Source organism: Halobellus sp. EA9, from assembly GCF_051195055.1.
Lineage (GTDB): Archaea > Halobacteriota > Halobacteria > Halobacteriales > Haloferacaceae > Haloquadratum > Haloquadratum rubicundus.
The window spans coordinates 53,616-108,806 of record NZ_JBNTJW010000006.1; the positions used below are offsets into that span (position 1 = coordinate 53,616).

A 55,191-nucleotide genomic window follows, 5' to 3' on the forward strand; every position below is an offset into this window, starting at 1 on the left:
GCTGTACAATGCGAAAGCGTTCCACGAGGCGCACGACTGCTTCGAGATCGAGTGGTACAACTACGGCTCCGGGACGACAGAGAGCGCGTTCCTCCACGGGATGGTCCAGGTCGCTGCCGGCGCGTACAAGCACTACGACTTCGAGGACGACGACGGGATGCGGTCGCTGTTCCGCACCGCGCTCCAGTACCTCAGCGGCGTGCCCGGGGACTACTACGGCGTCGACGTCGACGACGTCAGGGCGACGCTCGACGCCGCGCTCTCGGACGCGACCGCCCTCGACGGTTGGCGGATCGAACTCGACGGCGAGCGGCCCGAGGCCGACCGGCTGGACCGCGAGTACGCCGAGCAGTTGGAGTGAGGTCGGTCGACGCTACCTCTCGCTCGCCCGCGAGAGCTCTTCGTAGGCCTGCCACGACGGGTCGACCTCGGGGTGGGAGATCTCCTCGCCGTCGACGACGACGCCCGGACCTGGTTCGCCCTTCTCGCCGGCCGCCTCGACGGTTCCGGCCACGCCGACGGGCGTGCCCTCGGCTTCGAGCGCGTCGACGACGGCCGAGGTCCGGTCGGGATCGACCGCCAGCACGAGCGTCCCGCCGGTCGTCGCCCGCCAGGGATCGATCCCTATCGCGTCGCAGGTCTCGCGGACGCCCGGCCGGAACGGGATCCGGTCTGTCGCGACGTCCAGCCGGACGCCCGCGCCGGTCGCCATCTCCACGAACGCGCCGAAGAGGCCGCACTCGGTCGCGTCGTGCATCGCGTGGACGCCGCCGGCCGCGGCCGCGGTCATCGCGTCCCGGACGCAGGCGGCCTCGTCGAGGCGGGCCTGCGCGGCCGCGAGCGTCTCCGGATCGAGGTCGATCTGGTCGGGAAAGAGGGTCGTGAGCAGTCCGGTCGTCTCGACGGCCGGCCCCTTCGTCACGAGGACGTCGTCGCCGGCGCGGGCGCCGTCCGGACGGATCACCTCCGCGGGGTCGCCGACGGCGAGCGCGGTCGCGCCGCCGACCCAGGGGAGCGAACAGCCCGCGTAGCGGGCGGTGTGGCCGGTGACGATCGAGACGCCGAGATCCTCGGCTTCGGCGTGCATCGCGTCCCACATCGCCGCGAACGACTCGTCTTCGAACTCCGGCGGGAGCGTGAACGAGACCGCGAGGTGAGACGGGGCGAGCCCCGAGACGGCGACGTCCGCGAGGACGAAGTCGAGGGCGAAGCGCCCGGCGCGCTCGAAGCCGAGGTCCGGGAGGATCGAAACGGGATCGGTCGCGATCGCGACCGCGGTGCCGTTGACGTCCAGCAGCCCGAAGTCGACGCCGTGTGTCGGGCCGAGCGCGACGTCCGCGCGGTCGGCACCGAGCCGCGGAAAGACGTACTCGTCGAAGAACGTGCGGTCGACCTTGCCGAGATCCGCCATAGCGGACCGTCGCCGCCGCGGGCTTTGAACGTGGCGCTGTCGTCGCTGGCGGGCACCGCCGCGAGGAAAAGAACGGTCGGTCCGGGACGGGGGGACCCGGACTGACCGGCTCACGAAGCGACGCGAGCGCGTATGGCGCGGAGCTCATCCCGCCGGTGACGACCCGGCTCGCGTCACCCCTTGCTTTCGGGGAGCGACATAAGAAGCTCGCTAAGACCTCTCCTGACGGCTATATAGTACGCGTCACCGCACGAAAAGCAGTGGTCTCGGGGTGCTAGCCCGGTACTATGCCGATCACTCCGCTGTGAGATCGGCGATGTCCCTTACAGGACGCTCGGGGAGTCTCGTAGAATAAATATATGCTTTGTTTTTCCGACTATCGGTACGCATTCGACGAGCGAATACTCAGATATATTATGTGATTTTAGCACGCTACGAGTGCAGTGTTCTATAGTGGATAGCTCGAAGAGCCAAGTAACGCTCCCACTCTCATCCGTCGAGGACGAAAACCGAAGCGGAACCGAAAACACCAGACTACCGTTTGGGCAATTTTGCCAGTAACAGGCGTATCTGGCCTTCAGAAGTGCGAGGGGAGGGATTTGAACCCACGGACTCCTACGAGAGCGGATCTTGAGTCCGCCGCCTTTTCCAGACTCGGCCACCCTCGCGCCGCACTCGGGCGAACGCCCCCAGAGCCGTTTAAGCCTCCGGTTTCTGCTCGGGATTCGAGACGGCTCGGCGCTCGCCGAAGATTCGCACGGTCGATATCTCGTGAGATTGGTATCGGTATATTGAATTGAGAGAGTAATTTGGTATGTGGTAGTAAGCGCGAAAGACCGTCATCGGTGCGAGGACCGAGCGCCACTACGAGGCCCTCGAAAGCGGGGAGCCGACGGGTGCGGTCGATCAGCGCGAGGATCGAGCTGATGTCCTGGGGACCGACGACACTGTACTGGATCAGTATCGCGCTCGCTTTCGTGTGGCTGTGGCTCGGAGACACGCGGGATCCCGACTCCGTGGTCTTCGTGGTGCTGTTCCTGAAGCTCGGTGGCGGGCTCGCGACGCTCTTGTTCCTGGCCCAACTCGACTCGGCGAGCGGCGCCCAGATCGCGGCCAACGGGCTGTCGCTGCTGGCGTTCCTGTTCGTGCTCGTGGTCTTCGGAGGCAATATCGGATTCAAAAATCTGTTCAGAGGGCTCTTCGCGTGGCTGAGGTAGCCTTCGCGTCGACATCGCGTTCGACCGACGCGGACTACTATTCGAGCGCTTCGCGCAGCCGGTCGGGGAGTTCGAGCGCGATCGCGGCCGCGACGGCCGGAGCGACGACCGCGAGGGCGACGAGCGCGACTCCGCCGCCGACGATCGCCAGCGGGACGGCCGCGAGCAGGAGCGCGACCGCGGCCGCGACGACGATCCCGCGGGCGAACACGTCGGCGACGCCCGCGGCGTAGTCACCGACGGCGCCCGGAATCTCTCCGAGCCCCGGCTCTTCGGACATATCTGCTCCGACGAATCCGGGAGTCATAAGCGCTGTGTCGTCGCGTCACCACTCGATCGCGTCCTTGTCGCGCCAGAACCGCCCCGCGGGCGACCCCGGCCGGAAGCGACAGAGCCACGTCGGGGTCTCCGCGCCTTTCGCGACCGATCGGTCGGCCTCTTCGCCGCCCATCTCGGTCCGGACCCAGCCGGGGCACACGGAGTTCGCGAGCAGGCCCTCGTCGCCGTACTCGCCGTGGAGGTACGCGGTGAGGCCGTTCAGTCCGGTCTTCGAGACGCGGTAGGCCGGGGAGCCGCCCGACTGCGATTCCGAGATCGCGCCCATCCCGGAGGAGACGTTGACGACGCGACCGCCCTCGTTCTGGAGCAGGAGGGGCACGGTGTGCTTGCAGACGAGCATCGGCCCCCGGAGGTTGGTCGCGAGCGTCCGGTCGATCGTCTCCACCGACTCGGAGACGATGTCGGAGTCGAACTCCCCGACGCCGGCGTTGTTGACGACGACGTCCAGCCGCCCGGCGGCCTGGAAGATCTCGTCGGCCATATCGGAGATCTCGCCCTCTTGGGTGACGTCGACGAGGAGGTGCTCCCACCCCTCGGGGACGTCGTGGCGCATCGAGCGGGTCGCGGCGAAGACCGTCGCGCCCAGGTCGTCGAGGTTCTTCGCGATCCGTCGGCCGATACCGCGGTTGGCTCCCGTGACGAGCGCGACCTGTCCGTCCAGCGAGTCGTACAGCTCGGGCTCGGGCGTCGCCGCGGCGTCTGGTCGGTCCTCGGTCATCGACCGGGAGGAGGGGACGGGCGTAAAAGGGGGTTCCGTCTCGGTCCGATCGCGTTCGGGTCAGTCCTCGAAGTCCCGGCGCATCGCGATCTCGAACCACGGACACAGCCGGAGCTGACGGTACCACTCGGGGTGTTCGTGGAGGTGTTCGTAGTCGGCCCACAGGAGGCCCGCGATCTCGTCTTCGTCGGGATCGAGGGTCGTGTCGTCGAGTGTCACCTTCAGGACGGCACAGACCTCCCACTCCAGGCCGGCGTTCTCGTAGTAGCGCTTGTACTCGAATTTGTCCGTCACGCGGAGGTCGGAGTACTGGTCCGGCGTGACGCCCAGTTCCTCTTCGAGGCGCTGTTTCGTCGCGTCGATCTGGGACTGTCCCTCGACCGGGTGGGAGGCGACGGTGCCGTCCCAGTGGGTGTCCCACAGGCGCTTGCCGGGCGCGCGCTGGCCGAGCAGGATCCGCCCCTCGCCGTCGAAGACGAGGCAGGTGAACGCCCGGTGGCGGATGCCGTCGCCCGTGTGGGCGTCGAGTCGGTTGACGAGTCCCCTTCGGTTGTCGTCCTCGTCGACGGCGATGACATCCTGGAGGGCGTTTTCGTGTTGTTCGCCCGCGGCCGCGTCCCCGCCGGCGTCGGCGTCGGCCTCGCCCGGCGCGGCGTCGTCGCGCTCGTCTACACTCATACTCGCCCACTCGGAGAGGGAGACCAAGGAGTCTTCGATGCGTGTCGGTCACGGCCGCGTTCGGCACGCCCGTCCGCTCTCATAGTGATTACTCTCGTCTCTTACCGCCGAACGCCACCCCCGGTAACGGCGTTCGGCGGTAAACAGTGAGAGCAATCACTATCAGGCGTCGAACCGCGGCGCGTCGACCTCGTCGGGCAGGCGCTCGCGCCACTCTGTCGCGTCGTCGAGGATCGCGAACGCCTCGCGCTCGGGAGCGCCCCCGCAACGGTCGACCGTCTCGGCGAAGTAGCGGAGCCGCGAGAGGAGTTCGTCGGCGTCGTACGCGGGCACGTCGAGCCGGGACGCGGCGACCGTCGCCTCGATCACGGCCGCCGCGCCGCGGTTCAGTCGCGGAACGACCCGCTCTCGGACCGCGGACTCGACGGGGTACAGCGCCCACCGCTCCCGACGCGTGCCGTTGGATTCGCCGGAATCGATCCGCTCGACTTCGACCTCGGCCCAGGCGTGGGCGGACGGGAGCACGGGATCGGCTTCCTCCCGGATCGTCACCGCGGCCTCGACGAACGTCCGCGGGTCCGAGACGAACTGGATCACGCCGCGCCCGCGGCGGTCGAAGTTCTTTCGCGTCCGCGTGTCGCCCCACGTCGTCGCGGTCGCGACGCCACCGTTGGGGTCGTCGCCTCCACCGCCGTCTCCGTCGTCGCGACCGTCGCCATCGTCGCCGTCTCGACCCGCCTCGTCCGGCGCGTGGACGCCGAGCGCGGCGACGTTCCAGCGGTCGTTCGGCCCGCGGGTCGTCACGACCGTCTCCGTGACGCCCCGGAGGGAGAGCGGCCACTCCGCCGCCGCGGTGGGGTCCGACTCCGAGTCGGTCACACCTCGACCCCCCGTTCGAGCGCCACGAACGTCGCCGCAGTCACCAGATCGGCGGTCGTCCCGGGGTTGATCCCAGCGTCGACGAGGTCGGCGTCGAGTTCGGCGACTGCGTCGGGATCGCCGCGCGCCTCCGCCGCGCGCTCCCGGACCGCGGCCGCGACGTCGGGGCCGTGGACCGTCCGCACCAGCGTGTCCTCGGTGCGCGCCAGGCGGTCGACGAACGCCCGCGCGATCCGATCCGGGAGCGGTCCGTCGCCGTCCGCGATCGTTCGCGCGGTCTCGAACGTCCGCTCGAAGCCGGTCGCCCACTCGCGGGCGTTGCCGTCGCCCTCGCTCCGGGCCAGGATCTCCGCGAGCGTCAGTTCGCGCTCTCGGACGGCCGGGATCGCGTCCGCGCCGCGGCGGGCGTCGAGGGCGTCCATCCCCGGCGGCGGGTCGTCGACCGCGACGTCGACGTGCTCGAACGCGCGGTAGAAGTCCGCCGCGTCGGCGACGGTCGTGGCGGCGACGACGTCCGCGGCGTCGCCGGGGGAGAGCGAGCGGCCGTCTCCATCGCTCTCGCCCTCGCAGTCGGCCGCCGCGCGGACGAGCGGCACGAGCAGGAGCAGCGATCCGAACTGCGTGTTGGTGCCGGCCCGGCGGGCCATTCCGGCGACCGCGCGCTCGAACGCCATCCCGACGGGCGCCCCCGCGGCGGCCCGCCGGAGACCGGGAGCGGCGCCGACCGCGCCCGCCAGGAAGTGCTCGATCCGGAGGTCGGCGTGGTCGTGGTCGCGGTCGACGTTGCCCGGCTTGGGGGCCGCCGCGACGTCCAGCAGCAGCGCGAGCCGGGCGTTTGCGGCCGGGGAGCGCTCTCCGGCGCCGGATTTCGGCGGATTCATCCGCCGACCGCCTCCGCGAACCACTCGTCGACGGCGCGACGGACGCGTCGACGGACCCGCGCGTCGGTGCTCGGGCGGCCGACGCTCACCGCGTCGGCGCCGTAATCGAGGTACTCTCGGACGGTCCGCCGATCTCTGACCTCGTTGTTGGCGATCAGGAACAGCCCTGGCGCGGCCGCCGCGACGTCGGCGACGGCGGCCTCGCTGTCCATCGCGTCGACGTGGATCGCGTCCGCGCCGGCGTCCGCCACCGCCCGAGCGATCGCCGAGAGGTCCACGCCGTCGACTTCCGCGCGGACCTTCACGCTCACGGGCGCGTCCGCGTCGGCCGCGGCGGCGACCTGCTCGCAGAGACGGTCGGCGTCGCGGAGGAGCGACTCGCCGCAGCCGGCTTCGCACATCTCGGTCTGGCGGCAGTGGGCGTTGATCTCGACGATCGCGCCGCGGTCGGTACAGGCCCGAGCGACGTCCCGGATCGCCCCGAGCGTCGCGCTCCGGACGTTCACGCCCGGCCTGATCGGAGCGTCCGCGAGCGCGTCGAGTTGGGTTTCGACGAACGCGATCGGATCCGCGGGCAGGAACTCCTCGCGGTCCCTGTCGACCATCTCCCGGGCGGCCGACCGCGTGGCCTCGTCGAGGGCGACGCCGCCGAGGAAGGCCGCGCCGGCGTGGTCGCTGCCCGCGCGGGCCCACTCGGCGTCGGCCTCGCCGCTGAGGCTCGCGAGCGCGACGCGGGGCTCGAAGAGCGGCGTCATCGGACCTCCGCGCCGATCCTGCGGAACGCCGACTCGACCGCTCCCGCGACGCGCGCCGCGTCGTCGGGCCCGTCGATCCGCGTGTCGGTCCGAACGGTCGGACGATCCAGGTCCGTCCCGTCGGCGTCGTCGAGGACAAACGCGTCGGCGAAGGGGTACGCGGCGGCGACGCCCGCGGTCGAGGGGTCGCGGCCGACGCCGGCCATCAGCTCCGCCGCGGGTCCCGAGAACACCTCGCGGCCGACGAACGGCGAGACGGCGACCACGGGCGTCGATTCGAGCGCCGCCGCGACGCCGTCCATCGCGAGCATCGGCCCGATGCTCGTCACGGGGTTCGAGGGGCCGATCACGACCGGATTCGACAGCGCCTCGCGGACCGCGGGCGTCGGCGTCGCCGCTGCGGCCCCGCGGAACTCGACGTCCCGGACCTCGGGGTCGGCCCGGCGGTGGACCCAGTACTCCTGGAAGTGCATCTCGCCCTCCGGCGTGTGGACGACCGTCGCGACCGGGTCGTCGCTCATCGGGAGCAGATCGACCGTCAGGTCGAAGGCGTCCGCGAGGGTGCGGGTGACCTCGGTCAGCGAGCGGCCCTCGTCGAGCAGCGAGGTCCGCGTGACGTGGACCGCGCGGTCGCGGTCGCCGATCTCCATAAACTCCGCGACGCCGGAGAAGCGCCGCCAGCGGGCGATGTCCCGCCCCGCGGTCTGGGCGTCGTCCGGGAGGTACCGCGGGCCGCCGTCGAGGCCCGCGGCGTCCGCGAGCCGGTGGAGTTCGTCGTGGGTCGCGGTGGTGTCGCCTGCGATCCCCCACCACGTCTCGGTGTCGAGGACGCCGCCGCCATAAAAGAGGACGGTGTCGACGTCCGGGCAGACGAGGAGGCCACCGAGTTCGACGTCGTCGCCGGTGTTCGCGATCACGGTCGCCTCGGTGAGGTCGAACGCCGCGTCCGCGCCGTCGAGGAGCTTCGGTGTGCCGGTCCCGCCGGCGAGGAACGTGACCATACCCGCGATTGCGCCGGTGACGGTTTGAACGTTCTCACACCGGAAGAGACCGCCGAGCGGAGACCGGGCGCCTCGAACCGGGGCTATTTGCGGCCGGCTCTCCCAGTTGGGGTATGCACGCGATCAAGGACAGCGTCCACGACTACATCTCTCTCGGCCCCGTCGCGCGGGACCTCCTCGACACGTCGCTCCTCCAGCGCCTCCGCCACATCAAGCAGCTCTCGACCGTCCGGCTGGTCTACCCCTCGGCGAACCACACGCGCTTCGAGCACTCGCTGGGCGTCTACCACCTGGCCTCGCGCGCGCTCGACCACCTCGGCATCGGCGGCGACCGCGCCCGCCACGTCCGGGCCGCCGCGCTCTGCCACGACGTCGGCCACGGTCCCTACGGCCACCAGACCGAAGAGGTCATCCGCCGCCGGACGGGCGCCCACCACGACGAGATCGGGCCCATCCTTCGGGGCACCGAGGCGGCCGCCGTCCTCCGCGGCCACGACCTCGACCCCGAGCGCGTGGCGTCGCTCGTCCGCGGCGAGGGCGAACTCGGCCAGCTCGTCTCGGGCGAACTGGACGTCGACCGGATGGACTACCTCGTCCGCGACGCCCACCACACGGGCGTCCCCTACGGCACGATCGACGTCGGCCGACTCGTGCGCGAACTCCGCTACCGCGATGGTCGGCTCGTCCTCGCGGAGGGCAACGTCCAGACCGCCGAGTCGCTCCTGCTGGCGCGCGCGCTGATGAACGGGACGGTCTACCGCCACCACGTCTCCCGCATCGCCGGCGCGATGCTCGAACGCGCCTCCGAGCGGCTGCTCGACGCCGAGGGGTCGGGGCCGCCCGAGGAGGGCGGGCCGGGCGTCGACGTCGCGACGTTCCGCCGGATGGCCGACCACGACCTCCTCGTCGCGCTCCGCGAGACGACCCCGGACCTCGCCCGCCGGATCGAGCACCGCGACCTCTACAAGCGCGCCCGGTGGGACTCGCTCGGGAGCGTCCCCGCCGACGTCGTCGAGCTGGACCGCGCCGAGATCCGCGCGGCCGCGGCCGAGATCGCCGAGCGCGCCGGCGTCGACCGCGACGAGGTGCTGCTCGACGTCCCCGCGCGACCGCGGTTCAAGGAGTCGCGCACCCGCGTCGTCGTCGACGGCGTGGTCCAGCAGCTCACCGACGCGTCCGAGCTCGTGGGCGCGCTCCGGGCGGCCGAGCGCGCGCAGTGGCGCCTCGGCGTCTACGCGCCCGCGGAGTCGGTCGACGCGGTCGGCGCCGCGGCCGCGTCGGTGCTCGGGCTCGCCGAGTGACGGTCGTGGCAGGACTCGCCCGGGGTTTCTCGGCGGTACTATGCGGGCGAAAACGGACGCCGACCGATCAGTCGGCGTCGACCCGGCCGTCGACGAGCTCGTCGGCGACGACGTCGGGGGTCAAGAGCGCGGGGTCGATCGCCAGGTCCGTCTGACCGCGGGCGAACTCCGGCAGGGAGTCGCGGGCGTAGGTGACGACGCGGATCCCGGCGTTCGCCTCCTTCGCGACGGGGATCGCGGAGGCGTCGTCCATCTCGGTCAGGACGAGCGTGTGGGCCTCCGCGAGGCCGGCGTCCGAGAGCGACTCGCGGGTCGCCATCCCCTCGATGCGGACGACGTCGGCGCCGAGCGCCTCCAGTTCCGAACCTAGGCCGTCGACGTCGGCGCCGGCGAGCAGGACTTTCATCGCCATCGTCACTCGTACTCGATGGTCGCCGGCGGCTTGTGCGTCACGTCGTAGACGACGCGGGCGACGTTCTCGTTCTCGCCGGTGATGCGCGACTGGATGCGCTGGAGCGTCTCCCACGGCAGCTCCTGGGCCCGGGCGGTCATCCCGTCGCGGGACTCCACCGAGCGGACCGAGACGATCCAGCCGTGGACGCGGTTGTCGCCCTTCACGCCCGTGCCCTTGCCGACGACCGCGGCGAACGCCTGCCAGGGGTCGTGGTCTTCGACCTCCTCTTCGACGATGTGACACGCCTCGCGGGCGATCTCGACCTTCTCTCTCGTGACCTCGCCGACGACGCGGATCGCCAGCCCCGGGCCGGGGAACGGCATCCGCTCGGAGATGATCTCTTCGAGGTCGAGCTCGCGGGCGACCCCCCGCACCTCGTCTTTGTACAGTTCGCGGACCGGCTCGACGATCCCCTCGAAGTCAACGACTTCGGGGAGTCCCCCGACGTTGTGGTGTGACTTGATGTTGCCTTCGGACTCGATCCGGTCGGGGTAGATCGTCCCCTGGACGAGGTAGTCGGCCTCCGCCGACGTCGCTTCGCGCTCGAACTCCCGGATGAACTGCTCGCCGATCGCGTGGCGCTTCTCCTCGGGGTCTGTGATCCCCGACAGCGCCTCCAGGAAGCGGTCCTGGGCCTCGACGATCCGGAGCGACTCCATGTAGGAGAACGTCTCTCTGATCTGGTCGGTCTCGCCCTTCCGCATCAGGCCGGTGTCGACGTAGACCGGGGTGAGCCGGTCGCCGATCGCGCGGTAGGCGAGCGCCGCCGCGACCGAGGAGTCGACCCCGCCCGACAGCGCGATCACCGCGTTGGCGTCGCCGATCTGTTCTTGGATCTCTTCGACCGCGTCTTCGATGAACTCCGTCGTGTTGACCATCAGGCTTGCACCTCCGTATCGGACAGTTCGCGCGCGTCCAGTTCGCCGGCGACCGCATCGAGCAACCCCACGAACGGGGGGCTCGCGCGGTCGGGACGGGACCGGAACTCGGGGTGGAACTGCGTGCCGAAGAAGAACGGGTGGTCCGTCCTTTCGAGGATCTCCATCCGGTTTCCGGCCCGCCCGGAGAAATCGAGCGCGCCCTTTTCGAGCTCGTCGATGTACTCGGGGTTGACCTCGTAGCGGTGGCGGTGCCGCTCGGTACAGACCGTGTCGCCGTAGATCCGCTCGGCGAGCGAGCCGCGCTCGATCCGGGTGTCGTGGGCGCCGAGCCGCATCGTCCCGCCCATGTCCTCGACCTCGTACTGCTCGGGCAGGATGTCGATGACGGGGTGGTCGGTGTCGGCGTCGAGTTCGGCGGAGTGGGCGTCTTCGAGCCCGAGGACGTTCCGCGCGTGCTCGACGACCGCCATCTGGAAGCCCAGACACAGGCCCAGGAAGGGCACGTCGTTCTCGCGACAGTACTCGACGGCCTTCAGTTTGCCCTCGATGCCGCGGGAGCCGAAGCCGCCGGGGACGACGACGCCGTCGGCCTTTTTCAGTCTGTTCTCGTGGCGGTCGAGCATCTCGTCGGAGTCGACCCAGCGGACGTTCACCTCGGTCCGCCGCTCGATGCCCGCGTGCTTCAGCGCCTCGTGGACGGACATATATGCGTCTTCGAGGTCGTACTTCCCCACGAGGGCGATGTCGACCTCGCTCGTCCGGTCGCGGGTGACGAGCTCCCGCCAGCGGTTCTCCCGCTCGCCAGGCGCGAGCGCCTCGCCGTCGAGGTTCAGCCGCTCCATCACGTACCGGTCGAGGCCCTCCTCTTCGACCATTAGCGGGACGTGGTAGACGTCCTCGACGTCGGGATTCGAGAAGACGGCCTCCGTCGGGACGTCGCAGAACAGCGCGATCTTCTCCTTCGTCTCGGGGTCGAGCTTGTCCTCACAGCGCCCGACGAGGATGTCCGGCTGGAGCCCGATCGACCGCAGTTCCTTCACGGAGTGCTGGGTCGGCTTCGTCTTCTGCTCGCCGTTCTTCGAGTACGGGACGAGCGTGACGTGCGTGAAGAGGATGTCGCCGTCGTCCTCCTCGTGGGCGAACTGGCGGAGCGCCTCCAGGTACGGCATCCCCTCGATGTCGCCGACGGTGCCGCCGACCTCGACGATGCAGACGTCGGTCCCCTCGGCGGCCTCCCGGATGCGGCGCTTGATGTCGTCCGTGATGTGGGGAATGATCTGGACCGTCTTGCCCAGGTAGTCGCCCGCGCGCTCCTTCTCGATAACGTGCTGGTAGGTCTTGCCCGTCGTGACGTTGTGGTCGGAGGTCATATCGACCCCGAGGAAGCGCTCGTAGTTCCCGAGGTCCAAGTCGACCTCGCCGCCGTCCTTCAGGACGTAGACCTCCCCGTGCTGGTAGGGGTTCATCGTCCCCGCGTCGACGTTGAGGTACGGGTCGATCTTCACCGCCGTCACGTCGAAGCCCGCGTTCGACAGGAGCCGGCCGGTGCTGGCGGCCGTGATCCCCTTGCCCAGCCCGGACATCACCCCGCCGGTCACGAAAATGAACTTCCGACCCAGCGTGGGGTCGTACCCGGTGTCGGGTTCCTTCGGCATACCGAGTGTGCGCGAGACGGCGTCAAAACCGTTTCGGAGCGACCGACGCTCTGTGAGGCTCCCGCACGGTTCTCACCTCATCGATCGGGGCGTACGCCAAACGTATATCAAGAATAAATCCGTATTTCAAATCACGCGTCCACTTTTTCGCCGTCCCGACCTCGACCCGCAGGCTAGTCCGGGGTCGCGGTCGCGGACGCGTCCGAGACGCGCTCGACGACGGTCCCGTCCTCGACGTCGATCCGCTCGACGCCCGGGAGTTCGAGCACGAAGTCCGGCCCGAACGCCGACGCCGGAGTCTGATAGCCTGGGGACGCGTCGCCGTCGAGGACCCGCTCCAGCGCCAGGAGCGCCGACGCCGCCGTGAAGCGGTAGGTCTCGGGCGTCCGGAGCCGGGAGACGACGCGGTCGTCGTCGGTCCGGGCCTCGCCCCAGACGCGCGCCTCGCCGCCCGCCCGCGTCTCGGCGTCGGGCCCGTCGACGTAGCGGTCGATCAGCCACGAGAGGCCGCGCTGGACCGGCGCCGCATCGAGCGCGTCGTCCAGATACGGCGAGAGCTTCATCGCCGCCCGCGCGCCCGACGGGAGCGAGAGGTACACGTCGACGTTCGGGATCCCCGTGGTGTGATAGGCCGTCGAGACGTCGCCCCACGGGATCGAGACCGCCCGCCGGAGCCCGTCTCCGAAGTCGACCACGCGCGTCCGTGACGCGACCGGCTCGTGTCTGAGGTCGCCGTCGCGCCGCACGGCGCCGCCGTCGCCGACGTCGGCGAGGACGGTCTTCAGCGTCCCCGGCGAGACGCCGCCGTCGGCCTCCAGCGCCAGCGAGAGGTGGGTCGCCTCGGGGAGCCGTCGGTGGAGGTGCGCCGCCAGGCAGTCCGTGGGGACGACGTCGAAGCCGACGCCCGGGAGGAGCGTCACGCCCGCGTCCGCCGCGTCGGGACCGCGGCGGCGGAGCCGCTCGAAGACGGCGAGTTCGCCCGTGATGTCGAGGTAGTCGGTCCCGGTCTCGATGCAAGCGCTGACCATCGCGTCGGCCGTCGCCTCGAACGGTCCGGCGCAGTTGAGGACGGCGTCGACGCCGCCGAGGTGGGAGGCCGCCTCCTCGACCGCGAAGGACCGCGCGGGGAGGTCGTGAGCGGTCGCGAGCCCCCGCGTCTTCGAGGGGTCGCGCCCGGCGACGACCGGATCGAGCCCGCGCTCGATCGCGGCCTCGACGATCAGGCGGCCCGTGTAGCCGTACGCGCCGTAGACGAGCGCGCGGGGAGAGTCAGAACCGGATCCGGAGTCGGTGTCGGTCATACCGCGACCTTGGGACGGCGGCGACAAAGGGACACCGACGTTCGGTCGGCCGCGACCGCGCCGCTTGGGGTTCTCAAGACCGGCGGGCGCGACCGCAGGGACCGCGGCGGCGACGGTTTCAGCCGGTGTTCTTCATCCCGGCGGCGATCCCCTTCACCGTCAGGCGGAGGGTCTGCTCCTCGTCGTCGGTGCGGTGGGTCTTCCGCAGCAGCCGCGTCTGCAGGACGTTGAGCGGGTCGACGTAGGGGTTCCGGCGGCGCAGGCTCTCGTCGAGCCACTCGCGCTTGAGCAGGGAGTCGTGGTCCGTCACCTCCAGGACGACGTCGCGGGCGCGCTCGTACTCCTCGCGGAGGTGCGGGAAGAACGCTTCGCGGAGGTCCTCGTCGGCGAGGTCGGCGTAGTACTCCGCGATCTCGAAGTCGGTCCGCGCCAGCGCGAGCGAGGCGTTGTCGAGGGTCGTCCGGAAGAACGGCCACTCCTCGTACATCTCCTGGAGGGTCTCGACGTCGCCGCCCGAATCCAGGTACGCCTGGATGCCGCTGCCGAGCGCGTACCAGCCCGTGATGATGCACCGCGACTGCGTCCAGGAGAACACCCACGGGATCGCACGGAGGTCCTCGACGGTCCGCTCGCCCGACCGGGAGGCCGGGCGGGAGCCGAGGTTGAGGTCCTCGATCACGCCGATCGGCGTCGCCTGGCCGAAGTAGGTGACGAAGCCGTCGGACTCCAGGAGATCGCGGTACTGCTCGCGCGCGGCGGGCGCCATCTCGTCCATCGCCTCGACCCACTCCTCTCTGACGTCCTCTTGGGGCTCGCGGATGGCCTGGTGTCGCGCGCGGACCTGCGCGTTCAGCATCTGTTCGAGGTTGCGCTCGGCGATCTGGGGGTTGGCGTACTTCTCGGCGATGGCCTCGCCCTGCTCTGTGAACTTGATCTGGCCGGTGACGGTCTCGTTCGGCAGCGCCAGCATCGCCTCGTTCATCGGCCCGCCGCCGCGGGAGATCGACCCGCCGCGGCCGTGGAACAACCGCATCCGCACGTCGAAGTCGTCACAGATCTGCGCGAGGCGGCGCTGATTCTTGTAGAGGTCCCAGTTCGCGGCCAGGAAGCCGTTCTCCTTGTTCGAGTCGGAGTACCCCAGCATGATCTCCTGGGTGTCGTTGCGGGCTTCGAGCGCCTGCGCGTACGCCTCGTTCTCGAAGAGCGTGCCCATGATCCGGCGCGCGCCGTTGAGGGCCGACTCGGTCTCCAAGAGCGGGACCACGTCGAGGCCGCAGTGGTCCGGGAGCGCGACGACGCCCGCCTGGTCCGCGAGGAAGAGGACCTCGAGGACGTGGCTCGGCTCTTCGGTCATCGAGATGCAGTAGGTGTCGATGGCGCTCACCCCGAATTCCTGCTGCCACTCGCCGAGCATCGAGAACCGCTGGAGGACGCGCTCGGCCGTCTCGGAGACCTCGCCGGGGTCGTCGAGGTCCAGCACCGGCTCGGACTGGAGGATCGCCTCGGTGAGGACCTCGATCCGCTCTTCCTCGTCGCGGTCGCGGTAGTCGAAGCCCTCGTTCGCGAGCGCCTCGTGAACCGCCTCGGTGTGGTTCTCCTGGTGGTCGCGGAGGTCGAGGCTCGCCAGCGTGAAGCCGAAGGTGTCGACCTGGCGCATCAGCGGCTCGACGTACTCGTCGGCGACGACGTCGGCGCCGGTGGCCCGGAGGCTCCGGTCGATCGCTTCGAGGTCTTCGAGGAACTCGCTCTTCTCGGCGTAGCCGTCCGGGCGGACGTCCTCGATCCGGCGGAGCCGCTCGCGCATCAGCTTCAGCTTCTGGCGGTAGGGCTCGCCGGGGTAGCGCTCTTCGGCCTCCCTGGCGACGCCGGGGAGCCGCTCGCGGTCGGCCTTCAGCGACCGTTCGAGCTCCGCGCCGACGTCGATGCGCCGACCGTCCTGGCTCAGGACGCCCGAGAGCCGCTTGAGCGCCTGGCTGTACTTCTCCAGGACGACGCCGCGCTGGCGCTCTAAGGTGTCGGTCGTGACCTCGGGCGTGACGAAGGGGTTGCCGTCGCGGTCCGAGCCGGCCCACGACCGGAACTCGAACAGCTTCGGGACGTCGACCTCGGGGTACTCTTCGGCCAGCAGGTCTTCGAGCTCGGCGTAGACCTCGCCGACGACGTCGAAGAGGATGTTCTCGATGTACCACTGGACGTTCCGGGCCTCGTCCTGCGGCTCGGGCCGGCGCTCGCGGACCTGCGACGTCTGCCAGAGGCTCGTGACCTCGGCGTCGACCTTCCGCCAGAGCTGCTCGTGCTCGCGGTCGGTGACCCGCCGCTCGTCGAGTTCCTCCAGGCGGTGCGCGATGGAGCGGAGCTTCGCCTTCACCGTCTTCCGCCGCGCCTCCGTCGGGTGGGCGGTGAACGTCGGCTCGATGAGGACGTCGTCGAGCACCTGCTGGACCGTCTCTGCGTCCGCCTCGGATTCGACGAGGGACTCGACTGTCGCGACCAGGCCGTCTTCGAGATCGCCCGACTGGGAGCCCTGGCGGACGACGCGGACACGCTCGCGCTCCTCGGCGAGGTTGATCAGCTCGAAGTAGGTGGTGAACGCCCGCGCGACGATGCTCTCTCCCTGCGGCGAAAGCGCCTCCAGGATCCGATCGAGCTCCTCGCGGGAGTCCAGTTCGCCCTCGCGGTAGGAGATCGCCGAATTTCGGATGTCTTCGACCGTCTCGAACGCGCCCTCGGAGGTCTGCTCGGCGAGTACGTCGCCGAGGAGGGCGCCGAGCTCCCGGACGTCCTGTTTGACGTCCCTGCTGTGTAAATCCATATCGCACGATATACTGTCACCCGAGTAAAAACCTCCGAGTCGTAGAGAATATTGCAGCCACCGAATCCGAATATCTCGTTCGGCTTACACGGTGAGTACTATCCGTCCGAGATATGGGAACAAGATGTACGAGGAGCGACTCGAGGCACATCGGCGCGATCCGGGCCGGACCGGACTGACCCGCTCCCCCCTCCACCGGGGGTTTCGTCATCCTTTTTACCGGCGGGACGAACTCTCGCGTATGAGCGAGCGCGACAAGTACCCGGCAGATTCCGGCCGCCGTCGGTTCGTCAAGGGTGTCGTGGGCGGCGCGGCACTCGCAGGCGTCGGCGCGACCGGTGCGGCCGCGATCAACTCCGCGACGCAGGCGTCCGGCGCGGGCGGCGGGGCCACGCAGGCCTACGCCATCGAGAACATCGACGGTCCGGCGCCGCGGGGGATGCCCCAGATCCCCGTCGAGATCGACGACGAGGGGTACCTCAAGGGCGTCTGGCCCAAGGTCAAGACCGTAGAACAGGGCGGCGTCTCGGTCAAGATCGCCGAGACGGAGGACTTCAAGGGCTCCGGCGTGACGTACTCCTCCGCGTGGTTCCAGTACTGCGGCGTCGAGTCCTACGCGGGGATCGAACCGTCTTACGACTCTGACAACTACTTCCGCTCGGGGTCGAACCCCGGCTACGAGTGGCAGAGCGAGGCGTACTCCGAGGGCGACAGGCTCCACGTCGACGACTTCTCGAACTACAAGACGTGGGGCAACGGCGTCGGCAAGGCCGGCCTCGGCAAGCCCGCGACCGGGCGCTGGCGCTCGGAAGACGCCGAGGACGTCATCCCGATCCAGGTCATCAAGTCCGAGCAGGTGATGGAGATGGCCAAAGACGATCCGTGGCTCAAGGCCTCCACCGAGGAGGGCTTTATCGCCTGGCTCAACAAGTGTACGCACTTCTGTTGTGTTCCACAGTACAAGATGGAGGGCTCGGCGAAGTTCAACGCCCAAAACGACGTCTACTGCCAGTGCCACCAGTCGGTGTACGACCCCTACAGCGTCGTCCAGACGCTGTTCGTCGCCCGCCCGCGGCCGACCGACTCGTAGGCGTCTGGCGTCTCCCGTTCGCCGACGGTCGCGTTCCCGTCCCTGATCGGACACATTCATGTAGGTCCCCACCCGATAGTACAGTACGATGAGTGCCGGGGAGGCCAAGGCCGGAGCAACGAGCGATGGGCTAGCGGCCTCCGAAATCCACGACGTCCTCCGCAACGACCGCCGCCGACTCGTCCTCGAACGGCTCCGAGCGGGCGAGGGCGAAGAGACGGTCTCGGACCTCTCGGAGCACATCGGCGAGATCGAGTCCGGCGAGTCGCCGCCGCCGCGCAACGTCAGACAGAGCGTCTACGTGTCGCTGCACCAGACGCATCTCCCGAAGCTCGACGACCTCGGGATCGTCGACTACGACCCCGACGCCAAGACGGTCGCGCTCGCGGACAACGCCGCCGACGTCGGGGTCTATATGGAGGTCGTCCCGCAGTACGGCATCTCCTGGGCGGAGTACTACCTCGGCCTCGGGCTCCTCGGTCTCCTGGCGCTCGCCGCGACGGCGGTCGGCGCCCCGCTGTTCCGCCAGTTGCCGCCGAGCGTGATCGCGCTGCTGCTCTCGGGGAGCCTGGTCGTCTCCGCGGTCTATCAGCTCCTCGAACAGGAGAGCTCGCTGCTGCACCGCCTCCGGGGCGAGTGAGCGTCGTCGCCGTGACGTGAGCGGACAGCCGGCGCGACCGCACCGCGTCCCCGAGCCGTCGCCCCGGAACACCCGCTTTCCGCCCCGGGGCGAGCGTCAGATCACGGCGTGGGTGGTCCCGACCCGTACACGAACGCTCGTGTGATCCCGACGGCCGACAGTATCAGGTGTCTCGCCGACGCGTTTCCGTCGATGACCGAGTCCGAGACGACGACGGCGATCGTCTGGTTCCGCCGCGACCTCCGGCTTCACGACAACCGGGCGCTCGCCGCCGCAGCGGAGGCGGACCGCCTCGTCCCGATGTACTGCGTCGATCCCCGGCGGTGCGGCAGCCGCTCCTACGGCGGTCCCGAGCCGTTCGCGTTCCAGCGACTCGGCGCCCGCCGGGCGCGGTTCCGCCGGGAGTCGCTCGCCGCGCTCCGCGAGCGGATGCGCGAGGCCGGCACGGACCTGCTGATCCGCCGCGGCCGTCCCGAGCGCGTCCTCCCGGCGCTCGCCGCGGACGTCGGCGCCGGAACCGTGACGTTCCACGACCTGCCCGCGCCGGAGGAGCGGTCGGTGCGGGCGGCGACGGTGGCGTCGCTCCGCGACCGCGGCGTGACGCCACGGCGGTTCTGGGGGCGGACGCTCCACCACCCCGCCGACCTGCCGACGCCGTACACGGCGATCAGCGACACCTTCACCGACTTTCGGAAGGCCGTCGAAGCGGAGTCGCGGGTCCGCGCGCCGCGACCGAGCCCGTCGCTGCCGCCGCTGCCGACCGACGACGACCCGACCGTCTCGGATCCGCTTCCGCCGGGAGAGCTGCCGTCGGTCGCGGAGCTCGTCGAGGGCGAAATCGAGGCCTCCGAGCGGGACGACCGCGCCGCGCTCGATTTCCGCGGCGGTGAGGACGCCGCGCTCGATCGGCTGTCGGCGTACCTCTGGGACGGCGACCACCTCCGAGAGTATCGGGAGACGCGGAACGGTCTGGTGGGCGCGGACTACTCCTCGAAGCTCTCGCCGTGGCTCAACGAGGGCTGTCTCTCGCCGCGGCGCGTCCACGCCGCGGTGGAGGCATACGAGCGCGAGCGCGTCGCGAACGACTCGACGTACTGGCTGCTGTTCGAGCTCCGCTGGCGGGACTTCTTCCAGTTTCAGGTCCTGAAACACGGCGGGCAGTTCTTCGCGCCCGGCGGGCTCAGGCGCCGGGACGTCGAGTGGCGGTGGGACGAGGACGACTTCGGGCGCTGGGCCGCCGGCGAGACCGGGATCCCGTTCGTCGACGCGAGTATGCGGGAGCTGAACGCGACGGGCTACCTCTCCAATCGGGGGCGACAGAACGCCGCGTCGTTCCTCGCGAACGACCTGCGGCTCGACTGGCGGCGTGGCGCCGCGTACTTCGAGACCCGCCTCGTCGACTACGACCCCGCGTCGAACTACGGCAACTGGGCGTACGTCGCGGGCGTCGGCAACGACTCCCGAGAGCGCGCGTTCGACGTCGTCTCGCAGGCCAAGCGGTACGATCCCGACGCCGAGTTCGTCACCCGGTGGCTGCCGGAACTGGCGTCGCTGCCGCCGGAGCGCGCCCGCGAGCCGTGGACGCTCTCTCCGGCCGAGCAGGCCGACTTCGGCGTGGAGCTCGGCGTCGACTACCCGCGGCCGATGATCGATCCCGCATCGTCCGGCGACGACCCGGTGTGAGGCCGCCGAGCAGGCGATGACCGCGAGGTCGGTGACCTACCACCCGTCGGCGGGCTCTCGGGCCAGCCACGCGAGCGCCGCGAGCGCCGTCACGAGAACGAACGCGACGAGCGAGAGCCGGGGGATCGTCAGCAGGCCGTCGAGCATCGGGTAGAGGATCGACGAGCAGCCGCCGTCGACCGAACAGGTCCCGCCGACGCTCGGCCGGACCTGGAGGACGACGTGATACGCCGCGATCGCGGTCCCCAGGAGCGACAGCGGGAGCACCGTGCGCGCGACCGCGGCGCGGTCTTCGATCGCAGCGACGCCGAGTACGACGACAAGCGGGTACATCAGGATCCGCTGGTACCAGCAGAGTTCGCAGGGGACCAGCCCGAGGCCGAGGCTGAAGTAGAGGCTCCCGGCGGTCGCGACGCTCGCGACGAGGGTCGCGAGGCCGAGGCCGAGCCGGGGTCTCGATGGCACGTCCGCGTGCAGACGGCGGGGGCGCTTGAACGGATCGGTCTGGGATCGGGACCGGCATCGTCGCGGCGACCGCGACCCCCGCAGACGGCCCGAAACTGTCAGGATCGACGGCGATGATATCGATGGGAAGAAAGACTTATCATCGCTTCCGAACGCGAAATATCGTGAGGATAGTTATCAATGGGGATCGCCGAGACATACACACGCGGACGGCAGTTCGCGGTCGCGCGGCCCGGGTCAGTCCTCCTGGCGCTCGTCGGGACGGTACTGCTGTTCGACCTGCTCTACGGCCTCACGACCGGGAGCTACTCGTTCAGCAGCGTCGGCTCGCTGGTCTGGGACGGACTGATGCGCGGGCTGGTGATCGGTCTCGCGGGCATCGGGCTCTCTATGACGTACAGCATTCTGAACTTCGCGAACTTCGCGCACGGTGATTACATCACCGCGGGCGCGTTCTCCGGCTGGGCGACGACGTACCTCGTCGCCGGCCTCGGTCGGGCCGACGTGGGGGCGCTGCTGCTGGTGGGTGCCGGCGGCTCGGTCTTCGGCGGGACGCTCGGGATCAACGTCACCGGAACGCCGCTGGCGATCGTCGCCGGCATCGTCGTCGCCGGCGCGTCGACCGTCCTCCTGGCGCTCTTCGTCGATCGGACCGTGTTCAGTCCGCTCCGGGACGCCGACGGCATCACCCTGCTCATCACCAGCGTTGGCGTGGCGTTCGCGCTCCGGTACCTGATCCTCTTCGTCTTCGGATCGAACGTCCGCGGGACGACGGCACAGCCGCCGTCGGTCTCGCTGTACTTCGTCGACGGGGTCGTGCGCGTGAGCGCCCACGACGTCGCGCTCGCAGTGGTCGCTGGCGGTATGATGCTCGGCGTCCACTTCCTCTTGCAGCTGACGAAGCTCGGCAAGGCGATGCGCGCGATGGCCGACAACGAGGACCTCGCGCAGATCACGGGGATTCCCACAGAGCGGGTGGTCCGCGCGGTATGGGTCATCGGCGGCGGCCTGACCGGCGTCGCGGGCTATATGTTCATCCTCTGGAAGGGGACGATCAGCTTCAACGACGGGTGGCTCCTCCTGCTGTTGATCTTCGCGGCCGTCATCCTCGGCGGCATCGGTTCGATCTACGGCGCCATCGTCGGCGGGCTCGCCATCGGGCTGACGTACTCGCTGTCGGTCGTCTGGATCCCGTCGACGTTCTCCCGAGCGGCGGCCTTCCTGGTGATGATCATCCTGCTCTTGGTGAAGCCCGAGGGGCTCTTCTCCGGGAGGTCGACGGCATGAGCGTACGCGACGACGTCGCCGAACGGATCCCCGGCGGCGACGCCGGCCTCATCGTGGCCGTCCTCGTCGCCACCTACGCCGCGTACGTCCTGATCGGCGTCGGCCTCGGCTACTCGCTGCGGGGACAGTTCAACACCATCGCGACGCTGACGTTCTACATCGCGGTCTTCGCGATGCTGGCGCTCGCGCTCAACCTCCACTGGGGCTACACCGGGCTCTTCAACATCGGGATCGTGGGTTTCATGGCGGTCGGAATCTACGTGATGGCGCTGTTCGCCAAGCCGGTGTTCCAGCCCGGCGGCGCGGCGCAGGTCGGCGGGCTCGGTCTCCCGATCGCCGTCGGGATCGTCGCCGGGGTCGTCGCGGCGGCGCTGCTGGGTCTGGTGATCGCCCTCCCGGCGCTGCGGTTGCGGGCGGACTACCTCGCCATCGTCACGATCGCGATGTCCGAGATCGTCCGCTTTTCGTTCCTCTCGGGCGAGCTCTCGCAGTTCCGGCTGTTCGGCGCGCGCGTCGGCTTCGGCGGCGGGTCGGGGATCATCCTCAACTACACGGACCCGCTGACCGCCTTCTTCGACTTCGTCGGTCTGGGCGGCGCGTACGCCGGCTTCGTCGACGCCTTCAAGGTGCTCGTCCCGAACACTCCGAAGCCCATCGTCGACGGGCTCGTCTACGGCGTCGTTCTCCTGTCCTTCGTCGCCCTCTATTACTGGCTCCTGAAGCGCACCGGCGAGTCGCCGTTCGGCCGGGTGCTCAAGGCCATCCGCGAGGACGAAGACGTCGCGAACTCGCTGGGCAAGAACACGAACCGCTTCAAGATCAAGGCGTTTATGCTCGGCTGCGCGCTGATGGGCCTGGCGGGCATCCTCTGGTTTATGCGCAGCGGCGCCGTCACGCCGAACACCTTCCGGCCGCGGATCACGTTCTTCGTGTGGATCGCGCTCATCATCGGCGGCGCGGGCTCGAACACCGGCAGCGTCCTCGGCGGCGCGGTCTTCGCCGCGCTGCTGTATCAGGGGCCGCGGTACCTGAAGAACCTCGTCGACACTGTGCTGCCGAACGCCAGCGCGCCGCCGGGCTTCGGCCCCGCGATCGCGCCGCTGATCTCGAATCTCAATCCGGCGCCGCTGTTCTTCTACACGATCGACAGCATCCGGCAGCTCCAGCTCGTGTTTATGGGCCTGGTGCTGATCTGGCTGATGCACAACCGCCCGGAGGGGATGCTCGGCCACCGCAAGGAGACCGCCGCGGGCATCCCGCTGACGTCGTCGAACGCCGGCGACACCGCCGCCAGCGCCAGCACCGACGGCGGCGCCGCGTCGTCGCCGGGAGGTGACGGCGATGAGTGACGCCGCCTCCGACGAGCAGGACGCGGGGTCCGCCGCGGCTGGCGCCCCCGACGACGTCGACGCCGAGCCGGGCGGGCTGAACCTCGGCACCGGCGGCCCGTCCGTCTCCGAGGAGTTCCCCCTCGTCGTCGAGGATCTCCGGAAGTCCTTCGGGGGGATCACCGCCGTCGACGACGCGTCCTTCCGAGTCGAGCGCGGGAGTCTCACCGGGCTGATCGGCCCGAACGGCGCCGGCAAGTCGACGACGTTCAACCTCATCACCGGGATGTTGGAACCCGACGCGGGGAGCGTGACCTTCGACGGCGAGGACATCACCGGCCAAAAGCCACACACCATCGCGAACGAGGGCCTCGTCCGGACGTTCCAGATCGCCCGCGAGCTCCAGGAGATGACGGTGCTTGAGAACATGATGCTCGCGCCGAAGCACCAGCGCGGCGAGGCGCTGTGGCGCTCCGTGACGCCGGGCTTCCGCGGCGACGTGATCGAACAGGAGTCGGCGCTGCTCGAACGGGTCTGGGAGGTGCTGGAGTTCTTCGAGATCGACCACATCGCCGAGGAGTACGCGGGCAACCTCTCGGGCGGCCAGCGGAAGCTGCTGGAGCTGGCGCGGGCGCTCCTGACAGACCCGGACATCCTGCTCTTGGACGAGCCGTTCGCCGGCGTGAATCCGTCGCTGGAGCGTCGCCTGCTCGACCACATCCACGAACTGCGCGAGCAGGGCTACACGTTCCTGCTCGTCGAACACGATATGGACCTGATAATGGAAAACTGCGAGCGAGTGATCGTCCTCCACCAGGGCAGAGTCCTCACCGAGGGCACGCCCGCGGAGATTCAGGCGAACGAGGAAGTCATCGAGGCCTACCTCGGAGGGAACGTATGAGCGCCGACGCGCAGGGCGACGACGCCGGCGCCGATCCCGACGTCGCGGCCGACAGCGCGGACATCGCGGACGACCCGGACGCGGCCGACGTCTCGCGGGACGCGATCCCGGAGTGGGAGGCGGAGTCGCTGCTGGAAGTCCGCGGCCTCGACGCTGGCTACGGCGACCTCCAGATCCTCACCGACGTCGACCTGGACGTCGCCGACGGGGAGTACGTCACCATCGTCGGTCCCAACGGCGCCGGCAAGTCGACGGTGATGAAGTCCGTCTTCGGGCTGACGAACCTGATGGGCGGCACCGTCACCTTCGAGGGCGCGGACATCACCGGGCTGCGGCCAGAGGAGATCATCCACGAGGGGATCGGCTACGTCCCGCAGAACGACAATATCTTCTCGACCCTGACCGTCCGGGAGAACCTCGAAATGGGGGCGTACATCCTCGACGAGATCCCGCAGGACGCCCTGGACGCCGTCTTCGATCGCTTCCCGATCCTCGAAGAGCGGCAGGCCCAGAAGGCGGGGACGATGTCCGGCGGCCAGCAGCAGATGCTCGCGATGGGCCGGGCGCTGATGCTCGAACCCTCGCTGCTCCTCCTGGACGAACCCTCGGCGGGGCTCGCGCCCGACCTCGTCGACGACATGTTCGACCGGATCGACGCGATCAACGACGACGGGACCGCGGTCCTGATGGTCGAACAGAACGCCAAGGAGGCCCTCCGGCGCTGCGACCGCGGCTACGTCCTCGCGAACGGGCAGAACCGCTACATGGACGACGGCGACGCGCTCCTGAACGACGAGCAGGTCCGCCGGGACTTCCTCGGCGGATAGCGGAGGTCTGAGCCCGCCGCGGGCGTCTCAGTTGCTCGGCGGCGACAGGGCCGTCTCCAGGGCAGAGGTGTAGGAGGACGCGCCCTTGTTGAAGCCGACCTTGTGGTACACTTCACCGCCGAACTCCTCGGCGAAGACGTTACTGAACCGGTTCGAGAGCTGCTGGCCGTAGTCGTTGTTGACATACAGCGTCGAGACGCTGCTGACGCCGAGCCGCTCGGACATCACCTGCGCCATCACGCGGCCCTGCAGGAAGTCCGAGGGCGCCGTCCGGAAGATGTAGTCGTTGTCCTCGAGGTTCGACACCGACAGCGCGGTCGACGACGGCGAGCAGCCGACGATCTGGTTCGGGATGAACACCTGCTGGGAGACCGGGACGTTCACGCCCGAGGAGGCCGACCCGCAGACGCTCGGCACGCCCGCGCTGACGAGCGACTCGGCGGCGGCGACGCCCGCGCTCGGCGAGGTCTGGGTGTCCTCGACCTGCGCGCTGACCGAGAGGCCCGCCGGGTTCGCCTCGTTGACCTGCATCGCGGGGAGCTGGGCCGCCTGGATCATCGGCTGCCCGACGGAGGCGAGCCCGCCGGTCTCCGGCAGGAGGATCCCGACGCTCATCTCGCGGTCGGTGCCGCCGGGGCCGCTGTCGGCGGCGGGGCCGGCGCCCTTCGGGTTGGCGCCCTCGAAGTTCTGGACCTCGATCTGTGAGGTGCTGCCGTCCGCGAACTCCCAGATGGAGTACGCCGCCGTCGCCGGGTCCCCGTTCTGATCGAAGTTCGTCGCGGAGGAGGCGCCCTGGTAGTTCACGTCGTCGCCGTTGGCGGCGGCCTCGACGCCCTCGACGATGTTTTTCGGCGTGACCGTCATTCCGGACGGGTTCGCGATCCGGCGCATCTGATCGCGGATCGCGGTGCCGTCGTTCGCGCCGGCTGCGGCGTTCGCCAGCAGCTGGATGGCGACCGAGTCGTATGACTGGGAAGTGAAGACGCCGGGCGAGGAGCCGTACTCCTCCTGGAACAGCGTGTTGAACGCCTCCTGGTTCGGACCGCCGGCCGCGGGCGCCGTCCCGGTCACGTTCGACATGTCGTTGCCGACCTGGCCCGGGAGCGCCCCGTCGCGGAGGCCGTCCGGCACGAGGATCTCGTGGTCCCCGTCGGACATACTGTAGTAGTCGCGGAACAGCTGAATCCCGCTCTCGGGGTAGCCGATGACGACCAGTCCGTCGGGGCCTCCACCGCCGCCGGTGGTCGTAGCACCGCCGGTGTCTGTTCCGTCCCCGCCGCCACCGCTGTTGGGGCTCCCGATACAGCCGGCAATTCCCGTCGCTCCGATCGCACCCGCTGCGCCGACGCGCTTGATAAAGTCACGCCGTACGATATCACGTGCCATATTCCTCGGAATGTGTCTCCTCCGTATAAATGTGTCCGTTATGGTACTGTACGTTCGTGTATGTACGTTCGCGTATATGTCAGAGACGATCACGATGGATACGCAGGACGAACCGACCGGTCGGTGCTGTCACGCCAGCGGTTCGTCCGCTCGCAGTTCCGAACCCGAAGGTCGGCTTTATCCCGTATGTATCGAAATTCGTACTTTTTGCGGCCGCGGGAATCCGCTCGGAGACCGCCGTCGCTCGGTCGCTGGTCGCGTGGGGCCGCAGGAGCGGGCACCGCGCATCCGACACGCTCAAGCGCCCGGGCGCTCGCCACCCAAGGGATGACTATCCCGTCGTTCGTGGTCGGGATCGCCGGCGGCACCGGCGCCGGAAAGACGACGGTGGCCCGCCTGATCGCCGAGGGCGTCGGCGACTCCGTCACCCGGATCCCGCTCGACAACTACTACGAGGACCTGAGCCACCTCGAGTTCGAAGAGCGCGAGCAGGTCAACTACGACCACCCCTCGGCGTTCGAGTGGGAGTTCCTGCGCGAGCAGGTCTCGACGCTGCTCGAAGGCCAGCCGATCGAGATGCCCGTCTACGACTTCGAGCGGCACAACCGGACCGACGAGCCCGAGCGCGTCGAGCCCACGGACGTCATCGTCCTGGAGGGCATCTTCGCGCTCTACGACGAGGACCTCAACGATATGTTCGACCTCCGCCTGTACGTCGAAACCGACGCCGACGTCCGGATCCTCCGGCGGATCAAGCGCGACGTCATCGAGCGGGGCCGCGACCTCGAAGGCGTCATCGAGCAGTACCTCGCGACGGTCAAACCGATGCACGAGCAGTTCGTCGAGCCGACGAAGAAACACGCCGACCTCATCATCCCCGAGGGCGCAAACAGCGTCGCGGTGAGCCTCCTCGAAGAGAAGATCAGGGCCGAGATCGACGGCGACGCCCGCCGCGACTGGGAGCGGGAGCCGCTCGAAAGCCCGCTCATCGAGGAGTTCGCGGCCGACCCCGACGAGTGAACGGAGGCGAGAGTAATCACGATCAGCCGCGCCGGTCCGTTCGGTCGTCGCGGTCGCCGTCCGCGGCGGCCCGCTCGTCGATCATCCGCGCGGCCAGGTCCGTCCAGTCGCGGCCGCCCATCCGCGCGCCGACGATGGCGGCGCGGGCGACGTACGAGAGGACGATCCCGACGTATACGCCGACGATTCCGTAGCCGAGCGTGACCGCGAGCAGGTAGGACGTCCCCAACAGGAAGACGTACGAGCCGACGACGCCCGCCCAGAACGGCGTCCGGGTGTCGCCGGCGCCCTTCAGCGAGCCCGAAAGCGGGAAGTAGACGCCGATGAAGACCATCGCGACGGCGAACGCGCGGTTGAAGTCCGCGGCGTAGCCGATCGTCGCTAGGTCGTCGGTGAAGAGCGTCGCGAGCGGCCCGGCGAACGCGAAGAGCAGTCCGCCGGCGACGCCGAGAATCGCGAGGCTGAGCCCGCAGATCGCGTAAGCGGCGTAGCGGGCGTCGTCGGGACGCCCCGCGCCCAGTTCCTGGCCGACGAGGATGCTCGACACCGTTCGGAACGCGCGGAACAGCGGTGCGGTGAACTGCTGATACACACGGTTGGCGATGTGGTAGGCCGCGTTGGCCTCCGTCCCGAACAGGAGCACGAGCGAATTGAACGGAAACCGCGCGAGTTCGGTGCTCATCCCCCCGGCGATGTCGGGGACGCTGACCGCCAGCAGTTGCCGCGTCAGGAGGAACCCCCGCGGTCGGGCGAGCGACAGCGACACCCGCGGGCTCAGGATCACGCCGATCAGCGCGACCGCTTCGACCGTCCGTCCGACGGCGGTGGCGATCCCGACGCCGACGATCCCGAGCCGCGGCGCGCCGGCGACGCCGAGGCCGAGCGCGACCGACAACACGATGTTGAGGAGCGTCGCGGTCCCGTTGACGGCCATCGGCGTGCGCGTGTCGCCCGTGCCCTGGAGCGCGCGGGCGCCGACGAAGCCGACGATCCGCAGCGGCGCGACCGCGAGGACGATCGCCAGGTACGTCCCGCCGGTACGGGCGACGGTCGCTGTCGCGCCGAGGACCGAGATGAGCGGCTCGCTGAACAGGAGGCCGACGGCGGCGAGCGGGAGCCCCGCCAGAAGTCCCAGTAGGAGCGCCTGCGTGACGGCGCGGTCCCGGGTGACGCCGGCGCCGCGGCCCGTCTCCTGGCTCGACAGCGCGATCGCACCGCTGCCCAGTCCCATCCCGATGCGGAGCGGCAGCCGCGAGTAGAGGTCCGCGAGCCCGATCGCGGCCACGGCGGCCGGCGAAAAGAGGCCGGTCACGAGGATGTCGACCGTCCGCATCAGCGTGTTGAGCGTCTGCTGGACGGCGACCGGCCACCCCAGGGAGACGGCCTGCGTCCAGATCGAACGGAGCCGGTCGCTGGGAGAGAACACGCGTATCGGTACTCGGTCGACCGCCGAGAAATAGGTTGGTGCCGTGCAGGGTCGTCGGGGGGAGTCTACCCGCCGTCCGGCGCGTCGGCCGGGGCGAGCCGGAGGACGAAGACCGTCCCCTCGGGGTCGTTGTCCTCGATGCGTATCTCCCCGCCGTAGCGCGTGACGAGCCTGTCGACGAGGTATAGCCCCATTCCCATCCCCGAGCTGTCGAGCGTCGGCCGCCTCCGCGCCGAGCAGCTCGTGGATCGTCTTACCGACCATCTCTTCGGCCTTTCGCCCGGAGAACGGCAACGCGTCCGGCCCGACGAGCCGGTAGGTGAGCGTCTCGTCGAAGACGACGAGCACCCCGTTCGGGAAGTGCCGAACCGCCGGCTCGGAAAGTGCTCCGGGAGAGTCCATACGCTCCCTCCGACGGGTGGGAATATAGCGCTTTGCCGTCCGAAAGCGGGCGATAGATCGCCGACGGCGCGCCTACTCCAGGAGCGATTCGCCGGTCATCGCCGCGGGCTTCGGGACTCCCATCAGGTCGAGCATCGTCGGCGCGACGTCGCACAGCGACCCCCCCGAGCGAACGCGACGGCCGCCGTCGTCGCCGTCGGGCGTGAGGTAGACGAAGGGAACGGGGTTCGTCGTGTGCGCGGTGTGGGGTTCCTCGGGCGTTCCCATATCGTCGGCGTTGCCGTGATCGGCCGTGATCAGGACGTGCGCGCCCGCGGCTTCGAGCGCGTCTACGAGTCGACCCAACTGCACGTCGACCGCCTCGACGGCGGCGACGGCGGCGTCGAAGTCGCCGGTGTGGCCGACCATATCGGGGTTGGCGTAGTTGAGGACCATCGCGTCGGGGTCCGCGGACTCGATCAGGTCGATCGCGGTGTCGGTCACCGCCTCGGCGCTCATCTCGGGCTGCTCGTCGTAGGTGGGGACGTCGGGGCTCTCGATGATCCGCCGGATCTCGCCCTCGAACTCCACCTCGCGGCCGCCGTTGAGGAAGTAGGTGACGTGGGCGTACTTTTCGGACTCGGCGAGTCGGAGCTGCGTCTTCCCGGCCTCGGCGAGGGCCGCGCCGAGCGTCGTCTCGGGCTCCTCGGGCGGGAACGCGACCGGGAGGTCGAACGTCTCGTCGTACTCGGTCATCGTGACCAGCCGGATTTCGGGCGGTTCGATCTCGAAGGGCCACGCCGGCTCGATGTCGGCGAGCATCCGGACGAGCTGGCGCGCCCGGTCCGGGCGGAAATTGAAGAAGACGACCGCGTCGCCGTCCTCCAGCGCGGGGCCGCCCGCGACGAGCGTCGGCTCGACGAACTCGTCGGTGTCGCCGCGGTCGTAGGACTCCCGCACGGCGTCTACGGCCGTCTCGGCTTCGTGGTCTGCCTCGCGGCCGACGATGGCGTCGTAGGCGCGCTTGGTCCGCTCCCAGTTCTGATCGCGGTCCATCGCGTAGTATCTCCCGGAGACGGTCGCGACGTCGCCGGTACCGTGGTCCGCGGCGACCGCTTCGAGTTCCGCGAGGTAGTCCTCGCCGCCGTGGGGGTCGGTGTCGCGGCCGTCGGTGAAGGCGTGGGTGACGGCCTCGACGCCGCGGTCGGCGGCGATCTCGATCAGCGCGTGGAGGTGGCCCTGCTCGGAGTGGACGCCGCCGTCGCTGACGAGCCCCATACAGTGGACGCGGCCGCCGGTCTCCTCGGCGTGGTCGAAGGCCGAGGCGATGGCGTCGTTGGTCGCGAACGTCCCGTCGTCGATCGAGTCCTCGATCCGGGTGTAGGCCTGCTTGACGACGCGACCGGCGCCGATGTTGAGGTGGCCGACCTCGCTGTTGCCCATCTGCCCCTCGGGCAGGCCGACGTTCCGGCCCGACACGTCGAGCGTCCCGTACGCGCCGGCGTCGGCGAGCCGATCGAAGTTCGGCGTCGACGCCGCTTTCACCGCGTCGCGTCGGTCGTGGTCGCCGAGCCCCCAGCCGTCGAGGACGACCAGCGCTGTCTGCATACCGGACGCGAGGCGAGGCAGGGTGGAATAGGCTTCGCTTCGCCGGTGATCGCAGCCCGCGGCCGACGCCCACAGCTCCGCGCCGAGGCGGTCCCGAACGCGACACCTTCTTTCCCCTCGTCGCCGTCGGTCGACCCGATGAGTGACGCCGACCCCGCGGCCCGGCTCCGACGCCCCTACCCCGAGCGCTGGGTCGAGTACTACCTCGGGAGTCCGGCGAGTCTCGGCTGGCTGCTCGTCGTCGACGGCGCCGCCTTCCTCCTGGGCGTCAGTTTCTACGTCCACTCGGAGCCGTCGCTTTCGGAGCTCAGCTCCCTCGCGTATCCCCTCTTCGGCGACTCGCCGACGGCGCTCGCGCTCGCGACGCTCTCGGTCGCGACGCTCCTGCCGCGGCTCGGGGAGCGGGTGACCGAAGCGCCCTCGAACCGTCTCCTCGAACTCCTCCACACGCTCGCGTTCGTCTGGCTCGTGAAGTACGGGCTCTGGACGGCCGTCGCGCTCAATCTCCGGCCGGACCTCTACGTCGGCTTCGCGCCCGCGCTGCTGTGGGAGTACTGGGGCATCCTCGTCACCCACCTGTTCTTCCTGCTCCAGGCGGCGGCGATCCCCTACTACGGGAAGACCTCCCGCGAGGCGCTCGTCGTCGCGCTCGCGCTACTTCTCGTCAACGACGCCTTCGACTACGGCCTCGGGCTCTATCCACCGCTGCGCTACGAGGCCGGGCCCCTACTGGCGGGGATCACGGTCGCGCTCTCGTTCTTCGCGGTCGGCTACGCGGCCTGGGCGTTCGATCGAGCGGAGCGGTGACGGGGAACGGACCCGCTCCGGAAATGCGTCAGCCTATTACGTGCTCGCGATTTACCTCTCGTTATGGATTCCGCGGTACTCCTGGATCTCCTCGGGAACGAGAACCGCCGGCGCATCCTCCGGCTTCTCTCCCACAAACCGTGTTACGTCACCGAGATCAGCGAGTACCTGGGGGTCAGTCCGAAGGCCGTGATCGACCACCTGCGGCGGCTGGAGGAGGCCGGCCTCGTCGAGAGTCGGACCGACGACAAGCGCCGGAAGTACTTCCACATCGCCCGGAACCTCCGGCTGGAGGTGAGCGTCTCGCCGTACCGCTTCGGCGCCAAGAGCGCCTACCCGGCCAGCCGCAGCCTCGACATACGCGGGCGGTGCCAGCACCTCAAGATCGAACTGCCGGAGCTGGACGACGACCGACGCGAGGAACCGGACGGCGACGACGGGGCCGATCCGGCGCGTCGCGACCAAGACACCGAGAGCCATCCGACCCCGATCGACTCCGAGCGCGAGCGTCGCAAGCCAGGGGACCTCCGGACGGAGGCCGATCCCCTGGAGGATCCGGACTCCGAGGTCGCCGAGCTCGCCCGCGAGTACGCCTACCTCGACGACATCGAGAGCGAGCTCTCCCTGGCTCAGCGGTGGGTCCACGGGCGCGTGACCGACGTCCTCGACGCCCTCAGCGACCGGCTCGGCTCGGAGGCCGACAGCCGCTTCTACGCGGAGATGCTCGCGGCCATCTCGCGAGAGGCGCGGTCGGTGGGAGAGATCGCCCGGGAGGTCAACGCCGACCCCGACCGCGTGGCGCGCGCGCTCGAACGCCTCGAAGAACAGGGCCTGGTCGTTCGCGACGGCGCGGAGTGGCGGATCGCGTGAGCCCGACGGCTTCCCCGCGCCCGCTCAGGACACGTCGAGGTCCGGGAACCGCTCGGGGAAGGACTCGATCAGGGAACTGATCCCGCGTCGGATCCGACCGCTGGCGGCCGACGTCGAGATGTCGAGCGCGTCGGCAACCGCCGCAAGATCGGTCTCCTGTGGGTGCTCGAAGTAGCCCATCTCGTACGCCGTCGCGAGGGCCGCCTGCTGCTTGTCGGTGAGCGTCGTCGACGCCGACCGCTCGTCGAAGGAGACGCGGTACAGCTCCAGGATGTCGAACTCGAAGGAGCGGTCGTCCGCGACCTCCCACACGGACTGCAGCGACCCCCGGTCGGGGAGCTGCCACCGTTCGACCCAGCCCCCCTCGTGCTGGAACGCTTCGAGCGCGAATCCGCCGTGCTCGACGACGGCCGGACCCAAGAGCAGCGTCTCGGCGGTGAACTCGACGCTGTAGACCGGCTGATTCTCGTAGTCCGCGACCTGTCGGTAGGCCGTGACGGTGTGGTCGGCCGCCAGGTAGGCCTCGAAGGCCGCCGGGTCGTCGGCGTCGGTGGTGAAGAAGTGCTGTCCGTGGACCGGGTCGGTGCTCACGTCCTGCAACACCCGGATGTCCGCATCCGGGAGCGCCCGGATCACGTCGGCCAGCGCCATGTCCGGGTGCGAGAAGTGGACCTTCGCGATAACGGTCATACCGGCCAAACGCGGTCGAGCGGGAAAATCCCCACTCCCGTCGGCGGTCCCGCCGGTCGCGGGCCCCTCTATCTCGGTCGGCGACCGGCGCCGATCAGACCTGTCGGGTCAGACCGTGCCGCAGGTCCCGGCCGAAGTAGTGGCCCAGGAGCGACGCGAGCAGGCCGCTGGCGACGCCGACGCCCGCGACGGCGAGCCCGTAGTCCGCCAGAACGCTCACCGCGACCGGCGCGAAGACGCTCGTGAGCGTCCCGAGAACGAACGCGGCCCCCGACGCAAGCGCGCCCGCGAGCCCGACTTCGAGATAGCGGCTCCGCGAGCCGCCGAGGCCGATCGCGAACGCCGCGGCGAAGAGGCCGAGGAACCGCCCGAGCGCGCCCACGACCGGGATCGCGCCGCCGACGAAGGTCCCGGCGAGCAGGAGCGCGAGAACGACCAGGAACGAGCGGGCCGAGACCGTGGGGCCGCCCGGAAGCAGGCGTCGGAGCCGCCCGCCGGACGACGACCCGGCGTCTGATTCGGAGCGGGCGGATCCGGTCGCTCCGCTCTCGGTGTCCTCGTCGTCGAGGAGCGAGGCGGGATCGACCCGGTCCCGTTCCGCTCCGTCCTTCGAGCGTTGCATACCATTCGGTAACGGGCGCCGAACCCTGACTCTTGCGCCGGGGGTCGACGTCAGAGACGGGGGATCCAATCTTCGGAAGCGGTGGCTCCCGAGGCGACGGAGGGCGAACAGCCGGCGCGACGCGAACGCGCCCCCGTCGATGCGCCGGACACCCGCGTTCCGACGGGGGGTAGCCGTCAAACCACGCCGGCGCTGGTCCCGGCTTCGTATATAAGATCTCCCCCGGAACCGGAGGCGACGAAGTCGCTGTGGCCGCGAACGAATGGATTCAAGTCCGCGCCCCCGATACGGGAGCGTATGAACCCCGGAGACCGCGTCCGCGTCGAGCGCGCGGGCGTCACGAACGAGGGCGTCCTGATGCCCTCTTCGACCCCCGATCACCTCGTCGTGAAACTCGACGGCGGGTACAACGTCGGGATCGAACGTGCGGACGCCGACGTGGAGGTGCTGGAATCGGACGCCTACGACATCGAGTCCGCACAGGAGGAGTCGGACGCCTCCGAGATCTCCTTCGACGACGACCTCCCGACGGTCTCGCTCATCTCGACCGGCGGGACGATCGCCTCGACCGTCGACTACCGCACTGGGGCGGTGACGGCCCAGTTCGACGCCGAGGACGTCCTCCGGGCGGTGCCGGACCTCGCGGGGCGCGCCAACTACCGCGGGCGGGTCGTCACGAACATTCTCTCGGAGAACATGACGCCCGGCGTCTGGCAGGACCTCGCCGAGGTCGTCGCCGACGAGATCCGCGCGGGCGCCGACGGCGTCGTCGTGATGCACGGTACCGACACGATGCAGTTCTCCGCGTCGGCGCTGTCGTATATGCTCGACACGCCGGTCCCGATCGTCTTCACGGGGAGCCAGCGGTCGGCCGACCGCCCCTCCTCGGACAACGTGATGAACGCCGTCTGCGCCGTCGAGGCCGCGAAGTCCGACGCCGCGGAGGTGCTCGTCTGTATGCACGCTTCGACCTCCGACGACGACTGCGCGCTCCACCGCGGGACGCGCGTCCGGAAGAACCACACCTCCCGCCGGGACGCCTTCGAGACGGTCGGCGCCGAGCCGATCGGGTACGTCGACTACGACGCCGAGGAAGTCGAGTTCCGCCGCGACGTCGCCGAGCGCGGCGAGACCGAACTCGGAGTCCGGACGGACCTCAACGAGAACGTCGACCTGCTGAAGTTCACGCCGGGGATGGACCTCGACCGTTACGCCGCGATGCTCGAAGACGCGGATCTGGACGGCCTCGTCGTCGAGGGGACGGGGCTCGGCCACGTCCACACGGACCTGATCCCGACGCTCTCGTCGCTCGTCGACGACGGCGTCGTCGTCGCGATGACGAGCCAGTGTCTGGAGGGCCGCGTCTGCGACCGCGTCTACGACACCGGTCGCGACCTCCTCGACGCGGGCGTCGTCGAGGCCGGCGACACCCTCCCCGGGACGGCGAAGGTGAAACTGATGTGGGCGCTCGCGAACCGCGGGGATCCCGAGACGGCGATGACGCGGTCGCTCGCCGGCGAACTCCAGGAGCGCTCGGTCCCCTGGACGTAGATCGGACTCGTGAGCGCTCGCGACTCTGGCGGACGGACGGACGGCGATGACGGTCGGAGCGACGGCGCGGACGCGGAGGCGAGCGCCGACCCGGCGTTCGACTGCGGCGACTGCGGCCGCGCGTTCTACACCGAGGAGCTCCTCGTGCTCCACCGCGGCGTCAGGCACCCGAACGCCCTCGACGCGGCCGAACAGGAGGCCTACCGCGAGGCCTACGCGGCCGAGGAGCGCGAGATCCGCTCGTTCCGCCTCCGGGCGCTGGCCGTGCTCGTGTTGCTGTACTTCGGCTTTCTCTTCCTTTACGTGATCTATGCGTCCTGAAGACCAGTCGGAGCGGCGGCCCGCCGGCGGCACCGCCGAGGTCCGTCGCGGGCTCGGGGCGCTGCTCCTCGCGGTCGCTATCGGCGCCGTCGGACTGACGCTCTTCGTCCGCGGCGTCGCCGCCAGCAACGCCGCCGTCGGGCTCTCGGAGGCCTCCCGCGACGCGCTCGCGGTCCCGCGCTGGCTGTACGTCGCGACCGGCGGCGCGGCGATCGGCGCCTCGGCCCTGCTCGCGGGGTTCGTGACCGACCGCCGGTTCGTCCGACGCATCCACGACTGGCGGCGGGACGTCGGCGCCGAGCGCGCGCGACGCGTCGGTCGGGGCGCGCTCGGCCTCCTCGGCGTCGTGCTCCTCGCACTCGTCGTCTACCGCGGGGTCGCGGGCCCGCAGCTCGCGACGATCAACCTCGCGGTCGTCGTCGTCTTCGCCGGGGGGCGCGCGGGCCTGACGATGGCGACCTACGCGCTCGGGAACGCCTGGCCGGCGCTGAATCCGTTTCGGACGCTCACGGCGCCGCTCCCGACCGGCATCGTCGACTACCCCGAGCGCCTCGGCCGCTGGCCGGCCGTCGCGGGGTTCCTGGTCCTGATCTGGATCGAGACCGCTGCGGGCGTCACGAACGATCCGCGGCGCCTCGCCTTCGCCGTCGCCGGCTACGGCCTCGTCGCCGTCGCGGGCGCAGTCGTCTTCGGCCGCGACGCGTGGTTCGAGAACGCCGATCCGGTCTCGGCGTTCCTCCGGTTCTACGGCCGCGTCGCGCCGCTCGCGTGGGAGGCGGGTCGACTCAGGCTCGCCCTGCCCGCGATGCGGCTCGTGGGACGACCGTCCGAGGAAGCGAGAGGGAGCGAAGCCGGCTCCGACGACCGTCTCGTGACCGGGCTCTCCGACGTCGCGTTCGCGGTGGCGCTCGTCTGGGAGCTCACCTTCAGCGGCTTCGTCACGACCGAGCAGGGCGCGAGCGCGATTCGTGCAGTCGTCGGGCTCGGCCTCCCCGCGACCGCGGTCTACGCGCTCCTGTTCCTCGGTGGCTTCGGCGTCTTTTACGGCGCGTTCCGACTCGCTGGGCGGGTCGCCGCCGAGCGGCTCCTGACCACCCGAACGCCCCGGGAGCTCGCGGTCGCGTTCGCGCCCTCGCTCGTCGTCATCGCGGCCGGCTACCACCTGGCGCACTACTTCGCGTTCTTCCTCTCGCTTTCGCCCTCGTTGGGTCAGGTCCTCGCGTCGCCGCTGTCGGCGCCGACGAACCCCGTCGTCCTCACGCTCCCCGCGTGGGTGTCGGCGCTGAACATCGCCTTCGTGCTCGGCGGCCACCTGGTCGCCATCTGGGTCGCCCACTCGACGGCCTACCGGCTCTTTCCCAGCCGGCTCCAGGCGATCCGGAGCCAGTACCCCTTCGTCTTCGTGATGATCGGCTACACGGCCCTGAGCCTGTGGCTGATCTCGCTTCCGACGACGACGCCCGCGTTCCTCGGGTGAAGGGGGTCGGGCGGTGGGGAAGACAGGATGGAGAACGGAGAAAAGAGCGCAAAGCACTTGTCGTCGGACCCACTCCGAGCGGTGGGATGCTGCTGGCAGGGACCGTCGTCGCCGATCCGGAGACCGTCTACGAGGAGGGCGCGGTCGTCGTCGCCGACGATCGCATCGCGGCCGTCGGTCCCCGGGCCGAGGTCGAAGACGCCTACCCGGACCACGCGGTCCGGGAGTTCGATCTCCTCGCGCCGGGGCTCGTCGGCGGCCACGTCCACTCGGTCCAGAGCCTCGGGCGGGGCATCGCCGACGACACCGCCCTCCTGGAGTGGCTCTTCGAACACGTCCTGCCGATGGAGGCCGGCCTCGGCGAGCGGGAGATGCGCGTCGCCGCGGAACTCGGCTACCTGGAACTGCTGGAGAGCGGCACGACGACCGCGATCGACCACCTCTCGGTCCGTCACGCCGACGCCGCCTTCGAGGCCGCGATCGACCTCGGGATCCGCGGCCGGATGGGGAAGGTCCTGATGGACAAGCGCGCGCCAGAGGGCCTCGAAGAGGACACCGACGCCGCCCTCGACGAGACCGAGCGCCTCGTGCAGATGTACCACGGCGCCGCCGACGGCCGGATCGGGTACGCCGTCACGCCGCGCTTCGCCGTGAGCTGCACGGAGGCGTGCCTGCGCGGCGCCCGCGAGATCGCCGATCGGTACGACGGCGTCCGGATCCACACCCACGCCAGCGAGAACGAAGAGGAAGTCGAGACCGTCCGCGAGGACACGGGAATGCGGAACATCGCGTGGCTCGACGAGGTCGGGCTGACGGGCGACGACGTCGTGCTCGCCCACTGCGTCCACACGACAGAGCGCGAGCGCGACATCCTCGAACGGACCGGCACCCACGTCACGTACTGCCCGTCGTCGAACATGAAGCTCGCCTCCGGCATCGCGCCGGTCGTCGACTACCTCGACCGCGGGATCGACGTGGCGCTCGGCAACGACGGCCCGCCCTGCAACAACACGCTCGACCCTTTCACCGAGATGCGACAGGCCAGCCTGCTCCAGAAGGTCGACCGCCTGGATCCGGAGGCGACGCCCGCGCAGGTCGTCTTCGAGATGGCGACGCTCGGCGGCGCCCGCGCCGCGGGATTCGAGCGGGTGGGCGCGCTCCGTGAGGGCTGGACGGCGGACGTCATCGCGCTCGACACCGACCTCACGCGCGCGACGCCGCTGCACGACCCCCTCTCGCACCTGGTCTTTGCGGCCCACGGCGACGACGTGACGTTCACGATGGTCGACGGCGAGGTCGCCTACGACGCGGCGTTCGGCGGCCTCCAGACCGGCGACGCCGACGCGATCCGCCGGCGGGCGCGGGAAGTCGCCGCCGACCTCCGGGAGTGAGCGACTCGCGAGTCGCTCTCAGCGGGACTCGTACGGCTCGTAGGCAACGCGATACCCGTCGTCGGTCCGGGTCACGTCGTCGACGGTCCTGAACAGGATCTCCCGCTCCTGCCGTGTCCGGACCGGGAAGTCGTAGTGTGCGGCCTCGTAGCCGAACGTCTCGCCGTCGGCGCGGCGCTCCTCGACGAAGTCGCGGTGGGCCTCCAGCCGCTCGGCCACGACCCGCTCGGATCGCTCCGGGAGGTCGGCGACGCGCTCGTCCAGCGCCGCGAGGATGTCGGCGTCGAGTTCGTAGCCGACGGAGTCGCGGCCGGCCACCATCGCCGCCAGCGCGGTCGTCCCGGTGCCCAGGAACGGATCGAGGACGGTGTCTCCGTAGACCGAGTACATACAGACCAGCCGGTAGGGGATCTCGAAGGGGAACGCCGCCGTGCGGTCGCGCGCCGCGTCGGTGTCGTTCGGGGTCGCCGAGGCGGTCGGGGCGGTATTGTCGCCCTGCGCCCGCGCCTGTCGCGCGCCCCGCACGTCGGTCCAGACGTCCGAGAACCACCGGTTCCGCTCCTCCCAGAAGTACGCCGACTCGTAGCGGCGCGTCTCGCCCGGATCGAACGCGCGCCTCGCGGGGCCGTTTCGAAAGAGGAGGACGTGTTCGTGTTCGAGCGTCACGTAGGCGTTCGGCGGGACCATCCCGCTGCCCATAAACTTCGCCGCGCCGTTCGTCGGCTTCCGCCACAGCACGTCCGGGAGCGGGTCGAACCCGAGCGACTCGAAGGCATCGAGCACCCGCGCGTGGTTCGGATACACCCGAAAGCGGTCCCCCAGGCTCCGGGTCGCGTCGCCGACGACGACGGCCGCGACGCCGCCCGGCCGGAGCACGCGCGCGACCTCCCGCCAGACGGCGTCGAGTACGTCGTGCATCGCCCCGAACGCCCGCTCGCCGTCGGCGGCGTCCAGGGCCGACGCGACAGCGTCCGACTGCGCCGCGAACTGCTCGTCCCACAGCTCGATCATCGGGTACGGCGGCGAGGTCACGACCAGGTCGACGGCGTCGTCGGCGACCGCCGACATCGCGCCCGCGTCGCCGACGACCGTGCGGTGGCGAGTCTCCACGACCCGTAGGTGTGACGGCGGGCTTGTATAGGTACTGTCGGCACCGAGGCGTCACTCGGCGAACTCGACGCCGGTGATCTCGAAGCGGGCGCCGCCCGCCTCGCTGTCTGTCACCGCGACCTCCCAGCCGTGGGCCGCCGCGATCCGCCGGACGATCGCGAGCCCGAAGCCGGTGCCCCTCGTCGCGGTGGAGTAGCCGCTCTCGAAGACGCGCTCGCGCTCGTCGGGCGGGATGCCGGGGCCGTCGTCGGCGACGTAGAATCCCGCGTCGTCTTCGAGGTCCCCGACCGTCACCGTCACGCCGGTATCGACGCGCTCCGAGGCGTCGTCGGCCGACGGCTGACCGCCCGCGGAACCGTGTTCCGCGGCGTTCCGAAAGAGGTTCTCGAGGAGGTGTCGGAGCCGGCTCCGATCGGCTCTGATCGCGCGCTCGGTCTCGACTCGGAGCGTCGCCTCGGCGGTGTCGACGTTCCGCCAGCACGCCTCGACGACCGCCGGGATCGAGACGGGCTCGTGCTCCCCGACGGGGTCGCCCTCCCGCGCGAGCGCGAGCACGTCCTCGATCAGCTCCCGCATCCGCTCGTGGGCCTGCGCGGCGGTGTCGAGGTGTTCCAGATCGCCCGTCTCGACCACCAGCTCCAGCGAGCCCGCGGCGACGTTCAGCGGATTCCGGAGGTCGTGTGAGACCAGGCTGATGACCTCCTCCAACCGCTCGTTTTGGCATTCGAGCGCGGCCTGTTGGTCCAGTTGATCCAGCACCGCCTCCGCGTGGTGGAGCAGCGTTTCGACCAGGCCCTGATCGGACTCGTCGAAGGCCCCGGATTCGGCCTCGCCGACGGTGAGGGTCCCGTGGGAGCCGATCGGGAGGTACATCGCCGATCGGTGGCCGCCGCGGTCGATCCCGTCGTCGCGGTCGGAGAGGTCGTCGAAGCGGCGGGGCTCTCCCGTCTCGAACACCTCTCCCGGGAGCCCCTCGCCGACCCGATAGGCGGGGCGCTCGCCCATCTCCTCGCGGACGGCCTCGGTGATCACGACGGGCCGCAACAGCCCGTCGTCGTAGTAGCGGACGACCGTGTGCGGGTACTCGAAGACCTCATCGAGCGTCTCGGCCAGAATCCGTGCGATCTCCTCCCGGTCGTCGGTGCGGACGAGCTTTCGCGCGGCCACCTGGAGCGACTCGAACCGCTCGACGAGCGCGTTCAGCCGCTCCTCGCGCTCCTTTCGCTCGGTGACGTCGACCGCGATGCCGAGCACCGTTCGCGTGTCGGTCTCGCTGAAGGTGTAGGGGAACAGCCGCGTCTCGAAGACGTGGACGTCGTCGTCGTCCGACGCCGAAAGCGGCATCGCCGGGAGCTGCTTCGGCTCGCCGGTTTCGAGCACCGTCTGGAGGTGCTCGCGGAACCACGCGGCGCCGTCCGAGCCGAGCACCGCCTCCAGCCGCGCGCCCTCGATCTCCTCGACGGTGGTGTCGTGGAACCGCGCCAGCGACTCGTTGGCCATCGAGTAGGTGCCGTCCTCCGTGACGACATACAGGAGGTGCGGGAGCGCGTCGATGATCTCCCGGAGCCGCCGCTCGCTCCGCTCGACGCGCCGCCGAGACCGGTCGTGTTCGACCGCGTTCGCGACGCGGTTCGCCAGCACGGCGTACTGGTCGGTCCCGGTCTCCTTCTGGAGGTAGTCGGTGACGCCCGCCGAGATCGCCTCGCTCGCGATCTCCTCGGAGCCCTTGCCCGTGAAGAGGATGAACGGAAGGTTCGGGTCCCGCTCGCGGACGTCTTCGAGGAAGTCGATCCCGTTCCGGCCGGGCATATCGTAGTCGGAGACGACGCAGTCGAAGCGGCGCTCGTCGAGGCGCGCACAGCCCTCCTCGGCGTCCGTCGCGGTCTCGACGGTGATGCGGTCGTCCGCGCGCTCCAGGAACTCCGCGGCGAGATCTGCGAGCCCCGGATCGTCGTCGACGTGGAGGACGCGGATCGCTCCGGCGACCCCGTTCGAGACCTTCCCCCCTACCATCACGAGTTACACATCGCGGGGCGCGCTAAGGTTTTGCGGTGAAATTATCATTAAGGATACGGAACGAGCTCGAAAGCGGCGACGATCCGTCCGAGCCGCCGTCCGCGTTCGATTCATACTGTCGGACACAACTGTTTCAAGATATTCGCCGCCCCAGGCGGCGAAATTCTTCACAGACTTGTGTCCGACAGTATCAGGATGCCGCTCAATCGGCGCTGGCGCCGGTTCCGGACGCTCGCTCCGTGTCGAACCGCGCCACCTGTTCGTGGAGTTCCCGTCCGGAGTGGCTCACCTGTTGGGCCATCTCTGAGACCTCCTCCATCGCCGACGACTGCTGTTCGACGCCGGCCGAAATCTGGTTTATCGAACTGGCGATCTCCTCCGACATCGCGGAGGTGTCTTCGACGACGACGCTCACTTCCTCGGCTTCGGTGGCCTGTGACTGGACCGCCTCGCTGATCTCGTTCACGCCGTCGCTGGCCCGATCCACCGCCTCGTCGATGTCGTCGAGCGTCTCGACGACCGCCTCGACCGCCTCGGCGCCGTCTGTGATCTCCGAAGTCGTCTCGTCGATCCGGTCGGCGACGGTCGTCGTCCGCTCCTGTGTCTCCTCGATGATCGCCGTGATCTCTTCGGTTCGCTCTTGGGACTCTTCGGCCAGCGACTTGATCTCGTCGGCGACGACGGCGAACCCGTCGCCGTCGCCGTTCCCGTTCGAACTGACGCGTGCGGCCTCGATGTTGGCGTTCAGCGCCAGGAGGTTCGTCTCGTCGGTGATGTCGGAGATGAGCTCGGAGATCTCGCCGATCTCGTCCATCTGTGCCTCCAGCGCGTCGATGTCGTCTTCGATCCGGTCGGCGGCTTCGACCGCGTTCTGTATCTGCGTTATCGCGGTCGTCGCCTCCTCGACGCCCTCGGAGGTCAGCGACGCCGCCCGCTGGGACTGGTCGTTGACCTCGTCGGCCGAGGCGCTGACCTCCTCGACCGACGCCGAGAGGTTGGAGATGTTCGCGCTGGCCCGCTCTGCCTTCTCCGCGAGGTCCTCGGTCCCGTTCACGATCTCGCTGCTGGACGCTTCGATCTCCTGGATGGAGGCGGTGACCTCCTCGCTCGTGCCGCTCAGTTCCTCGCTGGTCGAGGCCAGCTCGTCGGCGACGGAGGCGATCTCCTCGATCATCCCCTCCAGCTCGGACGCCATCTCGTTGAGGCTGTCGGTGACTTCGAGCAGGTCGTCGCTGACGAACTCCGTCTCGTCCACGGAGGCCCGAGCGTCGAGGTTCCCGTTCTCGATCGCGCCCATCGTCGACTGGAGCTCGCCGACGAGCTCCCGGAGTTCCTCCTGTTCCAGGGCGTCTTCGGTCCGGTCGTGGATCATCTCGACGACGGCCTCCAGGTCGCCGTCGTCGTCGTAGACGGGGGCCGCGCTGAACTCGATGTGACGGTCGTTCCCGTCGGCGTCCTTCATCACGCTCTCGTCGGCGTAGAGCGTGTAGCCCACGTCGTCGATCCGGGGTACGCCGTACGCCTCGTCCGTCGTCTCGGGCGCGTCGACGACCTTGTCCGCGAGCGTCTTCGACCGCCGGCCGTCGTGGTAGAACGCCGGACCGGAACAGCCGTGTTCGCGGGCGAGCCGCCGCGCGTCGTCCCGGCTCTCGCCGGTCAGCTGTTCGAGGGCGCGGTTCCAGTGGACGACGTCGCCGTCGGCGTCCAGAACGAAGATGGGCGTATCGATGTGATTGAGAATCGCGTGAAACCCGACGTCGAAGCTATCGGCTCTGCCGACGTCGCCGCTTTTTCGGGCCCCGGTCGGCGATTCGGACTGTTTCCCTGCGTTGCCGACGCCCTCGGACTCCACTCCCAGAAGGCTCGAACCCCCGATCAGCGAGAACACGTTCATACGGCCGATTGGTTCATAATTCCCCTATTAAAATACCGCGCTCGTGTTTTCATATCTGATATTTAAATCGGGTACTAGTTCTGTACATTACCTAATATAGCCATTGTCGGGGTAACGAGTGCGTTTTGACACGCAGAATTTAATTATCTAATTTTATATCACCAACGTCGCTCGATGATTGTTTCTGCGAGCCTCTTCTGCTGTGGTGGGAGTGTTCGCTGGGGGTGGCTCTCCTATCAGGTATAGTCCAGATAGATCTAGGTTGACCTGGCTCGTGGTGTTCACTACGTTCGGTACCACAGCCGGGACAGGACAGTAGGAAACTTGGGATGCTCGGTCAGGGATTTGAACCCTGGTCCTCGGCTCGAAAGGCCAAGATGATTGGCCGGACTACACCAACCGAGCCCGCATCACAATGTCGCGGTCAGACCTGTTTAAATATTCCGTTACGGAAGCGGTACGGCACGGTTTCGCGCACGTCTCGGGGACCGACGCGTTCACCACCGCGCTCTCATTTCCCCTCGAATTCGGGCTCGTGATCGCCCATAAACGCGGTCATCCCCGTCATCAGATCGTCGGTGTCGAAGAGCAGTCCGAACGACTGCGCCTCGACGTCGAGCCCGGCGTCGACGTCGTCCCAGCCGCGGTGCATCGCGCGCTTGGTGTACCGCTGGGCGATTGGCGGACCGGCAGCGAGGTCCCGCGCCAGCTCGAAGGCGCGCTCTTCGAACTCGGCGTTCGGAACGGCCTCGGTGACGAAGCCGTACTCGACCATCGTCTCGGCGTCGTAGCGGTCGGCGGTGAAGATGATCTCCTTGGCGCGGCCCATCCCGACGATCCGCGGCAGCCGAACGGTGCCGCCCCAGCCGGGGAGCAAGCCGAGGTCGTGTTCGGGCTGGCCGAACTCCGAGCGCTCGGAGGCGATTCTGAGGTCCGCACCCATCGCGAGTTCCATCCCGCCGCCGAGGCAGTAGCCGTCGATGCCGGCGACGACCGGAAGCTCCGCGGATTCGAGCCGGCCCATCGTCTCCTGACCCTTCCGGGAGAGGTCCGCGGCGGTGTTGACGTCGCCGACGCCGCCGGCCATCGATTGGATGTCCGCCCCCGCGGAAAAGGCGCGGTCGCCGGCGCCGGTGACGAGGATCGCTCTGACCGCGTCGTCGGCCTCGAACCGCTCGACGACGTCCGCGAGGTCGTCGAGGAGTTCGCCGGTGATCGTGTTCATCCGGTGGGGGCGGTCCAGTCGGATATGGCCGACGCGCTCGCGGACCTCGACGGTCAGCGTCTCGTAGTCGTATCCGTCGTCGGCGTCGGCGTCGCCGCCCGCGTGGAACCGCTCGCCCGCGTCAGCGAGCTCGCGCAGGTACGAGACGGGCTCGTAGCGCTCGGCGCCGGTCGCCTCGTAGCGGGATTCGAGCACGTCGAGCAGGTCTCCGAGCCCCGCCTCGTCGACCATCTTCGCGGGGCCGTCGGACCACCGGCCGCCGAGCTTGACCGCGGTGTCGATGGCCTCGGGGTCGGCGACGCCCTCGCTCACGAGGCCCGCGACCTCGTTCGCGAGCACGGCGAGCAGGCGGTCGGCGACGTCGTCGCGGGTCTGGTCGGACGGCACCTGCGCGCCATCGCCGTCGGCGTAGTCGTAGAAGCCCGCGCCCGTCTTCTTGCCGAGGTCGCCGGCCTCGACCTTCGATTCGAGCACGGGCGCGGGGCGGTAGCGCTCGCCGAGTTCCTCGTGCATGTAGTCGAGGACGTGGTAGCCGACGTCGATCCCGACCTGGTCTGCGAGCTCGAAGGCGCCCATCGGCAGGCCGAGCCCGTACTTCGCCGTCGAGTCGACCTCGGCGACGGTGGCCTCGTCGGTCTCGACGAGCCACGCGGCCTCGTTCATCAGCGGCACCAGGATGCGGTTGACGATGAAGCCTGGGCTGTCCTTGCGGACCCGGACGGGGGTCTTGCCCATCTCGACCGCGAGGTCCTCGATCAGTTCCAGGGTCGACTCGTCGGTCTCGTCGCCGGCGATGACCTCGACGAGCTCCATCCGGACGGGCGGATTGAAAAAGTGCATCCCGCAGAAGCGCTCGGGGCGCTCTGTCACCGCGGCGAGTTCGGTGACAGAGAGGCTGGAGGTGTTCGTCGCGAAGACCGTCCGGTCGGGCGCGGCGGCTTCGAGGTCGTCGTAGACGTCCTTCTTGATCGCCATCTTCTCCGGCACGGCCTCGATGACGACGTCCGCGTCGTCGACGGCGGCCGCGAGGTCGACGTGGCCCGAGACCCGGTCGAGCGCCGCGTCGGCGTCCGCCCGCTCGATCTGGCCCCGCTCTGTGAGCTTGTCGAGGGACCACTCGATGCTCTCGATCCCGTCGTCGACGAGCTCGGATTCGATGTCGCGGAGGCGGACCTCGAACCCTGCGAGGGCGGCGACCTCCGCGATCCCGTGGCCCATACTGCCCGCGCCGAGAACCGTGATCACGTTGACGTCTTCGATCTCCATACGTCGTCGTGGGCGGCGTCGCGTTTCAACGTTTCTTTGACTCGGAAAAGAAACGTGAGACGCGTTTACTTCTTCCCGTCTCCCCTCGCCGAGCGTCGTCGACGGAAGTGGGACTCGGCGGTGACAGCGCCCGCACGCAGTATCATAGTGATTACTCTCACTGTTTACCGCCGAACGCCACCCCTCGATGACGGTGTTCGGCGGGAAGAGACGAGAGTAATCACTATCAGTCGACCGCGCGCCAGAGATACCGACTCGCGTAGCTCCGGTACGGCTGCCACCGCTCGGCGTGATCGACCATCGCCGCGCGGTCGTCGTCCGCGAAGCCGTAGAGTTCGGCCATCCCCGCGCGGATCCCGAGGTCCTCGACGGGGAAGACGTCGGGGCGGCCGAGCACGAAGATGAGATACATCTTCGTGGTCCAGGTCCCGACCCCGCGGATCTCGGAAAGCGTCGCGATCACCGCCTCGTCGTCGGCGTCGGCGAGCCCCTCGCGCGTCAGGTCGCGCTCGCGGAACGCCTCGGCGACATTGCGGACGTACTCGATCTTCTGTCGGGAGAGGCCGACGTCCCGGAGGGTCGCCTCCTCGGCGTCGAGCACGCCGCGCGGCGTCACTTCGACGCGGTCGAACAGGCGCTCGCGGATCGCCGCCGCGGAGTCGGTCGAGAGCTGTTGGTTCACGATCGCGACCACGAGGCGCTCGAACTCGTCGTCGGCCGTGCCGATCGGCAGGTCGCCGTGGCGGTCGACGAGGGGTCCCAGTTTCGGATCGGAGCGTACCGGGTCCATCGGCCGAACGTGGGGCGGCCGCGGTGAAAGCGTCGTCGCTCGCCGGCGGGGGAAAGAGCGGAAGGGGACAGATCCGACGATATATCCGTCTCCCGGGCGAACGCGGCGTCTATGGGCGAACCGGACGGATCGGAGGGGTCCGGCAGGGACGACCGCGAGCCGACGGTCGCGATCGAGCGCCCCGACGTCTCCGAGGTCGACGCGCTGGTCGATCTGTGGGTCGCGCTCGCGACCGACCAGCGCGCCCACGACTCGCATCTCCTGCCCGAGGCGAACCGGGCGACCGTCCGCGACACGCTGGCGCGGCACGCCGTCACCGGCGGGGTGCAGGTGGCGCGCCGCGACGGCGAGATCGTCGGCTTCGTCACGTTCGGCCCCGAGGAGGGCGCCTACGAACAGGACGTGACGCGCGGCGTCGTCCGCAACATCTACGTTCGCCCCGCGTACCGGGGCGAGGGGATCGGCGCCGAACTGATGGACGTCGCCGAGTCCGCCCTGGAGTCGGCCGGCGCGACGGTGGTCTCCCTGGAGGCGATGGCGGCGAACGATCGCGCTCGCGCGTTCTACCGGGATCGGGGGTACGCGCCGCACCGGATCCAATTCGAGAAGGCAGTCGGAGCCGAGGGGACCGATCCGGACGGCGAAACCGACACCGGCAGCGGGAAGTCCGACCCGAAATCGGACTCGAACGCGGGCTCGGCCCCGCCCCCGTCTCCGAATCCGGCCGCCGAGGAAAACGACACACACTCAAAGGAGGACTGAGTAGGTCCGCCCGCGCCAGGGGAGCATGGGCGGTTCATGCACTCGACTTGTAATCGAGACTTCGTGGGTTCAAATCCCACCCCTGGCTTCCCAACGCCGATGCCGCAGTTCTCCGCCTCCGTCCAGTCGTCCGACGCTCGCATCCGCGGCCGATCCAACGGAGAGCAACACCGATGACCGGGCGGCTGATCGTCGTCGCCGGCCTCCCGGGCGTCGGGAAGACCACCGTCTCCCGTGAGATCACAGACCGGCTCGACGGCCGCCTGATCCGGACCGACGTCGTCCGGAAGGACCGCTTTCCCGACCCGCAGTACACCGTCGAAGAGCGCGTCGCCGTCTACGACGAACTGTTCGCCCGGGGGCGACGTGAAGCCGCCGACGGCGGGGTCGCCGTCCTCGACGGGACGTTCCGGAAGCGCGCGGACCGCGACCGGGCCGCCGCAGTCGCCGCCGAGATCGGCGTCCCGCTCGACATCGTCGCCGTCGAGTGCGACGCCGCCGTCGTCGAGAGGCGGATCCGCGAACGTGAGGGCGACGAGAGCGACGCCGACGTGGAGATCTACCGACAGTTCCGCGACCGGTACGAGCCCATCGAGCGGACGCACGCGACGATCGACAACTCCGGGGACTTGGCGTCGACGCGACGGCAGGTCGCCGAAGCGCTGGCGGCCATCAAGGACCGCTCGTCCGACGCGACCGACTGATTCTACGGAATCCGATCGCCGGTGCATTTGGGCCGATCGCCGGCCAATTTAGACCGATCGCCGGGACTACGTTTAGAACAACTGATAGTGATTACTCTCATTGTTTACCGCCGAACGCCGTTACCGGGGGTGGCGTTCGGCGGTAAGAGACGAGAGTAATCACTATGAGGCACTGGTCTGGCGCGCAGACCGGAACGAAGCGGAGGAATGCGTCAGCGGGGGTGCCCGGTCGGAAGCCACCGATCCGGAGGGGCTCAGGTGAGGGTGGGTGGGGAGGGGGTGGATCGGGGTGCGTCGCGTCGGCGGGGACCGGATCGCGGGCGGCCCAACCGGGGCACTTCCGGCTACGTGGGAGAACCACCTAAAAGCGACTTAGTCTCAAAGAACCGTTTGACCTATCCGCGCGTTCGGACCTGATCGGCGATTTCCTCCGCGAGGTCCCGTCCAGAGTCCGAAATCGCGAAGCACCGGAGCACAGACGGTTCCGGCAAAGCCTCCCCGTTCGATCGTCGGATCTCGCCGACCGATCACAGTGATTACTCTCGTTTCTTACCGCCGAACGCCGTTACGGGGGGTGGCGTTCGGCGGTAAACAGTGAGAGTAATTACTATCAGTTCTTTCGGTTCGACGGAAGCAGGATCAACGCCCCGGGGATCGAGAGCGTGACGAGCTGGAGCGGATTCTCCCGGATGTCGAAGTCGGGATCGACCGGCTGGCTCTGGACGTCGGTGATGTGGAGCGACGAGTAGTAGACGATGACGTGTGTGAGGCCGTAGGCGACCGCGAAGGGGACGACGAGCGGGTACGTGATCCCGAAGAGCGTCGCCAGGAGGCCGAACGCGATGGCGATCACCGACGAGACGGCGAGGAAGTCGCCGATGTGGAGGGTCACGCCGGTGAACGCCGTGATCGCGGTGTCGACCGACGACGACGTGGTCGGCGTGTACATAAACGCGGTCAGGACGCTCGTGGCGACGAGCCCCATCCCGACGAAGAACCCGACGATCGGGTACGCGTACTCCATCGTTCGCGTAGTGCGTGCCGACGGATATAACGCTATCCCCTCGATATCAAATCCGAATATCGGGCACGCCCGAAGAGCGCGAGCGAAGAAGCTCCGTCAGCTACCGTCCGAGCCGCTGTTTCCGGAGCCACCGCTTCGGCCGGGGGCGTCGTTCGATCCGCCACGGTTTCCGTTGCCAGGGCCCGAATTTCCGTTTCCGCTATTTCCGTTGCCCCCGTTTCCCGGCCCGCGTTCGCCTTCACCGTTGTTCCCGTTTCCCGAGTTTCGCTCGTCGTTACCGGGAGCCGCCTGATTCCCGTTTTTCGAACCACCGGGGCCGTTTCCGGATCGGCCGGAAGCGCCGTCCCCGTTTCCGTTCTCGTTTCCGCTCCCGTTACCGTTTCCCCGGGCCGACTCGTTGTCCGCTGCCGGCGGCCCCTGGCCGTTCCCGGGACCCTCGCTCGTCTCGTTGCCGTCCGTGGCGTTGCTCCGCCCCGGTGCCTCGCCGCTACGTCCGGGGGAACCGACGTCCTCGGGCGGCCCGGCGTCTTCGGGCGGCCCGGCGTTCGCCGGCGGGCCGCCCATCCCGCGACCGGGGTTCTCGCCCGCGATCTCACGCGCGATGGCGGCGACTTCGGGGCCCGTGAGGTTCCTGGCTTCCGTGCGGAGTCGCTCGATGTTCGAGACGTTGATGCCGTGTTCCTCGCGGACGGCCTCGGGAAGCGCCGATACGGTCTCGTTCGCCTGGGTCAGCCGTCGTTCGATGGCGTTGATCCGAGCCGAGACCTGTGCCGTGCGGGCACGGTACCGGCCCTCGGAGATGTTGCCGCTCTCGTGGGCCGCTTCCAACTCCGCGAGTCGGTCGCGGAGCTCCGTCAGCTGCTCTCGGCTGTCGTTGAGGGAGTCGGCGACGACCTCGGCCTTCGAGGCGTTGCTGTTGGCCGCGGCGACCCGCTGGCCGAAGGTCCGAGCCTCGACCTCGCTACCGATCTCGATCTGTTGGACGCCGACGACGGCGGCCAGCTGGGCTCCCGGTTCGATCGGCTCCGGATCGGCCGAGTCGTTTTCGCTCGCCGCGTCGTCGCTCGACGTCGGCTCGGCGGTCGCCGCCTCCGTCTCGTTCGGTGCGGTCGTCGTGTTCGTCGCCGTCGCCTGTGCGGTGATTCCGTCGTCCTGCATCTCGGCCAGTCCCGTCGCGGCGGCTGGCATCCCCGATGCGGCAGCGACGCCGATCGGTGCGGCCGCCGCGACCACGAGGGCGACGAAGAGCGCGGATACAGACCTCATCGATTCCCCCTTGGCGTCGTATCGCCATATACCTCGATCATACTCGTCCCAATTTTGCGCGGATTAACTCGGTTTATCGCCCGATTGTGGCCGCTCTCGGCGCGAACGCGTGATTCGACGGCCGTCATTCGTCTCCCTCCGGTCCCGGACCGAACTCCTCGTCCGGCAACACGAGGACGTTCTCGCGACCCAGGCGGAACGCGTCCAGATCACCCTCGTCGCGCATCTTCCGGACGACCTGGCTCGTCTTCGCGTCGGTCCAATCGAGCGTCTGTGCGACCTCCTGCTGTTTCATCCGCCCGCCCTCGTGTTCGACGAGTGCGAGGACGCGCTCTTCGTTGCTCAGCAGTTCGTCCTCCCACGGGGGCTCTTGGGCCGCCGCTTCTGCCGCGTCGTCGCCGCCGGCGTCGGGCGTCTCCGATGTCGACGCGTCGCTTCCGGCGCTCGATGCCTCGTCCGGGGCGGTCGTCGTATCCGCGGCCACACCCGAATCAGCGGCGTCGGCGTCCGGTCCGGTATCGACCGCCGCAGCCGACGACGACGTATCTGCCCCCGCGGGGTTGGTACCGGCTCCGCTCGAATCCCCGGTCGAATCGGTGGCTCCCGTCCCGACTCCGTCCGGGAACCCGGACGGGCCGCGCCGTCGGTAGAGGACCCACCCGCCGACCGCGACGGCGACGACGACGAGACCGACCGCTCCCCAGGCGATCGGCCCGAGCCCGCCGGTGTCTCCCGGGGGCGCCGTGGTCGTCGTCCCCCCGTCCGGTGTCTGTGCCCCGCCGGCCGCCGCTTCGGAGACCGCAAGCGTCGGCTCGTTCGGCCCGAAGTCCAGCGGGCCGCTCCAGACGACGATCCGCGACTCCTCGCGGAGGTCCGATGGCTCCGGACGAACGGTCTCCAGCCCGTAGCCTTCGGGCCAGGCGAACTGCAGCGAGGTCTCGCTATCGAGGAAGAGGCCTCCGATGGCGTCGCCGGCGCGGATCTCCCCGCCGTCGACCGCCGAGAAGTTCGTCCAGACGAACGTGTAGGTGACGATCCCGTAGTCCTGCGGGAGCTGCTGTCTGGTCGCGGAGACCGAGACGTTGCGGATGGCCATCTCCCGTCCGGTCGCGTTCTCCGCGGTGGCGGCCGTCGAGGCCATCCGGTCGCGGAACTGGCTCGTGTATCGCGACTCGTTCGCCCGGATGTCCTCGCGCAAGGAGAGGAACGCGTCCGTCGTCTCGTTGGTATCCAGGCGGACGCGGTAGTCGATCGCCCAGGCCGCGTCGCCGTTCTCGCGGAGGGTGATTCGCATCGAGACGTCGTCGGGGTTGATCCCCGTCTGCGCGATGGTGTCCGTCGGCTGGGCCGACGCGCTCGTCGTCGTCGCGGCGCCCCCGACGACCACGGCGAGGACGAGGACGACGCCGGCGAGCCGCACTACGCGGTCTCTCATCTCGGTGGGACATCGAACCGGTCACACAAACCACTTCCGAGAGCGAGGGGCCGATCGGTCACACGTCGAAGACGACGTACGCCGACCAGCCCGCGTCCGTCTCGTCGAGCCGCATCTCCGAGTACGTCACCGCCTTCACCTCCCTGGCGTCGACGCGGTCCAGCGGGACGCCGCGGTACGTCCCGGTCAGCCGCCACTCGTCGCGACCTCCCGACGGTTCCTCGATCCGGACCTCGTGGTCGACCGGGAGCACGGCGCGGACGTCGCGCTCGTAGATGAGCTGATCGAGGTAGTCGAACAGCAGCGCCTCCGGGCGCTGGGCGTCGACCGCGACCTCGATCGTCTCGCCCCCCGCGGCCGGGATCTCGTCGCAGGACGCCGCGGCGAGGCCGTCTGCGACAGCCGCGAAGACGCCTGACAGCGTGGGTGCGGCGGCCTCGACGGCGACGTCGGCGGTGTGGTCCCGAAGCTCGAACGGCATACTCGGTCACGGGCGGCCGCCGAGGGTGTGCTTTGCGGTCGCGACCTCCCGGCGACGGGTCACTCGTCCTCCCCGTCGGGGGGCCGGACCGCGGCCCGCTCGGGGGGCACCTCGGTCTCCTCGTGGCGGTCCGGGTCGCGCTCGCGGCGCGCGAGGTCCGCGGGCGTCTCGGCGTGTTTGGGGTCGACCCGGTCGTCGTAGCGGGCCTGTACCGACTCTCGCGGGTCGGCGTCGGGAGCGGGATCTTCCGGGTCCGGCTCTCGCCGACGGTCCGCATCGGCGTCCGCGTCGGCGGTTCCGTCGTCCTCATCGGTCACGATCGAGTCGGCCGTCAGCGACGCGAGCTCCTCGCGGGAGAGCCCGGCGTCGTGGCCGCCCGACATCGCGACGCCGCTCGTGACGATCGCCTGGATGCCCTCCTCGACGGTCAGGTCGACGTCCATCACCCGCTCGGCGGGTATGTGGACGAGGTGGCCGCCCATCACGGGGTTGGGCGCCATCGGGAGAAACAGCGTGAGCATCTCCCCGTGGCCCGCGGCCGCGCGAAGCGCCTCAGGCGTCTCGGTCGTCACGAACCCGAGCGTGTACGCGTCCTCGTGGGGGAACTCCACGAGTTTGACCTCGCGGAAGTTCTCGGCGTCGGACTCGATCATCACGTCGCTCATCCGCCGGAAGCTCTCGTAGACCGAGCCGACGCCCGGGACCTGCGCCATCACGTAGTCGAAGTACTCGACGGCGCGCTCGCCGTACCGGGAGCTGTTCACCAAGAGTCCGACGGCCAGCACCGCCCCGAAGACGACGACCGGCACCGCGGCCTCCAGGACCGTCTCAGGGCTGACGTTCAGGACAGCGGGGATGAGAGAGACGACCGGCAGGGAGAGGACGAGGTCCGAAAACAGGCTGATGTACTGATAGACCGTGTTGAAGAGAAAGAGGAAGACCGCGACGGTGATGACGAGCGGGACCACGACCGCGAGCCCCGAGATGAACGCTTCGCGCAGCACGTCGTACATCGAATTCCGGACGCGACGTATCGAGGGCCCGTCCCGGGGCGCGTCTGACATTCTATCGGCCCCTACGACGGAGCGCGTGAAAGGTGTCCCGGCCGGGGGCCGCCCCAGCGACGGTCCCGAAAGGCGTTAGACACGCCGTCGACTATGGAGCGGCGATGACCGTCATCGGCCTCGACGACACCGACTCCCGCGAGCGAGGGATGTGTACCACGTACCTCGCGGCGCGGCTCGCCGAGGCCATCGAGCGCGCCGGCGCGACCGTCCACCGCCGACTGCTGGTCCGTCTCAATCCGGCGGTCGAGCACAAGACCCGCGGCAACGCCGCGCTCGCGCTCCACACGGACTTCGACGCCGACCGCGCGCTCGACCTCGCCGCGGCCGAACTCGAACCGCTGGCGGAGACCGACGACCCGCGGACGAGTCCGGGAGTCGTCGTCGCCGACGTCGATCCCGACGAGGTGCCCGCCCCCGTCGCGGCGTTCGCGACCCGCGCCGTTCGGGAGCTATTGGGTCTCGACGAGGCCCGATCCCTGATCGAGGCCCACGGGTACGCACACCGCGGGTGGGCCGGCGGCCGGGGGCGGATCGGCGCGCTCGCGGCCGTCGGCGCCTGGGCCGGCCTCAACGAGTGGACCTACGAGCACGTCGCCTACCGCGCGTTCGAGCGGTGCGGCACGCCCAGGGACGTCGACGAGGCGTCGGTCTTCGAGGCGGCCGCCGACCACTACCCGACGGCCTGGGACACCGTCGACAGAGCCGAAGGCGAGGCCGTCTGCGTCCCGAATGCGCCGGGGCCCATCCTCTATGGGATCCGCGGCGACGACGCCGAGACCGTCCGCGCGGTCGCCGACCGCATCGAGAGCGAGCCGATCGAGCGCGCCGCGACGTTCCTGACGAATCAGGGGACGGACGGGCACCTCCGCGAGGGGACCGTCGGCGACCTCCGCGACGGCCGCGCGTACCGCGTCGACGGCGTCGTCGCCGACGCCCCGGAGACGCGCCGCGGCGGCCACGTCTTCTTCGGCCTCCGCGGCCTGGACGCCGACGCGACCGTCGACTGCGTCGCCTTCGAGCCGACGAAGCGCTTCCGCGACCGGGTCCGCGCGGTTCGGGCGGGCGACGAACTCACGGTCTGCGGCGAGGTGAGCGAGGGCACCCTGAAGGTCGAGAAGTTCGCGGTCCGGTCGCTGGACCGGACGGCGGAGACGACGCCGACCTGCGGCGAGTGCGGTCGCTCGATGGAGAGCGCCGGGCGCGATCAGGGCTACCGATGCCGCGACTGCGGGACGTCGGCACCAGGGCCCGAGACGGTCGAAATCGACCGCGATCTCGAACGCGGGTGGTACGAGGTGCCGCCGTGCGCGCGCCGGCACATCGCGAAGCCGCTCGTCCGCGGCAGCTTCGACGCGCCGGTCCACCCCGAGCGGTGAATCGACAGACATCGCGCGCAGTCACGGGATCACCCCTCGACGACGAGGATCTCCGTGTTCGCGCGGCGGTCGACGAACTGGCTCCCCGAGGGCGGCTTGACCGCGATTTCGAGCGTGCCGGTCGCCTGGTTCGCGCGGGTGTCGGCGTCGACGGTCACGGTCGCTCTCCCGTCGGCGTTCGACTTCGCCGTCACCACGCCGTCGAGGTCCGCGCTCCCGGATCTGACGATCACGGTCGCGCCCTCGACGCCGTCGCCGTCGTCGTCGACGACGGTGAGAGCCAGCTCTTGTTCGCCCGGCTCGATCACGTCCGGCGACGGGCGGACGTCGAGTTCGGAGACGGCGAGGCCGGACACGCCGGAGAGCATATTCAGCATCACGCTCATCGTGGCGACGCCGACCACGAGCGCGATGACGAGTCTGATCGGCAGGCCTTCGATCGCACGGTCGTCGGCGGCGAAGCGCCGGAGGTCGTGGAACATACCCGCCCTGGCCTCGGCTTCGTATATAAACGGTCGTGCGGAGGTTCAAGTGCGATCCCGGGGCCAGTCCCGCCGATGCAGACGGAAGTACTCGGTCGCGGGAGCGGCGAACCGTCGGGACCGACGGGGCGGCTCGGCCACCACCGCTCGCGGGACGGGAGCCGGGGCGCCCCGGTGGACGTCGATCTCGATCGCCCGCACGCCGCGCTCGTCGTCGGCAAGCGCGGCTACGGCAAGTC

The 55,191-nt window shown here is 69.4% G+C and carries 52 protein-coding genes and 3 tRNA genes (2 of these 55 running past the window's edge); 22 read left to right on the forward strand and 33 right to left on the reverse strand.

The genetic code is table 11. From position 1 onward, the window contains the following. Window positions 1–361, forward strand: partial view of a DUF309 domain-containing protein gene (locus tag ACQUQ0_RS09075; RefSeq protein WP_372390473.1) — the 3' portion only. Its footprint begins 134 nt before the window's first position; 361 of the gene's 495 nt are visible here — the last part of the coding sequence; its start codon lies beyond the left edge, outside the window; it ends in the stop codon at window positions 359–361. Window positions 362–373: 12 nt separating this feature from the next. Here ACQUQ0_RS09075 and ACQUQ0_RS09080 read toward each other — a convergent pair whose 3' ends face one another. Next, complete coding sequence (locus tag ACQUQ0_RS09080; protein ID WP_435184678.1) at window positions 374–1,411, reverse strand: AIR synthase family protein; 1,038 nt, start codon at window positions 1,409–1,411, stop codon at window positions 374–376. A gap of 584 nt (window positions 1,412–1,995) precedes the next feature. Further along, a tRNA-Leu gene (locus tag ACQUQ0_RS09085) sits at window positions 1,996–2,079 on the reverse strand. A 258-nt stretch (window positions 2,080–2,337) separates the two neighbouring features. Between ACQUQ0_RS09085 and ACQUQ0_RS09090 the strand changes: the two genes are divergently transcribed. After that, window positions 2,338–2,628 (forward strand): hypothetical protein, encoded by a 291-nt coding sequence (locus tag ACQUQ0_RS09090; protein ID WP_435184679.1) that lies wholly within the window; start codon window positions 2,338–2,340, stop codon window positions 2,626–2,628. A gap of 37 nt (window positions 2,629–2,665) precedes the next feature. On the opposite strand, the gene ACQUQ0_RS09095 is transcribed toward ACQUQ0_RS09090, so the two are convergent. The 7 genes from ACQUQ0_RS09095 to cofD form a co-directional block, all read right to left on the reverse strand. Continuing rightward, on the reverse strand, window positions 2,666–2,908 hold the full coding sequence (locus ACQUQ0_RS09095) for a hypothetical protein (RefSeq protein WP_435184680.1): 243 nt from the start codon (window positions 2,906–2,908) through the stop codon (window positions 2,666–2,668). 45 nt (window positions 2,909–2,953) lie between these two features. Continuing rightward, window positions 2,954–3,685: an SDR family NAD(P)-dependent oxidoreductase gene (locus ACQUQ0_RS09100; protein WP_435184682.1), complete on the reverse strand. Its 732-nt coding sequence runs from the start codon at window positions 3,683–3,685 to the stop codon at window positions 2,954–2,956. A 60-nt stretch (window positions 3,686–3,745) separates the two neighbouring features. Then, window positions 3,746–4,363 (reverse strand): NUDIX hydrolase, encoded by a 618-nt coding sequence (locus ACQUQ0_RS09105; RefSeq protein ID WP_435184683.1) that lies wholly within the window; start codon window positions 4,361–4,363, stop codon window positions 3,746–3,748. A 162-nt stretch (window positions 4,364–4,525) separates the two neighbouring features. Continuing rightward, window positions 4,526–5,242, reverse strand: coding sequence for a DUF447 domain-containing protein (locus tag ACQUQ0_RS09110; RefSeq protein WP_435184685.1), 717 nt, complete (start codon window positions 5,240–5,242; stop codon window positions 4,526–4,528). Continuing rightward, on the reverse strand, window positions 5,239–6,123 hold the full coding sequence (locus tag ACQUQ0_RS09115) for a triphosphoribosyl-dephospho-CoA synthase (RefSeq protein WP_435184686.1): 885 nt from the start codon (window positions 6,121–6,123) through the stop codon (window positions 5,239–5,241). Before ACQUQ0_RS09115 ends, ACQUQ0_RS09110 begins: the two co-directional genes overlap by 4 nt. After that, window positions 6,120–6,878 carry a tRNA-dihydrouridine synthase gene (locus ACQUQ0_RS09120; RefSeq protein ID WP_435184688.1) on the reverse strand — a complete coding sequence of 253 codons (759 nt, stop codon included), beginning with the start codon at window positions 6,876–6,878 and terminating at the stop codon, window positions 6,120–6,122. The genes ACQUQ0_RS09115 and ACQUQ0_RS09120 overlap by 4 nt, the downstream gene beginning before the upstream one ends. Further along, on the reverse strand, window positions 6,875–7,879 hold the full coding sequence (gene cofD, locus ACQUQ0_RS09125; protein WP_435184690.1) for a 2-phospho-L-lactate transferase: 1,005 nt from the start codon (window positions 7,877–7,879) through the stop codon (window positions 6,875–6,877). Before cofD ends, ACQUQ0_RS09120 begins: the two co-directional genes overlap by 4 nt. 113 nt (window positions 7,880–7,992) lie before the next feature. Here cofD and ACQUQ0_RS09130 point away from each other — a divergent pair, with 113 nt between their 5' ends. Further along, entirely contained in the window at window positions 7,993–9,180 is a 1,188-nt protein-coding gene (locus ACQUQ0_RS09130; RefSeq protein ID WP_435184692.1) for an HD domain-containing protein, read from the forward strand. 67 nt (window positions 9,181–9,247) lie between these two features. On the opposite strand, the gene ACQUQ0_RS09135 is transcribed toward ACQUQ0_RS09130, so the two are convergent. The 5 genes from ACQUQ0_RS09135 to ppc form a co-directional block, all read right to left on the reverse strand. Further along, complete coding sequence (locus ACQUQ0_RS09135; RefSeq protein ID WP_372391621.1) at window positions 9,248–9,586, reverse strand: DUF7126 family protein; 339 nt, start codon at window positions 9,584–9,586, stop codon at window positions 9,248–9,250. An 8-nt stretch (window positions 9,587–9,594) separates the two neighbouring features. After that, the gene (gene guaA / locus ACQUQ0_RS09140; RefSeq protein ID WP_435184694.1) at window positions 9,595–10,512 is read right to left on the reverse strand and encodes a glutamine-hydrolyzing GMP synthase; all 918 of its coding nucleotides are present in this window, start codon (window positions 10,510–10,512) and stop codon (window positions 9,595–9,597) included. After that, window positions 10,512–12,170, reverse strand: a complete 1,659-nt coding sequence (locus ACQUQ0_RS09145; protein ID WP_435184696.1) for a CTP synthase — start codon at window positions 12,168–12,170, stop codon at window positions 10,512–10,514. Before ACQUQ0_RS09145 ends, guaA begins: the two co-directional genes overlap by 1 nt. Window positions 12,171–12,343: 173 nt before the next feature. Next, window positions 12,344–13,471 (reverse strand): saccharopine dehydrogenase family protein, encoded by a 1,128-nt coding sequence (locus ACQUQ0_RS09150; RefSeq protein WP_435184698.1) that lies wholly within the window; start codon window positions 13,469–13,471, stop codon window positions 12,344–12,346. 118 nt (window positions 13,472–13,589) lie between these two features. Next, entirely contained in the window at window positions 13,590–16,283 is a 2,694-nt protein-coding gene (gene ppc / locus ACQUQ0_RS09155) for a phosphoenolpyruvate carboxylase (RefSeq protein ID WP_435184700.1), read from the reverse strand. Between the two features lie 241 nt (window positions 16,284–16,524). On the opposite strand from ppc, the gene ACQUQ0_RS09160 reads away from it, so the two are divergent. The 3 genes from ACQUQ0_RS09160 to ACQUQ0_RS09170 all read left to right on the forward strand — a co-directional run bounded on the left by ACQUQ0_RS09160 (window position 16,525) and on the right by ACQUQ0_RS09170 (window position 19,696). Next, complete coding sequence (locus ACQUQ0_RS09160; protein WP_435184701.1) at window positions 16,525–17,373, forward strand: ubiquinol-cytochrome c reductase iron-sulfur subunit; 849 nt, start codon at window positions 16,525–16,527, stop codon at window positions 17,371–17,373. 88 nt (window positions 17,374–17,461) lie between these two features. Continuing rightward, the gene (locus ACQUQ0_RS09165) at window positions 17,462–18,013 is read left to right on the forward strand and encodes a DUF7344 domain-containing protein (RefSeq protein ID WP_435184703.1); all 552 of its coding nucleotides are present in this window, start codon (window positions 17,462–17,464) and stop codon (window positions 18,011–18,013) included. 192 nt (window positions 18,014–18,205) lie between these two features. Next, complete coding sequence (locus tag ACQUQ0_RS09170; RefSeq protein ID WP_435184705.1) at window positions 18,206–19,696, forward strand: DASH family cryptochrome; 1,491 nt, start codon at window positions 18,206–18,208, stop codon at window positions 19,694–19,696. A gap of 36 nt (window positions 19,697–19,732) precedes the next feature. Here the strand turns inward: ACQUQ0_RS09170 and ACQUQ0_RS09175 are convergent, their stop codons facing one another. Beyond that, the gene (locus tag ACQUQ0_RS09175) at window positions 19,733–20,161 is read right to left on the reverse strand and encodes a disulfide bond formation protein B (protein ID WP_435184707.1); all 429 of its coding nucleotides are present in this window, start codon (window positions 20,159–20,161) and stop codon (window positions 19,733–19,735) included. A gap of 180 nt (window positions 20,162–20,341) precedes the next feature. On the opposite strand from ACQUQ0_RS09175, the gene ACQUQ0_RS09180 reads away from it, so the two are divergent. The 4 genes from ACQUQ0_RS09180 to ACQUQ0_RS09195 are packed head-to-tail and all read left to right on the forward strand — an operon-like array spanning window position 20,342 to window position 24,504. Further along, a complete protein-coding gene (locus tag ACQUQ0_RS09180) occupies window positions 20,342–21,448 on the forward strand; it encodes a branched-chain amino acid ABC transporter permease (protein WP_435184708.1) in 1,107 nt (368 codons plus the stop codon). After that, complete coding sequence (locus tag ACQUQ0_RS09185) at window positions 21,445–22,797, forward strand: branched-chain amino acid ABC transporter permease (protein ID WP_435184710.1); 1,353 nt, start codon at window positions 21,445–21,447, stop codon at window positions 22,795–22,797. Before ACQUQ0_RS09180 ends, ACQUQ0_RS09185 begins: the two co-directional genes overlap by 4 nt. Continuing rightward, window positions 22,790–23,677, forward strand: coding sequence for an ABC transporter ATP-binding protein (locus tag ACQUQ0_RS09190; RefSeq protein WP_435184711.1), 888 nt, complete (start codon window positions 22,790–22,792; stop codon window positions 23,675–23,677). Before ACQUQ0_RS09185 ends, ACQUQ0_RS09190 begins: the two co-directional genes overlap by 8 nt. Further along, entirely contained in the window at window positions 23,674–24,504 is an 831-nt protein-coding gene (locus ACQUQ0_RS09195) for an ABC transporter ATP-binding protein (protein ID WP_435184713.1), read from the forward strand. The genes ACQUQ0_RS09190 and ACQUQ0_RS09195 overlap by 4 nt, the downstream gene beginning before the upstream one ends. 27 nt (window positions 24,505–24,531) lie before the next feature. Here ACQUQ0_RS09195 and ACQUQ0_RS09200 read toward each other — a convergent pair whose 3' ends face one another. After that, window positions 24,532–25,890, reverse strand: coding sequence for an ABC transporter substrate-binding protein (locus ACQUQ0_RS09200; protein WP_435184714.1), 1,359 nt, complete (start codon window positions 25,888–25,890; stop codon window positions 24,532–24,534). A gap of 327 nt (window positions 25,891–26,217) precedes the next feature. On the opposite strand from ACQUQ0_RS09200, the gene udk reads away from it, so the two are divergent. Beyond that, window positions 26,218–26,910 carry a uridine kinase gene (gene udk, locus ACQUQ0_RS09205; RefSeq protein WP_435184715.1) on the forward strand — a complete coding sequence of 231 codons (693 nt, stop codon included), beginning with the start codon at window positions 26,218–26,220 and terminating at the stop codon, window positions 26,908–26,910. 22 nt (window positions 26,911–26,932) lie between these two features. Here udk and ACQUQ0_RS09210 read toward each other — a convergent pair whose 3' ends face one another. The 3 genes from ACQUQ0_RS09210 to gpmI all read right to left on the reverse strand — a co-directional run bounded on the left by ACQUQ0_RS09210 (window position 26,933) and on the right by gpmI (window position 30,325). Beyond that, window positions 26,933–28,342 (reverse strand): MATE family efflux transporter, encoded by a 1,410-nt coding sequence (locus tag ACQUQ0_RS09210; protein WP_435184899.1) that lies wholly within the window; start codon window positions 28,340–28,342, stop codon window positions 26,933–26,935. A gap of 59 nt (window positions 28,343–28,401) precedes the next feature. Continuing rightward, window positions 28,402–28,536, reverse strand: a complete 135-nt coding sequence (locus tag ACQUQ0_RS09215; RefSeq protein WP_435184900.1) for an ATP-binding protein — start codon at window positions 28,534–28,536, stop codon at window positions 28,402–28,404. Between the two features lie 274 nt (window positions 28,537–28,810). After that, window positions 28,811–30,325, reverse strand: a complete 1,515-nt coding sequence (gpmI, locus tag ACQUQ0_RS09220; RefSeq protein WP_435184716.1) for a 2,3-bisphosphoglycerate-independent phosphoglycerate mutase — start codon at window positions 30,323–30,325, stop codon at window positions 28,811–28,813. 138 nt (window positions 30,326–30,463) lie between these two features. On the opposite strand from gpmI, the gene ACQUQ0_RS09225 reads away from it, so the two are divergent. After that, on the forward strand, window positions 30,464–31,132 hold the full coding sequence (locus tag ACQUQ0_RS09225) for a DUF1405 domain-containing protein (RefSeq protein ID WP_435184717.1): 669 nt from the start codon (window positions 30,464–30,466) through the stop codon (window positions 31,130–31,132). Window positions 31,133–31,195: 63 nt separating this feature from the next. Further along, window positions 31,196–32,002, forward strand: coding sequence for an ArsR family transcriptional regulator (locus ACQUQ0_RS09230; protein WP_435184718.1), 807 nt, complete (start codon window positions 31,196–31,198; stop codon window positions 32,000–32,002). Between the two features lie 24 nt (window positions 32,003–32,026). Here ACQUQ0_RS09230 and ACQUQ0_RS09235 read toward each other — a convergent pair whose 3' ends face one another. Both ACQUQ0_RS09235 and ACQUQ0_RS09240 read right to left on the reverse strand, forming a co-directional pair. Next, window positions 32,027–32,692 carry a helix-turn-helix domain-containing protein gene (locus ACQUQ0_RS09235; protein WP_435184719.1) on the reverse strand — a complete coding sequence of 222 codons (666 nt, stop codon included), beginning with the start codon at window positions 32,690–32,692 and terminating at the stop codon, window positions 32,027–32,029. A gap of 94 nt (window positions 32,693–32,786) precedes the next feature. Next, on the reverse strand, window positions 32,787–33,314 hold the full coding sequence (locus ACQUQ0_RS09240) for a hypothetical protein (protein ID WP_435184720.1): 528 nt from the start codon (window positions 33,312–33,314) through the stop codon (window positions 32,787–32,789). 297 nt (window positions 33,315–33,611) lie between these two features. Here ACQUQ0_RS09240 and gatD point away from each other — a divergent pair, with 297 nt between their 5' ends. The 4 genes from gatD to ACQUQ0_RS09260 all read left to right on the forward strand — a co-directional run bounded on the left by gatD (window position 33,612) and on the right by ACQUQ0_RS09260 (window position 38,054). Continuing rightward, window positions 33,612–34,865, forward strand: coding sequence for a Glu-tRNA(Gln) amidotransferase subunit GatD (gatD, locus tag ACQUQ0_RS09245; RefSeq protein ID WP_435184721.1), 1,254 nt, complete (start codon window positions 33,612–33,614; stop codon window positions 34,863–34,865). A gap of 9 nt (window positions 34,866–34,874) precedes the next feature. Further along, window positions 34,875–35,186 carry a DNA-binding protein gene (locus ACQUQ0_RS09250; protein ID WP_435184722.1) on the forward strand — a complete coding sequence of 104 codons (312 nt, stop codon included), beginning with the start codon at window positions 34,875–34,877 and terminating at the stop codon, window positions 35,184–35,186. Continuing rightward, window positions 35,176–36,663, forward strand: coding sequence for a hypothetical protein (locus tag ACQUQ0_RS09255; protein ID WP_435184723.1), 1,488 nt, complete (start codon window positions 35,176–35,178; stop codon window positions 36,661–36,663). The genes ACQUQ0_RS09250 and ACQUQ0_RS09255 overlap by 11 nt, the downstream gene beginning before the upstream one ends. An 86-nt stretch (window positions 36,664–36,749) precedes the next feature. Further along, on the forward strand, window positions 36,750–38,054 hold the full coding sequence (locus ACQUQ0_RS09260; RefSeq protein WP_435184725.1) for a 5'-deoxyadenosine deaminase: 1,305 nt from the start codon (window positions 36,750–36,752) through the stop codon (window positions 38,052–38,054). An 18-nt stretch (window positions 38,055–38,072) separates the two neighbouring features. Here ACQUQ0_RS09260 and ACQUQ0_RS09265 read toward each other — a convergent pair whose 3' ends face one another. The 6 genes from ACQUQ0_RS09265 to ACQUQ0_RS09290 all read right to left on the reverse strand — a co-directional run bounded on the left by ACQUQ0_RS09265 (window position 38,073) and on the right by ACQUQ0_RS09290 (window position 46,355). Continuing rightward, window positions 38,073–39,164 (reverse strand): DNA-methyltransferase, encoded by a 1,092-nt coding sequence (locus ACQUQ0_RS09265; RefSeq protein WP_435184726.1) that lies wholly within the window; start codon window positions 39,162–39,164, stop codon window positions 38,073–38,075. Between the two features lie 51 nt (window positions 39,165–39,215). Further along, window positions 39,216–41,177, reverse strand: a complete 1,962-nt coding sequence (locus ACQUQ0_RS09270; RefSeq protein ID WP_435184727.1) for a response regulator — start codon at window positions 41,175–41,177, stop codon at window positions 39,216–39,218. Between the two features lie 205 nt (window positions 41,178–41,382). Then, window positions 41,383–43,074 carry a methyl-accepting chemotaxis protein gene (locus tag ACQUQ0_RS09275; RefSeq protein WP_435184728.1) on the reverse strand — a complete coding sequence of 564 codons (1,692 nt, stop codon included), beginning with the start codon at window positions 43,072–43,074 and terminating at the stop codon, window positions 41,383–41,385. A gap of 330 nt (window positions 43,075–43,404) precedes the next feature. Next, window positions 43,405–43,479, reverse strand: a tRNA-Glu gene (locus tag ACQUQ0_RS09280). A 106-nt stretch (window positions 43,480–43,585) separates the two neighbouring features. Next, complete coding sequence (locus ACQUQ0_RS09285) at window positions 43,586–45,565, reverse strand: 3-hydroxyacyl-CoA dehydrogenase NAD-binding domain-containing protein (RefSeq protein WP_435184730.1); 1,980 nt, start codon at window positions 45,563–45,565, stop codon at window positions 43,586–43,588. Window positions 45,566–45,791: 226 nt separating this feature from the next. Further along, window positions 45,792–46,355 carry a DNA-3-methyladenine glycosylase family protein gene (locus tag ACQUQ0_RS09290; RefSeq protein ID WP_435184731.1) on the reverse strand — a complete coding sequence of 188 codons (564 nt, stop codon included), beginning with the start codon at window positions 46,353–46,355 and terminating at the stop codon, window positions 45,792–45,794. Window positions 46,356–46,466: 111 nt separating this feature from the next. On the opposite strand from ACQUQ0_RS09290, the gene ACQUQ0_RS09295 reads away from it, so the two are divergent. The 3 genes from ACQUQ0_RS09295 to ACQUQ0_RS09305 all read left to right on the forward strand — a co-directional run bounded on the left by ACQUQ0_RS09295 (window position 46,467) and on the right by ACQUQ0_RS09305 (window position 47,821). Next, window positions 46,467–47,117: a GNAT family N-acetyltransferase gene (locus ACQUQ0_RS09295; protein WP_435184733.1), complete on the forward strand. Its 651-nt coding sequence runs from the start codon at window positions 46,467–46,469 to the stop codon at window positions 47,115–47,117. A 14-nt stretch (window positions 47,118–47,131) separates the two neighbouring features. Next, window positions 47,132–47,205 (forward strand) — tRNA-Thr (locus ACQUQ0_RS09300). A gap of 85 nt (window positions 47,206–47,290) precedes the next feature. Further along, window positions 47,291–47,821, forward strand: a complete 531-nt coding sequence (locus tag ACQUQ0_RS09305) for an AAA family ATPase (RefSeq protein ID WP_435184735.1) — start codon at window positions 47,291–47,293, stop codon at window positions 47,819–47,821. 610 nt (window positions 47,822–48,431) lie between these two features. Here ACQUQ0_RS09305 and ACQUQ0_RS09310 read toward each other — a convergent pair. The 5 genes from ACQUQ0_RS09310 to ACQUQ0_RS09330 all read right to left on the reverse strand — a co-directional run bounded on the left by ACQUQ0_RS09310 (window position 48,432) and on the right by ACQUQ0_RS09330 (window position 53,091). Further along, complete coding sequence (locus tag ACQUQ0_RS09310) at window positions 48,432–48,845, reverse strand: hypothetical protein (RefSeq protein ID WP_435184737.1); 414 nt, start codon at window positions 48,843–48,845, stop codon at window positions 48,432–48,434. A gap of 96 nt (window positions 48,846–48,941) precedes the next feature. Beyond that, the gene (locus ACQUQ0_RS09315) at window positions 48,942–50,111 is read right to left on the reverse strand and encodes a hypothetical protein (RefSeq protein ID WP_435184739.1); all 1,170 of its coding nucleotides are present in this window, start codon (window positions 50,109–50,111) and stop codon (window positions 48,942–48,944) included. 124 nt (window positions 50,112–50,235) lie between these two features. After that, window positions 50,236–51,546, reverse strand: coding sequence for a helix-turn-helix transcriptional regulator (locus ACQUQ0_RS09320; RefSeq protein WP_435184741.1), 1,311 nt, complete (start codon window positions 51,544–51,546; stop codon window positions 50,236–50,238). Window positions 51,547–51,604: 58 nt separating this feature from the next. Next, complete coding sequence (locus tag ACQUQ0_RS09325) at window positions 51,605–52,027, reverse strand: archease (protein WP_435184743.1); 423 nt, start codon at window positions 52,025–52,027, stop codon at window positions 51,605–51,607. Window positions 52,028–52,086: 59 nt separating this feature from the next. After that, window positions 52,087–53,091: a DUF502 domain-containing protein gene (locus ACQUQ0_RS09330; RefSeq protein WP_435184745.1), complete on the reverse strand. Its 1,005-nt coding sequence runs from the start codon at window positions 53,089–53,091 to the stop codon at window positions 52,087–52,089. 104 nt (window positions 53,092–53,195) lie between these two features. Between ACQUQ0_RS09330 and ACQUQ0_RS09335 the strand changes: the two genes are divergently transcribed. After that, complete coding sequence (locus ACQUQ0_RS09335; protein ID WP_435184747.1) at window positions 53,196–54,470, forward strand: TiaS agmantine-binding domain-containing protein; 1,275 nt, start codon at window positions 53,196–53,198, stop codon at window positions 54,468–54,470. 29 nt (window positions 54,471–54,499) lie between these two features. Here the strand turns inward: ACQUQ0_RS09335 and ACQUQ0_RS09340 are convergent, their stop codons facing one another. After that, window positions 54,500–54,952, reverse strand: coding sequence for a DUF7382 domain-containing protein (locus ACQUQ0_RS09340; protein WP_435184749.1), 453 nt, complete (start codon window positions 54,950–54,952; stop codon window positions 54,500–54,502). A 75-nt stretch (window positions 54,953–55,027) separates the two neighbouring features. On the opposite strand from ACQUQ0_RS09340, the gene ACQUQ0_RS09345 reads away from it, so the two are divergent. Further along, window positions 55,028–55,191: the 5' portion of an ATP-binding protein gene (locus ACQUQ0_RS09345; protein ID WP_435184751.1), read on the forward strand. The gene runs 931 nt beyond the window's last position; 164 of the gene's 1,095 nt are visible here — the first part of the coding sequence; its start codon is at window positions 55,028–55,030; its stop codon lies off the right edge, out of view.

Coding starts and splice junctions, on each gene's coding strand:
- ACQUQ0_RS09270 (WP_435184727.1), bottom strand. CDS start 41,177: ATGGTAGGGGGGAAGGTCTCGAACGGGGTCGCCGGAGCGATCCGCGTC.
- ACQUQ0_RS09335 (WP_435184747.1), top strand. CDS start 53,196: ATGACCGTCATCGGCCTCGACGACACCGACTCCCGCGAGCGAGGGATG.
- ACQUQ0_RS09195 (WP_435184713.1), top strand. CDS start 23,674: ATGAGCGCCGACGCGCAGGGCGACGACGCCGGCGCCGATCCCGACGTC.
- ACQUQ0_RS09260 (WP_435184725.1), top strand. CDS start 36,750: ATGCTGCTGGCAGGGACCGTCGTCGCCGATCCGGAGACCGTCTACGAG.
- ACQUQ0_RS09165 (WP_435184703.1), top strand. CDS start 17,462: ATGAGTGCCGGGGAGGCCAAGGCCGGAGCAACGAGCGATGGGCTAGCG.
- gpmI (WP_435184716.1), bottom strand. CDS start 30,325: ATGCAGACAGCGCTGGTCGTCCTCGACGGCTGGGGGCTCGGCGACCAC.
- ACQUQ0_RS09190 (WP_435184711.1), top strand. CDS start 22,790: ATGAGTGACGCCGCCTCCGACGAGCAGGACGCGGGGTCCGCCGCGGCT.
- ACQUQ0_RS09275 (WP_435184728.1), bottom strand. CDS start 43,074: ATGAACGTGTTCTCGCTGATCGGGGGTTCGAGCCTTCTGGGAGTGGAG.
- ACQUQ0_RS09290 (WP_435184731.1), bottom strand. CDS start 46,355: ATGGACCCGGTACGCTCCGATCCGAAACTGGGACCCCTCGTCGACCGC.
- guaA (WP_435184694.1), bottom strand. CDS start 10,512: ATGGTCAACACGACGGAGTTCATCGAAGACGCGGTCGAAGAGATCCAA.
- ACQUQ0_RS09170 (WP_435184705.1), top strand. CDS start 18,206: ATGACCGAGTCCGAGACGACGACGGCGATCGTCTGGTTCCGCCGCGAC.
- ACQUQ0_RS09255 (WP_435184723.1), top strand. CDS start 35,176: ATGCGTCCTGAAGACCAGTCGGAGCGGCGGCCCGCCGGCGGCACCGCC.
- ACQUQ0_RS09215 (WP_435184900.1), bottom strand. CDS start 28,536: ATGGGAATGGGGCTATACCTCGTCGACAGGCTCGTCACGCGCTACGGC.
- ACQUQ0_RS09105 (WP_435184683.1), bottom strand. CDS start 4,363: ATGAGTGTAGACGAGCGCGACGACGCCGCGCCGGGCGAGGCCGACGCC.
- ACQUQ0_RS09310 (WP_435184737.1), bottom strand. CDS start 48,845: ATGGAGTACGCGTACCCGATCGTCGGGTTCTTCGTCGGGATGGGGCTC.
- ACQUQ0_RS09180 (WP_435184708.1), top strand. CDS start 20,342: ATGGGGATCGCCGAGACATACACACGCGGACGGCAGTTCGCGGTCGCG.
- ACQUQ0_RS09325 (WP_435184743.1), bottom strand. CDS start 52,027: ATGCCGTTCGAGCTTCGGGACCACACCGCCGACGTCGCCGTCGAGGCC.
- ACQUQ0_RS09200 (WP_435184714.1), bottom strand. CDS start 25,890: ATGGCACGTGATATCGTACGGCGTGACTTTATCAAGCGCGTCGGCGCA.
- ACQUQ0_RS09305 (WP_435184735.1), top strand. CDS start 47,291: ATGACCGGGCGGCTGATCGTCGTCGCCGGCCTCCCGGGCGTCGGGAAG.
- ACQUQ0_RS09160 (WP_435184701.1), top strand. CDS start 16,525: ATGAGCGAGCGCGACAAGTACCCGGCAGATTCCGGCCGCCGTCGGTTC.
- ACQUQ0_RS09295 (WP_435184733.1), top strand. CDS start 46,467: ATGGGCGAACCGGACGGATCGGAGGGGTCCGGCAGGGACGACCGCGAG.
- ppc (WP_435184700.1), bottom strand. CDS start 16,283: ATGGATTTACACAGCAGGGACGTCAAACAGGACGTCCGGGAGCTCGGC.
- ACQUQ0_RS09235 (WP_435184719.1), bottom strand. CDS start 32,692: ATGACCGTTATCGCGAAGGTCCACTTCTCGCACCCGGACATGGCGCTG.
- ACQUQ0_RS09135 (WP_372391621.1), bottom strand. CDS start 9,586: ATGAAAGTCCTGCTCGCCGGCGCCGACGTCGACGGCCTAGGTTCGGAA.
- ACQUQ0_RS09315 (WP_435184739.1), bottom strand. CDS start 50,111: ATGAGGTCTGTATCCGCGCTCTTCGTCGCCCTCGTGGTCGCGGCGGCC.
- ACQUQ0_RS09230 (WP_435184718.1), top strand. CDS start 31,196: ATGGATTCCGCGGTACTCCTGGATCTCCTCGGGAACGAGAACCGCCGG.
- ACQUQ0_RS09320 (WP_435184741.1), bottom strand. CDS start 51,546: ATGAGAGACCGCGTAGTGCGGCTCGCCGGCGTCGTCCTCGTCCTCGCC.
- cofD (WP_435184690.1), bottom strand. CDS start 7,879: ATGGTCACGTTCCTCGCCGGCGGGACCGGCACACCGAAGCTCCTCGAC.
- ACQUQ0_RS09150 (WP_435184698.1), bottom strand. CDS start 13,471: ATGACCGACACCGACTCCGGATCCGGTTCTGACTCTCCCCGCGCGCTC.
- ACQUQ0_RS09100 (WP_435184682.1), bottom strand. CDS start 3,685: ATGACCGAGGACCGACCAGACGCCGCGGCGACGCCCGAGCCCGAGCTG.
- ACQUQ0_RS09120 (WP_435184688.1), bottom strand. CDS start 6,878: ATGACGCCGCTCTTCGAGCCCCGCGTCGCGCTCGCGAGCCTCAGCGGC.
- ACQUQ0_RS09240 (WP_435184720.1), bottom strand. CDS start 33,314: ATGCAACGCTCGAAGGACGGAGCGGAACGGGACCGGGTCGATCCCGCC.
- ACQUQ0_RS09185 (WP_435184710.1), top strand. CDS start 21,445: ATGAGCGTACGCGACGACGTCGCCGAACGGATCCCCGGCGGCGACGCC.
- ACQUQ0_RS09130 (WP_435184692.1), top strand. CDS start 7,993: ATGCACGCGATCAAGGACAGCGTCCACGACTACATCTCTCTCGGCCCC.
- udk (WP_435184715.1), top strand. CDS start 26,218: ATGACTATCCCGTCGTTCGTGGTCGGGATCGCCGGCGGCACCGGCGCC.
- ACQUQ0_RS09340 (WP_435184749.1), bottom strand. CDS start 54,952: ATGTTCCACGACCTCCGGCGCTTCGCCGCCGACGACCGTGCGATCGAA.
- ACQUQ0_RS09090 (WP_435184679.1), top strand. CDS start 2,338: ATGTCCTGGGGACCGACGACACTGTACTGGATCAGTATCGCGCTCGCT.
- ACQUQ0_RS09285 (WP_435184730.1), bottom strand. CDS start 45,565: ATGGAGATCGAAGACGTCAACGTGATCACGGTTCTCGGCGCGGGCAGT.
- ACQUQ0_RS09225 (WP_435184717.1), top strand. CDS start 30,464: ATGAGTGACGCCGACCCCGCGGCCCGGCTCCGACGCCCCTACCCCGAG.
- ACQUQ0_RS09080 (WP_435184678.1), bottom strand. CDS start 1,411: ATGGCGGATCTCGGCAAGGTCGACCGCACGTTCTTCGACGAGTACGTC.
- ACQUQ0_RS09330 (WP_435184745.1), bottom strand. CDS start 53,091: ATGTCAGACGCGCCCCGGGACGGGCCCTCGATACGTCGCGTCCGGAAT.
- ACQUQ0_RS09145 (WP_435184696.1), bottom strand. CDS start 12,170: ATGCCGAAGGAACCCGACACCGGGTACGACCCCACGCTGGGTCGGAAG.
- ACQUQ0_RS09115 (WP_435184686.1), bottom strand. CDS start 6,123: ATGAATCCGCCGAAATCCGGCGCCGGAGAGCGCTCCCCGGCCGCAAAC.
- ACQUQ0_RS09095 (WP_435184680.1), bottom strand. CDS start 2,908: ATGTCCGAAGAGCCGGGGCTCGGAGAGATTCCGGGCGCCGTCGGTGAC.
- gatD (WP_435184721.1), top strand. CDS start 33,612: ATGAACCCCGGAGACCGCGTCCGCGTCGAGCGCGCGGGCGTCACGAAC.